The sequence below is a fragment of the Nocardioides rubriscoriae genome, assembly GCF_008087085.1.
Lineage (GTDB): Bacteria > Actinomycetota > Actinomycetes > Propionibacteriales > Nocardioidaceae > Nocardioides > Nocardioides rubriscoriae.
In genome coordinates, this window is the sequence record NZ_VIYJ01000002.1 from 229561 (window position 1) to 287231 (window position 57671).

At 71.9% G+C, this 57671-nt stretch carries 49 protein-coding genes and 2 pseudogenes (2 of these 51 only partly in view); 37 read left to right on the forward strand and 14 right to left on the reverse strand.

The genetic code is table 11. The features are described 5' to 3' along the window. The 4 genes from FZC61_RS04430 to FZC61_RS04445 form a co-directional block, all read left to right on the forward strand. Positions 1 to 855, forward strand: partial view of an ABC transporter permease subunit gene (locus tag FZC61_RS04430; protein WP_148612932.1) — the 3' portion only. 21 nt of this gene lie to the left of the window's left edge; 855 of the gene's 876 nt are visible here — the last part of the coding sequence; its start codon lies beyond the left edge, outside the window; the stop codon is at positions 853 to 855. A 191-nt stretch (positions 856 to 1046) separates the two neighbouring features. Further along, on the forward strand, positions 1047 to 1679 hold the full coding sequence (locus tag FZC61_RS04435; RefSeq protein ID WP_211357086.1) for an ABC transporter permease: 633 nt from the start codon (positions 1047 to 1049) through the stop codon (positions 1677 to 1679). Then, positions 1676 to 2785, forward strand: a complete 1110-nt coding sequence (locus FZC61_RS04440; RefSeq protein ID WP_148612936.1) for an ABC transporter ATP-binding protein — start codon at positions 1676 to 1678, stop codon at positions 2783 to 2785. The genes FZC61_RS04435 and FZC61_RS04440 overlap by 4 nt, the downstream gene beginning before the upstream one ends. 130 nt (positions 2786 to 2915) lie before the next feature. After that, positions 2916 to 3647: a haloacid dehalogenase type II gene (locus FZC61_RS04445; protein WP_148612937.1), complete on the forward strand. Its 732-nt coding sequence runs from the start codon at positions 2916 to 2918 to the stop codon at positions 3645 to 3647. A 148-nt stretch (positions 3648 to 3795) separates the two neighbouring features. Here FZC61_RS04445 and FZC61_RS04450 read toward each other — a convergent pair whose 3' ends face one another. After that, positions 3796 to 4338: a carboxymuconolactone decarboxylase family protein gene (locus tag FZC61_RS04450; protein WP_148612939.1), complete on the reverse strand. Its 543-nt coding sequence runs from the start codon at positions 4336 to 4338 to the stop codon at positions 3796 to 3798. A 132-nt stretch (positions 4339 to 4470) separates the two neighbouring features. On the opposite strand from FZC61_RS04450, the gene FZC61_RS04455 reads away from it, so the two are divergent. Both FZC61_RS04455 and FZC61_RS04460 read left to right on the forward strand, forming a co-directional pair. After that, positions 4471 to 5163, forward strand: a complete 693-nt coding sequence (locus FZC61_RS04455) for a Crp/Fnr family transcriptional regulator (RefSeq protein WP_148612941.1) — start codon at positions 4471 to 4473, stop codon at positions 5161 to 5163. Positions 5164 to 5403: 240 nt separating this feature from the next. Further along, positions 5404 to 6747: an amino acid permease gene (locus FZC61_RS04460; protein ID WP_170286001.1), complete on the forward strand. Its 1344-nt coding sequence runs from the start codon at positions 5404 to 5406 to the stop codon at positions 6745 to 6747. 493 nt (positions 6748 to 7240) lie between these two features. Here FZC61_RS04460 and FZC61_RS04465 read toward each other — a convergent pair whose 3' ends face one another. Next, the gene (locus FZC61_RS04465) at positions 7241 to 7729 is read right to left on the reverse strand and encodes an SRPBCC family protein (RefSeq protein WP_148612945.1); all 489 of its coding nucleotides are present in this window, start codon (positions 7727 to 7729) and stop codon (positions 7241 to 7243) included. Positions 7730 to 7751: 22 nt separating this feature from the next. Beyond that, positions 7752 to 8489 carry a mycothiol-dependent nitroreductase Rv2466c family protein gene (locus FZC61_RS04470; protein ID WP_148612946.1) on the reverse strand — a complete coding sequence of 246 codons (738 nt, stop codon included), beginning with the start codon at positions 8487 to 8489 and terminating at the stop codon, positions 7752 to 7754. Positions 8490 to 8548: 59 nt separating this feature from the next. Between FZC61_RS04470 and FZC61_RS04475 the strand changes: the two are divergent. From FZC61_RS04475 to FZC61_RS23360, 3 genes and pseudogenes are all read left to right on the forward strand, one after another. Continuing rightward, positions 8549 to 9037 (forward strand): annotated as a pseudogene (locus tag FZC61_RS04475) (chloride channel protein); the annotation flags it as partial. A 137-nt stretch (positions 9038 to 9174) separates the two neighbouring features. Beyond that, a pseudogene (locus FZC61_RS24065) lies at positions 9175 to 9228 on the forward strand (hypothetical protein); the annotation flags it as partial. Between the two features lie 48 nt (positions 9229 to 9276). Next, entirely contained in the window at positions 9277 to 9552 is a 276-nt protein-coding gene (locus FZC61_RS23360; RefSeq protein WP_211357088.1) for a CBS domain-containing protein, read from the forward strand. Between the two features lie 624 nt (positions 9553 to 10176). Here FZC61_RS23360 and FZC61_RS04485 read toward each other — a convergent pair. Next, the gene (locus tag FZC61_RS04485; RefSeq protein ID WP_148612947.1) at positions 10177 to 10830 is read right to left on the reverse strand and encodes a class I SAM-dependent methyltransferase; all 654 of its coding nucleotides are present in this window, start codon (positions 10828 to 10830) and stop codon (positions 10177 to 10179) included. Positions 10831 to 11051: 221 nt separating this feature from the next. Between FZC61_RS04485 and FZC61_RS04490 the strand changes: the two genes are divergently transcribed. From FZC61_RS04490 to FZC61_RS04510, 5 genes are read left to right on the forward strand one after another with little or no spacing between them, the layout of a single operon-like run. Continuing rightward, positions 11052 to 12050: a radical SAM protein gene (locus FZC61_RS04490; protein ID WP_170285979.1), complete on the forward strand. Its 999-nt coding sequence runs from the start codon at positions 11052 to 11054 to the stop codon at positions 12048 to 12050. After that, complete coding sequence (locus FZC61_RS04495; protein WP_148612949.1) at positions 12043 to 12993, forward strand: Rv1678 family membrane protein; 951 nt, start codon at positions 12043 to 12045, stop codon at positions 12991 to 12993. Before FZC61_RS04490 ends, FZC61_RS04495 begins: the two co-directional genes overlap by 8 nt. After that, on the forward strand, positions 12990 to 13949 hold the full coding sequence (locus FZC61_RS04500; RefSeq protein WP_148612950.1) for a putative selenate ABC transporter substrate-binding protein: 960 nt from the start codon (positions 12990 to 12992) through the stop codon (positions 13947 to 13949). Before FZC61_RS04495 ends, FZC61_RS04500 begins: the two co-directional genes overlap by 4 nt. Continuing rightward, entirely contained in the window at positions 13946 to 14689 is a 744-nt protein-coding gene (locus FZC61_RS04505) for a phosphonate ABC transporter ATP-binding protein (protein ID WP_148612951.1), read from the forward strand. The genes FZC61_RS04500 and FZC61_RS04505 overlap by 4 nt, the downstream gene beginning before the upstream one ends. 18 nt (positions 14690 to 14707) lie before the next feature. After that, positions 14708 to 16465: a PhnE/PtxC family ABC transporter permease gene (locus FZC61_RS04510; protein WP_148612952.1), complete on the forward strand. Its 1758-nt coding sequence runs from the start codon at positions 14708 to 14710 to the stop codon at positions 16463 to 16465. Between the two features lie 141 nt (positions 16466 to 16606). Here FZC61_RS04510 and FZC61_RS04515 read toward each other — a convergent pair whose 3' ends face one another. Both FZC61_RS04515 and FZC61_RS04520 read right to left on the reverse strand, forming a co-directional pair. After that, complete coding sequence (locus FZC61_RS04515) at positions 16607 to 17959, reverse strand: dihydrolipoyl dehydrogenase family protein (protein WP_148612953.1); 1353 nt, start codon at positions 17957 to 17959, stop codon at positions 16607 to 16609. A gap of 300 nt (positions 17960 to 18259) precedes the next feature. After that, positions 18260 to 18559, reverse strand: coding sequence for a thioredoxin family protein (locus tag FZC61_RS04520; RefSeq protein ID WP_148612954.1), 300 nt, complete (start codon positions 18557 to 18559; stop codon positions 18260 to 18262). Positions 18560 to 18614: 55 nt separating this feature from the next. Between FZC61_RS04520 and FZC61_RS04525 the strand changes: the two genes are divergently transcribed. Continuing rightward, positions 18615 to 19007: a heavy metal-responsive transcriptional regulator gene (locus tag FZC61_RS04525; protein ID WP_148612955.1), complete on the forward strand. Its 393-nt coding sequence runs from the start codon at positions 18615 to 18617 to the stop codon at positions 19005 to 19007. 356 nt (positions 19008 to 19363) lie between these two features. On the opposite strand, the gene FZC61_RS04530 is transcribed toward FZC61_RS04525, so the two are convergent. Beyond that, entirely contained in the window at positions 19364 to 20713 is a 1350-nt protein-coding gene (locus FZC61_RS04530) for a hypothetical protein (protein ID WP_148612956.1), read from the reverse strand. A gap of 153 nt (positions 20714 to 20866) precedes the next feature. Between FZC61_RS04530 and FZC61_RS04535 the strand changes: the two genes are divergently transcribed. The 15 genes from FZC61_RS04535 to FZC61_RS04605 all read left to right on the forward strand — a co-directional run bounded on the left by FZC61_RS04535 (position 20867) and on the right by FZC61_RS04605 (position 37664). Then, positions 20867 to 21691, forward strand: coding sequence for an SDR family oxidoreductase (locus FZC61_RS04535; RefSeq protein WP_148612957.1), 825 nt, complete (start codon positions 20867 to 20869; stop codon positions 21689 to 21691). 81 nt (positions 21692 to 21772) lie between these two features. Then, positions 21773 to 22570: a VWA domain-containing protein gene (locus tag FZC61_RS04540; RefSeq protein ID WP_148612958.1), complete on the forward strand. Its 798-nt coding sequence runs from the start codon at positions 21773 to 21775 to the stop codon at positions 22568 to 22570. Positions 22571 to 22850: 280 nt separating this feature from the next. After that, a complete protein-coding gene (locus tag FZC61_RS04545; RefSeq protein ID WP_148612959.1) occupies positions 22851 to 25673 on the forward strand; it encodes an aconitate hydratase in 2823 nt (940 codons plus the stop codon). A 120-nt stretch (positions 25674 to 25793) separates the two neighbouring features. Beyond that, entirely contained in the window at positions 25794 to 26459 is a 666-nt protein-coding gene (locus tag FZC61_RS04550) for a hypothetical protein (RefSeq protein WP_148612960.1), read from the forward strand. A gap of 22 nt (positions 26460 to 26481) precedes the next feature. After that, positions 26482 to 26808: a thiamine-binding protein gene (locus tag FZC61_RS04555; RefSeq protein ID WP_148612961.1), complete on the forward strand. Its 327-nt coding sequence runs from the start codon at positions 26482 to 26484 to the stop codon at positions 26806 to 26808. Beyond that, on the forward strand, positions 26805 to 27377 hold the full coding sequence (locus tag FZC61_RS04560; RefSeq protein WP_148612962.1) for a thioredoxin-like domain-containing protein: 573 nt from the start codon (positions 26805 to 26807) through the stop codon (positions 27375 to 27377). The genes FZC61_RS04555 and FZC61_RS04560 overlap by 4 nt, the downstream gene beginning before the upstream one ends. A 5-nt stretch (positions 27378 to 27382) precedes the next feature. After that, positions 27383 to 27790: a YjbQ family protein gene (locus FZC61_RS04565; protein WP_211357089.1), complete on the forward strand. Its 408-nt coding sequence runs from the start codon at positions 27383 to 27385 to the stop codon at positions 27788 to 27790. A gap of 40 nt (positions 27791 to 27830) precedes the next feature. Beyond that, complete coding sequence (locus FZC61_RS04570; protein WP_148612963.1) at positions 27831 to 28202, forward strand: hypothetical protein; 372 nt, start codon at positions 27831 to 27833, stop codon at positions 28200 to 28202. A 100-nt stretch (positions 28203 to 28302) separates the two neighbouring features. Next, positions 28303 to 30594 carry a DUF3376 domain-containing protein gene (locus FZC61_RS04575; RefSeq protein ID WP_148612964.1) on the forward strand — a complete coding sequence of 764 codons (2292 nt, stop codon included), beginning with the start codon at positions 28303 to 28305 and terminating at the stop codon, positions 30592 to 30594. A gap of 28 nt (positions 30595 to 30622) precedes the next feature. Next, a complete protein-coding gene (locus FZC61_RS23610; RefSeq protein ID WP_246142524.1) occupies positions 30623 to 31489 on the forward strand; it encodes an NUDIX domain-containing protein in 867 nt (288 codons plus the stop codon). Next, positions 31486 to 32427: an SMP-30/gluconolactonase/LRE family protein gene (locus tag FZC61_RS04585; protein WP_148612965.1), complete on the forward strand. Its 942-nt coding sequence runs from the start codon at positions 31486 to 31488 to the stop codon at positions 32425 to 32427. Before FZC61_RS23610 ends, FZC61_RS04585 begins: the two co-directional genes overlap by 4 nt. Before the next feature lie 70 nt (positions 32428 to 32497). Continuing rightward, a complete protein-coding gene (gene dxs / locus FZC61_RS04590; RefSeq protein ID WP_148612966.1) occupies positions 32498 to 34402 on the forward strand; it encodes a 1-deoxy-D-xylulose-5-phosphate synthase in 1905 nt (634 codons plus the stop codon). Then, positions 34386 to 35783 (forward strand): basic secretory protein-like protein, encoded by a 1398-nt coding sequence (locus FZC61_RS04595; RefSeq protein ID WP_170285981.1) that lies wholly within the window; start codon positions 34386 to 34388, stop codon positions 35781 to 35783. Before dxs ends, FZC61_RS04595 begins: the two co-directional genes overlap by 17 nt. Positions 35784 to 35859: 76 nt before the next feature. Continuing rightward, on the forward strand, positions 35860 to 36810 hold the full coding sequence (locus tag FZC61_RS04600) for a proteasome assembly chaperone family protein (protein ID WP_211357090.1): 951 nt from the start codon (positions 35860 to 35862) through the stop codon (positions 36808 to 36810). After that, positions 36807 to 37664 (forward strand): acyl-CoA thioesterase, encoded by an 858-nt coding sequence (locus FZC61_RS04605; protein ID WP_148612968.1) that lies wholly within the window; start codon positions 36807 to 36809, stop codon positions 37662 to 37664. The genes FZC61_RS04600 and FZC61_RS04605 overlap by 4 nt, the downstream gene beginning before the upstream one ends. Positions 37665 to 37790: 126 nt before the next feature. On the opposite strand, the gene FZC61_RS04610 is transcribed toward FZC61_RS04605, so the two are convergent. Beyond that, entirely contained in the window at positions 37791 to 38636 is an 846-nt protein-coding gene (locus FZC61_RS04610) for a MaoC/PaaZ C-terminal domain-containing protein (RefSeq protein ID WP_148612969.1), read from the reverse strand. Between the two features lie 3 nt (positions 38637 to 38639). Further along, the gene (locus FZC61_RS04615; protein ID WP_148612970.1) at positions 38640 to 39998 is read right to left on the reverse strand and encodes a 3-oxoacyl-ACP reductase; all 1359 of its coding nucleotides are present in this window, start codon (positions 39996 to 39998) and stop codon (positions 38640 to 38642) included. Between the two features lie 151 nt (positions 39999 to 40149). Here FZC61_RS04615 and FZC61_RS04620 point away from each other — a divergent pair, with 151 nt between their 5' ends. After that, complete coding sequence (locus FZC61_RS04620) at positions 40150 to 41439, forward strand: acetyl-CoA C-acetyltransferase (protein ID WP_148612971.1); 1290 nt, start codon at positions 40150 to 40152, stop codon at positions 41437 to 41439. Positions 41440 to 41523: 84 nt separating this feature from the next. Here the strand turns inward: FZC61_RS04620 and FZC61_RS04625 are convergent, their stop codons facing one another. Together FZC61_RS04625 and FZC61_RS04630 are read right to left on the reverse strand one after the other, a co-directional pair. Further along, on the reverse strand, positions 41524 to 42216 hold the full coding sequence (locus tag FZC61_RS04625; protein ID WP_148612972.1) for a TetR/AcrR family transcriptional regulator: 693 nt from the start codon (positions 42214 to 42216) through the stop codon (positions 41524 to 41526). 92 nt (positions 42217 to 42308) lie between these two features. Then, on the reverse strand, positions 42309 to 43859 hold the full coding sequence (locus FZC61_RS04630) for an ATP-dependent DNA ligase (protein ID WP_148612973.1): 1551 nt from the start codon (positions 43857 to 43859) through the stop codon (positions 42309 to 42311). 102 nt (positions 43860 to 43961) lie between these two features. Between FZC61_RS04630 and FZC61_RS04635 the strand changes: the two genes are divergently transcribed. Then, complete coding sequence (locus tag FZC61_RS04635) at positions 43962 to 47231, forward strand: M36 family metallopeptidase (protein ID WP_170285982.1); 3270 nt, start codon at positions 43962 to 43964, stop codon at positions 47229 to 47231. Positions 47232 to 47463: 232 nt separating this feature from the next. On the opposite strand, the gene FZC61_RS04640 is transcribed toward FZC61_RS04635, so the two are convergent. Both FZC61_RS04640 and FZC61_RS04645 read right to left on the reverse strand, forming a co-directional pair. Next, a complete protein-coding gene (locus tag FZC61_RS04640; protein WP_148612975.1) occupies positions 47464 to 48057 on the reverse strand; it encodes a TetR/AcrR family transcriptional regulator in 594 nt (197 codons plus the stop codon). Positions 48058 to 48112: 55 nt separating this feature from the next. Then, complete coding sequence (locus tag FZC61_RS04645) at positions 48113 to 48886, reverse strand: enoyl-CoA hydratase/isomerase family protein (protein ID WP_148612976.1); 774 nt, start codon at positions 48884 to 48886, stop codon at positions 48113 to 48115. A gap of 46 nt (positions 48887 to 48932) precedes the next feature. Here FZC61_RS04645 and FZC61_RS04650 point away from each other — a divergent pair, with 46 nt between their 5' ends. After that, positions 48933 to 49880 carry a DNA-3-methyladenine glycosylase family protein gene (locus FZC61_RS04650; protein ID WP_148612977.1) on the forward strand — a complete coding sequence of 316 codons (948 nt, stop codon included), beginning with the start codon at positions 48933 to 48935 and terminating at the stop codon, positions 49878 to 49880. Between the two features lie 5 nt (positions 49881 to 49885). Here FZC61_RS04650 and FZC61_RS04655 read toward each other — a convergent pair whose 3' ends face one another. After that, positions 49886 to 51079, reverse strand: coding sequence for an MFS transporter (locus tag FZC61_RS04655; protein WP_246142525.1), 1194 nt, complete (start codon positions 51077 to 51079; stop codon positions 49886 to 49888). A 95-nt stretch (positions 51080 to 51174) separates the two neighbouring features. Between FZC61_RS04655 and FZC61_RS04660 the strand changes: the two genes are divergently transcribed. The 4 genes from FZC61_RS04660 to FZC61_RS04675 all read left to right on the forward strand — a co-directional run. Beyond that, positions 51175 to 52431, forward strand: coding sequence for a phospholipase D-like domain-containing protein (locus FZC61_RS04660; RefSeq protein WP_246142526.1), 1257 nt, complete (start codon positions 51175 to 51177; stop codon positions 52429 to 52431). An 85-nt stretch (positions 52432 to 52516) separates the two neighbouring features. Then, entirely contained in the window at positions 52517 to 53860 is a 1344-nt protein-coding gene (locus FZC61_RS04665) for an aldehyde dehydrogenase family protein (protein WP_170285983.1), read from the forward strand. A gap of 395 nt (positions 53861 to 54255) precedes the next feature. Then, on the forward strand, positions 54256 to 56382 hold the full coding sequence (gene uvrB / locus FZC61_RS04670; RefSeq protein WP_148612979.1) for an excinuclease ABC subunit UvrB: 2127 nt from the start codon (positions 54256 to 54258) through the stop codon (positions 56380 to 56382). Positions 56383 to 56600: 218 nt separating this feature from the next. Continuing rightward, positions 56601 to 57671, forward strand: partial view of an MFS transporter gene (locus FZC61_RS04675; RefSeq protein WP_246142527.1) — the 5' portion only. The gene runs 225 nt beyond the window's last position; 1071 of the gene's 1296 nt are visible here — the first part of the coding sequence; it begins with the start codon at positions 56601 to 56603; its stop codon lies beyond the right edge, outside the window.

Consider the following 57671-nt stretch of genomic DNA (forward strand, 5'->3'; position numbering starts at 1 on the left):
ACCGCTCACCTCCGAGCCGGCCGGCAGTCCGAGGGGGCACGCCTCGTCGCGCCTGCGGTGATCCTCATCGTGGCTGTTACCGGGACGGCGATCGGCGCCGTGGTCGCCACCAGTCTCGGGCTGCTGCCCCTGGTGGGACAGCCCCGCCTGAGCGCCGACGGATTCACCGCACTGGCCGGTGACTTGCGCGCTGCCACCCAGGAGTCACTCCTCATCGCCATCGCAGCGACCTTGCTGGCTGCGGCCATCGGTCTCACCATCGCCACCACCATCGTTCGTGCGGGCCACGGTGTGCGACTCGTCGTCGCGCTGGCTGTCACGGTGCTGACGGTGCCGCACCTGGTCGGTGCAGCGGCGACGGGGCTGCTGCTCTCCGATGTCGGGTTGGCCCAGCGCTGGTCGGGGATCAGTCCGGCCTCGTGGCCCGAGCTGGTGGGCGGGCGCTGGCCCTGGGCAACGGTGCTGGAGCTGGCCTGGAAGGAGTCCGCCTTCGTGGCGCTCGTCGTCACGGCCTCGCTGGGACGACGCTACGCCGACCTGCGCGAGGTCTCCGTCGTGCTCGGAGCAGCACCGCGAGCACAGTGGTGGCGGGTCCTGCTGCCCCTGGCCGCGCCTGCTCTTGCCTCGTCCTCGCTCATCGTGTTCGTCTACTCGCTCGGCACCTACGAGGTCGCCCGCCTGCTCGGCCGCGCCTACCCGGAGCCGCTGCCGGTCATGGCCTACCGGCTCTTCACCGGCATCGACGTCACTGCTCGACCACAGGCCGCCGCGACCGCCGTGGTCGCCACCGGGCTCGCCCTGTCGGCGGCCGCCATCACGCTTCCGCTCGTACGACGACTCGGAGCCGACCGATGAGCCAATCGGTGAGCCGGCCGACCACCTCGGGCTCAGTCGCGACCGCGACTCGTCGCGGTGTCCTCCCGGCGCTTCTGGTTCTCTGGTTGGTGATCCCGTTGACTCCACTGGTGCTGTGGGCAGGCGCCACACGCTGGTCCGGGACGGCGCGGCTGCCCCAGGACTTGGGTGTTCGTGGGTGGCGAGAGGCTGTGGACACCGGCGTCATCTCGGCATTGGTCCACTCCGGTCTGCTCGGAACCGCGGTCGCGCTGATCGCGACGCCGCTGGGGGTGATGGCCGGTCGGGCGCTGGGGTGGCGGCTCTTACGCAGACCTGCGCTGCCGTCGATCGTCCTGCTCGGGCCGGTCGTACTGGCCCCGTTTGCGGTCGCGATGGGTCTTGACGTCGTCATCCTGCGCGTGGGGATCCCCGAAGAAGTCGCGGTGGTTCTGGTCCTCAGCGTGTTCGCGCTGCCCTACACCACCTACACCATGCGAGCCACCTATCTCGCCCTGGACCCCGACCTGGAAGAGCAGGCACGGGTCCTCGGCGCCAGCCCGCGCCAAGCCCGACATCGAGTCACGCTCCCGGCCGCCACCGCCGGATTCGTCACCGCCACCGGACTCGCTTTCCTGGTCGGTTGGAGCGACTACGCGGTCACCCTGCTCATCGGGGGCGGACAGATCATCACAACTCCCATACTGATTGGCTCCTCGGCAGCCGGATCCGGTAACGACGCCCTGACCTCGACCCTTGCCGTCTCCACCAGCCTGCCGCCGCTCGTGGCCCTGGCGGTCTTCACCTACGCGGCCTCACGCCGCAGAACGGCTCCCCGATCATGACCGCCGCCCTGACCCTCTCCGGCATCAGCCACCGCCACCCCGGTGCCGCGCAGCCGACGCTCGCCGGGATCGACCTCGAGGTCCAGGACGGGCAGATGCTCGCGGTCCTCGGGCCCTCCGGATCCGGCAAGACCACCCTGCTCAGGGTCGCGGCCGGCCTGGAGCAGCCCGAGGCCGGGGACGTGCTGCTCGACGGCACCAGCGTCCTGGACGTCGCGCCGGAGCGGCGCGACCTCACCGTCATGTTCCAGAAGCCGCACCTCTTCCCCCACTTGAGCGTGCTGGACAACGTCGCCTTCGCGGATCGACTACGCGGCCAGAGTCGCTCGCAGAGCAGGGCCACCGCCCAGCGATACCTCGACCTCGTCCACCTCGGTGACCTCGGCCCCCGCCGACCCCGGGCGCTCTCCGGCGGACAGGAGCAACGCGTCGCCCTGGCACGGGCGCTGGCCGCCACCCGACGGGTCATGCTCCTCGACGAGCCGTTCAGCGCCCTCGACAACCACCTCCGCACGTCGATGCACCAACTGCTGGTCGAGGTGCGCGCCGCCCTGGACCCCACCGTCGTCCTCGTGACGCACGACCTCGACGAGGCTGCCCTGGCCGACCGGGTCGCCGTACTCGTCGAGGGACGCATCGAACACTGCGACACCATCCAGACGCTCTACACGGCTCCGAAGACCTTGGCGGTCGCGCGGCTCGTGGGCGGCTTCAACGAGCTGCCCGGGGTGGTGAGGTCCGGCGTCCATCACTCCATCCTCGGGGCGGCTGCGCTTCCCACCTCTCTCGCTGCGGACGGCCCTGCCGTGCTGCTGGCCCGCAAGGAGGGACTTGCTCTCACCGAACCGCACACGACGGGCACGGCGACCGGTCTGGTGGTGGAGGTTCGCCAGTCGGGCCCCCACCAGGACGTGATCGTGGAGATGGCGTCATCGCGCCCCGTGGCGGCGACCAGGCTCACGGTCGAGGTGCGACTCGGGACGACCCTGCGCCCGGGCGATCGCACGGGCGTGGTCCTGCCGGGACCCGAAGGGCTGTGGGTCGTCAGCGGCGCGTCGCCCCAGGTCGCAGAGCGGTCCAGCACGAGCATGCTCACCACCAGGTGAGCACCGTGCTCGAGACCCTGACCTCGTCGGGCTGTGGAATGAGTCCTGCCCCTCCCAAGAACAGGTGCCTTCATCGCGCCGGCCCCTCGTCGCCCCCTGTCGTCAAGCCGCGAGGGCTACGGTGAACGACATGTCGCGCGCCTTCCTGGACCAGTCACTGCCCAGTGTCGACCACGCCGCCAGCCCCGACGGTCCGCGGCTCCCACGGCTACTGATCTTCGACGTCAACGAGACCCTGTCGGACATGTCGCCCATGGCGGGTCATTTCGCGAACGTCGGAGCTCCTGCTCACTTCGCGACCAGCTGGTTCGCGGGTGTGCTGCGCGACGGCTTCGCGCTGACATCCGTCGACGCCAGTGACTCGTTCGCCCGCATCGCAGCCGAGTCGTTGCGGGGCGGCCTCCACGGGGTGCCCTTGAACCGCGGACTGGAGGAGGCGGTCTCTCACATCATGCACGGGTTCAGCGGACTCCCCGTCCACGCCGATGTGCCCGACGGCATCCGTGCGCTCAGTGATCTCGGGATTCGCCTGGTGACCCTCAGCAACGGGTCTGCTTCGGTCGCCGAGGCGCTGTTCGACCGTGCCGGCATTCGGCACTACTTCGAGTGCCTGCTGACGGTGGAGGATGCCGGCCGCTGGAAACCCGCGCCAGAGGCTTACGCGTACGCCTTGCAGCAGTGCGGCGTCGACCCGGAGGACGCGATGCTCGTCGCCGTTCACCCGTGGGACACCGACGGGGCGTCTCGGGCAGGTCTGGCCACCGCGTGGCTGAACCGGACGGGTGGTCCCTATCCTGCGTATTTCACAGCCCCCGACCTCCGGACGTCATCCTTGTCCGACCTCGCCGACCAGCTCCGCTGAGCCGATGCAGCCGTCCGGGCCCGGCTGCGCAACACCGCGGAACAGCCCGAACGTCGCAGCGAGGTCCCGGGTGCACCAGCGGTGCCGCCCCGACGACATGGACGTCCGGGCGGCACCGCAGCGTGATGCGACCGCGGAGGTCGAGCTCTCAGAGCGCCGGGGCCGCCGGCAGGTCGAGATCGGTCTTCACGAAGTGGTTGAAGAAGTTCGTGAGCAGGTTCAGGGTGACGTGCGCGGACAGCTCCGTGAGCTGGTCGTCGGTCCATCCCGCGTCGAGCGCCGCCTGCCAGGCGGCGTCGTCGACCGTGCCGATGTTGGTCGTGTACTGGCGAGCGAGAACGAGCAGCGCGTCCAGCTTGGCGTCGAAGCCCGCGTCGCCTCGCCGGATGCCGATCATCTCGTCGTTGCTCAGGCCAGCAGCCTTGCCTCCACCGGTGTGGGCGGCCTGGCAGTAGCTGCACCCGTCCGCGTTGCCCACGGCCAGGGCGATGGCCTCTCGGGTCCGTGCATCGAACGTCCCGTAGTCGGCGATGACCTGCTGGACGGCGACGTAGCTCTGCAGCACCACTGGCGAGTGGGCCATCTCGCCGTGAATGTTGAGGACCTTGCCGAACTTCGCCTCCAGAGCCTTCAGCTCGTCACGGCTCTGCTCCGGGGCACTCTCGATCGTGTGGACGGGGATCCGGGCCATGGTGATTCTCCTCTGCGGGGTGGATGCGTTCCTGACGTCGGTGTCAGCAACGCCGTACCCCCCTTTCGTCCCGGAGTGTCACCTGGACGACAATGTTGGCTCTTCCCTTCGCAACCGGCACGCAGGAGAACCATGCGCAGGCACGACGAACAGTCGGCCTCCTTCCGCGACGCCCTCTGGGTCTCACGGTGCGTGGGGCACGCGGAGACGACGCCCCTGCGGCTCGAGGACGTGGAGGGCCTGGCCCGGTTCATCGAGGTACGGACCTTGGCGGCAGGAGAGCCGCTGCAGCGCGCGGGGGAGGTGCCGCAGGCAGTGAGTATCGTCCGCCAGGGTTGCCTGGAGCTGGCGGTGCAAGGCCCGTCGGGACGGATGGTCATCCAGACCCTGCGACCAGGTGACATCGACGGTGACATCCAGATCCTGCTCGGGTTGCCGATGCCGTACGAAACCCGGGCCAACACCGAGACCACCTGTCTGATGGTGAGTCGTAGCCACTTCGAGGAGCTGCTCGCCAGTCATCCCCCGGTGTCGCGGAGGTGGCTGACGAGCGTGTCTCAGCGCCTGGCTCGATCTCACTCCCGGTTGACGAGCCTGCTCGGACAGCCACTCGAGATCCAGGTGGCACAACTGCTGTTGGAGGAACGGGTGGACGACGTGGTGTCCCTTCGCCAGACGACCGTGGCCGCGCTCCTCGGCGTCCGCCGCGCGTCCGTCAATCGGATTCTCCGGAAGTTCGCTCGCGCAGGCATGGTCGAGATCGGCTACGGCAAGGTACAGATTCTCGATGCCGGGGCCCTCGCGCACCGCACTACCGAGCTCTAGCCCAGGGGATGTCCATCTCAGGTGGCGCTCGGCCTGCGTCTGCCACAGCTCACGGTCGTTCACCGGCAGTCAGACGCGGCCGAGCTGCGGCTAAGATCTGCAACGGTGTGCCGGGAAGTCTGGTCGGCTCCCGCTCACCAACCCCGAAAGAGAGCATCCGTGCGCACTTCGTCCCCGACCACTGCGTCCTTGGTCTTGCCGTCTGGGCCTTCCGGCTTCTTGCACCGACGGTCCGTGTTGATGCTCGCGTTCGCGTTCGCCGTGATGGCGGACCCGGTGTCGTCGGTGGCCTACGCCGTGGAGGCGGCGCTGCGGGCCCTGGACGGTGACCTGGCCCTGCTCGTCCCCACGATGGGACTGGTGGTCGCGATCATCGCGCTGATCATCGTGAACTACCAACAGCTGATCACCCGCTACCCCCACGGTGGGGGTGCCTCGGCGGCGGCCGGAGAGGCGTTCGGCGAGGCGTGGGCGTTCATTCCGATTGGCGCCCTGATCGTGGACTTCGTCCTGACGATCGCGATCAGCGTCTCGGCGGGCGCCTCTGCAACGATCGCCTACTTCCCGGGGCTGGCGCCCTGGCGGGTGCCGCTGGCGCTTCTGCTGGTGGTCGTCGTAGGCGGTATCACCTGGTTCGGGCACCTCGGCCGGTTGTTCTTCGCATTGATGACCCTCGCGTTCATCGTCGTGGCCGGCGTCGTGCTGGTCTTCGGGCTCGGTGCAACACCCCACCAGGTGGGCACCATCACCCAGACGTCCGGACGGGAGTCGCTGCTGGCCGTCGCGCTGGCGTTCCCGGTGGCCATGGCCTTGGCCACCGGGGTCGAGGCCCCGTCCTCGGCCATTGCGCAGCTGGGGCAGCTTGACGACGTGGGGCGCCGACAGTTCGGGCGCGTCACCCTGTGGCTCACGCTCGGCATCGTCGGGAGCATCACGGTGGGGCTGGCGGTCGAGGCCCACCGCCTGCGGATCGGTATCCCGCACGCTGAGACCACGCAGATCGCGGAACTGGCCCGCGTCGCCGCGCCGGGTCCCGTCTTCGCCGCGTTCCAGCTGGTCACCGCTCTGCTGCTGTTGTCCGCAGCCAGTTCCTCGTTCCAGGCCGGTCCCGGTCTGTTGAAGGCTCTGGCGCGTCACGAGAACCAAGAAGGCCGGACGATCGGCATCCTTGCGCGCGGGCTGGGCCGCACGAATGCCCACCACACGCCGTACTGGGGCGTCGTCCTGTTCACCACCATCTCCGCCGCGGTGGTGGCGGCCGCGGGAGCACGGGACCAGGAGCTGGTGCTGTTCTACGCGGTCTCGGTGTTCTTGAGCTTTCTGGCCGGGCTGCTCGCGATGGCGCTGTTCTCCCACCGGGACGCCCACACCGGCTCCCTGGTTCTGAACCTCGGGGGCGCAGTCGTGGTTGCGTTCACCTTGGCGATCAACCTGGCCCGGGGCGTGCCGTTGGTCAGCCTCGGCGCGGCCCTGCTGGTGGCGGCCGTGCTCTTCGGGACCTGGGTGCGGGCCGGCAGACCCGGGGGCATTGGAAATCTGGCCGCCCAGGCGGAAGGAGCGCCCCCCGACGACGGCCAAGGCTGACGCACGGCACCCCGGATGGAGGGCGCAGCGTTCGCCTGCGTACGGGGGACGCCGCGTTGGACGTCCTCCGTACGGCGTGAGCGGTGTGCTGGAGGAGGTCGCCCGACCGACGACGCTTGGGTACGGGGGGTCTCGTTGCCCAGGAGGCCATCGCCGAGGCCCGGCAGCAGAGCGACGCGGGTGACGCGGCGCGAGATCGACTCCGTTCGCTGCTCGGTCGGGCCACCTCCGTCAAGCGGGCACTGGTGCTCAATACCGGACGACGCGTCGTGCCGAGGGCCGACGAGGCGCGAGACCGCATCGGGGCCGGCGCCTCAGGACGTCTCAGGGCTGCTGGCTGTCAGCCGCTCAGACGCGAGGTCGCCGGATGGAGAAGCTGATGGCGGTCAATGACCGCACGATCTCGTCTGCCTGGGTAAGGGCCTCGACGACCTAGTGCGCCGGTCCACGGTCGCCCACCTCTGAGGCAGGTCAGCCTTTCGGAGCGCTCCGGTCATCCCCGAAGCGGATCGGGGGCTTCGGCGATCCGTTTGATCGCCGCAAGAGTCGTCGGGATGCCGTCGAGGGCCTGCTGGGTGCGGTCCGCGATCTCGGCGACCGCGTCGTCGCCGAACTTCTCCTCGAACATGGCGATCCCTGCCGGGAGAAACTCCCAGGACTCGATCAGCTTCGTCCCCGTCTGCGCCGGCACGAGGGCGAACCCCCAGCGCACGAACCCGCCGCCGACGATCCAGGCAAACTCGCGACCGTGCTCGGCCGCCACCACGGACCGGGTCTCCCAAGTCCGGTGCGGCAGCTCGTTGCGGCCGGTGAACCACGCACCGACCCGGCCAGCGGTGGCTTCGTCGTCCCACCAGCACGACGTGCAGACCGGACTCCACTCACCGGTGCGGGTGATGTCCGAGACCAGGTCGTAGAGCGCCTCGGCCGACGCATCGACCTTGATGGACTCCTGGTGGCTGCGGACGCTCGCCTTGCTCATGACCCCAACCTCTCAGACATGCTCACTTCTTGAGCCGGCGGCTGCCGCCGTGCCAGTCCTCCTGCTTGCCGGCGGTCTCGGCGTCGCCGCCGAGCGCGGCCAGCTGGGGCTGCTCGCGCAGGCTGCGCTTGAGCTCGGCGAATCCCGGGAAGCGGGCCAGGCCGACCACGTGGTCCCACAGCTCGACCGCTGTCTCCTCGCGCGGCAGACGGCTGATCACCGGCCCGAAGAAAGCCACACCGGCAGGCGGCTCGAAGTGGATGATGGGCGTGCCCACGTCCTTGCCCGTCAGTGAGAGGGCCTCGTCGGTTTCCTGCCTGATCTCGGCGTCCCACGACTCGTCGTCGAGAGCATCCGCCAGCTCGAGCGGGAGCCCCGCTTCAGCCAGGATGGGCTCCACGAACTCACGAGTGCCGCGGACCTCCCGCACCTGCGTCTCGGTGCGGCGCTCCTCCGCCGCGGGCGCGACGTCGAAGATGTGTGCCCCGAACGCTGCGTACAGCGGCGCCATCGCCTCGCGGCCGTGCTCCGACCTCGCCCGGGCGGCCACCCGCAGGAGACGCAGCCCGGCGGTGTGCCCGGCTTCGTACTCGGGCGGGAACTGGGCGTCGTAGTCGACGTCGGCGTTGATCAGCCGCAGCGAGATGAACCGCCAGTCCACCGTGTAGTCACGCTGCGACTGCACCTGGCGCACCCACTTGCTGGTCATCCAGGCGAAGGGGCAGACCGGGTCGAAGTAGAAGTTGATGTCGGCGTCCATCTCTTCACCCTAGACCGGGGTCGAGGCGGGCCGGCCCCGCCGCGGACGGCCTCTTCGGCGTCGGCTTCTCGAGGGTGCTGTACGCGATCGAGGACGCCTGTGACTGGGTCTGGCGCGGGCCGGAGTGGCTGCGACCGGCGGTGGGCGGGCTGCTGCTCGGGGTGGTGCTGCTCGTGCTGCCGCAGATGTACGGCGTGGGGTACCTGGTCCTGGGGCGGGCCGTGGACGGCGACTACGCCGTCGGCTTCCTGATCCTGCTGCTGGTCGGCAAGGTGGTCGCCTGCAGCCTGACCATCGGGATCGGCGGGTCGGGCGGCGTGTTCGCACCCAGCCTGTTCTGCGGCGCCATGCTCGCGGCGGCGTACGGCGCGGTGGTCCACGGGCTGCTGCCGGGCGCCGGCGGCTCGCCCGGCGCCTACGCCCTGGTGGGGATGGGGGCGTTGTTCGCTGGCGCGGCGCGCGCTCCCGTCACCGCGGTGGTGATCCTCTTCGAGCTGACGGGGGAGTACACCATCATCCTGCCGCTGATGCTCGCGATCGTGCTCGCGACCGGCGTGAGTCACCTCGTCTCCCACGACACCGTCTACACCCGCAAGCTGCTGCGTCGCGGCATCGACCTCGAGGCGCCCGCCGACCCAGGACTCGGCCGGCGGCCTGTGTCTTCCGCCATGCGCCGCTGCCCGTGGTGGCGGCCCGGCTGGCCGAGGCGGACGAGGCGGACGAGGCCGCGTTGCCGGTGCTTCACGAGGACGGGACCCTCGCGGGCGTCGTGGGCGCCCGCGCGCTCGTGGACGCACTGACCGCCGGGGAGGAGCTCAGCGTCGGTGACCTCGCCGACCCGGTCGGCCTCCCGGCGGGCGCCCCGCTGTCCGATGCCCTGCACCTGCTCGACCTGGGAACGGCCGCGGTCGCCGTCACCGGCCAGGACGGCCGGCTCGTCGGATGGCTGGGCCACCGTGAGGCACTCCAGGCGGTGGGCACGACAGCCGGACGGCCTTGGGAAAGGGCCGCACCACCTACACGCGAGGACGTCGCGAACGCCCTGACCGACTCCGCCGCGTAGTTCATCCGCGAACAGGCTTGGACGGGGTCGCGACCGTCGGCCAGTCGATGGGCGGCCGTATGGTGCTCGAGCTCGCACGGCGAGGCGTCGGCGGCGACACCGTGGCGTTGGACCCGGGCGGCTTCTGGAGCGACCGCGAGCTCGTCGTCTTGGCGCCACGCTGCGGCCGTCGATCGCTCTGGTCCGAGCGCTGCGCGGCATGCTGCCGTCGTTGCTCGGCAGCGCTGTGGGACGGACGCTGCTGCTCGCTCAGCTGTCGGCGCGGCCCTGGGCGCCCTGACCAAGGGGCCTCAGCACCAGGGAGCCCCGGCCGGCACGGTGCCCGGCCGGGTCACGATCGGTTGGGGTCGTCGTGACCTGGTGACCGTGCCGAGCCAGGCCGCACGTGTCACGGAGCTGTTCCCCGACGCGGTGCTGCACTGGTTCGAACGATGCGGTCATTTTCCACAGTGGGACGCACCGAGCCAAGCCGTCCGGCTGATCCTGGACAGCACCGACTGACGTTCGCGGCCCGGCCACACGACGGCTGCACTGCGTCGCATGGCACGGCGGGATCGGCACGCGACGCGTGACCTGCGGGATGCGATCGGGACAGGCGACAGCTCGCGGTTTGGTTGAGGACACTCAGGCTTCGCGCTTGAGCAGGATCGCGGTGAACTGCTGGCGCGTGCCCCAGGGCGTGACGTGGTCCTCGCCGCTGGTCGACAGCAACTCGTAACCGGGAAACTCCGCAGCGAGCTCTGCGTGGGTGTAGCGCACGATCGGCAGGCCGCTGCAGGTCAGCGGACCGTCGGGACCGAAGGTCGCGACCACGACGAACCCTCCGGGCTCCAGACAGTGCTCCAGAGAAAGCCGGTAGTCGTCGCGCTCGTCCTCCTCGGTCAGGAAGTGGAAGACGGCGCGGTCGTGCCACAGCGCGAACTGACGCGGCGGACGGAAGTCGAGGACGTCGGCGACGTCGAGGTCGAGGCGTCCCGGGACCTCACCGACTCTTTCGCGCACCGTGGTGAGTGCCGTCTGCGACAGGTCGATCGCCGTCAGGTCGGTGTAGCCGCGCTGGACGAGATGGTCGACCAACGTCGACCAGCCGGCGCCCACGTCGATCACCGGGCGGCCGACCCCCAGGCCGGTCTCGTCGACCAGTCCCAGGGACAGCTCCGGCACGGACTGCCACCACGAGACGCCGTCCTCGTCCTTGCCGTCGTGGACCTTCTCCCAGTAGTCGGAGCGGGCGGTCGCGTCCGTCGGTCGCAGCGGCGTGGCGGGTGCAGGTTCCATGGGGCGACGCTACCTCCGGTGGTCTCCTCCGGGAGTCCGTGAACTGTCATTGGTTCGTTGCCTGTCGATCTGGGGTCGCGGGCGAGCTCGTAGCGTAGATTGCGCCCATGGTCTCCACCGGTACGGCCCCGACCAGTACCCCGCTGGGTGACGTAGCCCGACTCATCGACGGGGGCGACATGGATTGCGGCAGCGGACTGCTGCTCCTCATCACTCGCGCGATGCGACGACTCGACGGCGGTGACCTGCTCGCCATCCGAAGCGCCGAGTCCAGCGTCGTGACCGATCTGCCGGTCTGGGCCGAGCTCGTCGGCCACGAGATCGTCGACGAGCTGGCCGAGACCGGCACGGGGCCCTGGTGGTTCACCGTGCGCAAGGACGGCGCCAGCGCGGACGGGGCGGTTCGACCGGACGCGGGGACCGTCTTCAGCACCGGGAGCCGGACGCCGGTGGGCCACCGGCTGTGGACCTACACCAACTTCGACTGCAACCTTGCCTGCCTCTACTGCTGCGCGGAGTCGTCCCCGAAGGCCTCGCCGCGGCGCCTGGATCCCGACGTCGTCGGGCCGCTCTTCGCGCGGTTCCGCGAGCAGGGGGGCAGGGAGCTGCTGTTCACCGGTGGCGAGCCGTTCATGCACCCGCAGCTCGGTGAGCTCGTCGATGCCGCCGCCGGCCTCGAACGCACCATCCTCACCAACGCGATGATCTTCGGCCGTGGCCGCCGTCGCGAGCTGCTCGAGTCGATCGACCGGGACGTGGTGATGCAGGTCAGCCTCGACTCCGCGAGCCCCGAGATCCACGACGAGATGCGCGGAGCCGGGTCGTGGGCCCGCGCGCTCGACGGGATTGGTCTGGCCCACTCACTGGGTTTCCGGGTCAAGATCGCAGCCACGCGGTTCGACGAGGACCCGGAAGGGGTGAGGGAGTTGCACGAGCGTCTCGACCAGGAAGGCATTGCCCAGGAGGACAGGGTCATCCGCCCGGTCGCAGCCGAGGGCTTTGCCGAGGGCGGCATCCACGTGTCCATCGACTCGCTCGAGCCCGAACCCGTCATCACCGCCGACGGCGCGTGGTGGCACCCGGTCGCGATCACGAACCCGAACATGAGGATCGCCGACGCACCCCTGGACCTCGACGAGATCTTCGGGGTCGTTCGTGACACGTTGCAGGTGCATGATGCTGCGTCCGCCGCCGGTCGGGAGGTGTTCCGCTGTGCGTGAGTCACCGCTGACCAACGCCAGGGCCCGACTGGGGTGGGCGCTCGACCCCAACCCGGCCGACAATCCCCGTGCTCAGTCGATCGCTTTCACCGTGCTGCGGGTCCTCCTGGGTCTGATGTGGCTCTACAACGTGTCCTGGAAGCGGGCACCGGACTTCGGCAAGGACGCCGGCAGCGGGCTCTACAAGTTCACCACCTACGCGGTCGACTATCCCGTGCTGGCGCCGTACGCCTGGGTGACCGACCACCTGATCCTCCCGGTGTTCCCGGTCTTCGGCTGGGTCGTGCTGATCGCCGAGACGGCCCTTGCGGTGATGCTGTTGACCGGGACGCTCGTCCGCCTCGCCGCTCTCATCGGTCTCGCGCAGTCGCTGGCGATCGGGCTGTCGGTCGCCTACGCGCCCCACGAGTGGCCCTGGTCCTACTTCCTCATGGTCGGTGCCCACCTGGTGCTGATCTTCGCCGTGGCCGGTCGCGTCCTGGGCACCGACGGCGTGCGTACGGGTGACACGTCGGCCCGCACCCTGGGCCACGTCTGGGCCGGGGTGGCGCTCGTCGCCGGCTTGGTCTCCTTGGTGCGGTCCTTGAGCGAGCCGTTCGCGGCCCGCGGCCCGGACCTCGGCAACAGCGACCCGTCGCTGTCGCTGGGTTCCTACAACCTCGTCGGCTCCCTGGTGCTCGTCACCGTCGGGGTGCTGCTGCTGGTCGGTGCACGTCTCACGCTGCCCTGGGCCCTCCAGGCTGCGGCTGCCCTCGGGCTCCTCGCCGGCCTCTCGCTCCATGCCCAGCTGGGCTTCAGTGACCCGGTCATCGGCGGCAACCCCACGTCGGCCGCGGTCTTCTTCTCCCTCGCCCTGATCGCCTTCCTCGTGGGGCGGGCACCATCGCCCGGTTCTATCGCCCAGACCCCCTCGCCCGCCCGAACAGAGAGCACCCAGCCATGAGCTTCACCCGTCCACCGTCCACGATCTTCGCGACCAGTCGCCGTGGCCTGTTCATCGGTGCCTCGGGCCTGGTGCTCCTCGCTGCCTGCGGCAACGACGAGCAGTCGGCGGGCGGAGCCGCGGGCGGGACTGCATCGACTGGACGACCGCTGCCGATCTCGGCGATCCCCGACCAGGACCCGGAGGTGCTCAACCGGCTGTACGACGACGTGGCCGCCCGCTTCGCCGAGGTCACCGGGCTCGACGTCAGCTACACCCCGGTGACGGAGTACCCCGCAGTCGTGCGCGGCTTCGAGGTCGGCGACATCGCCATCGCGTGGATGGGCGGCCTCACCGGCGTCCAGGCCGCGCAGCGCGTCGAGGGCGCCACCGCGTTCGCCCAGCGCGACATCGACGCCGAGTTCACCAGCCTCTTCATTGCCACCAAGCAGTCCGGTCTGACAGCGTTCGACGACGTCGACGGGCTGAGCGGGCTCGCCGGCCACTCGTTCACCTTCGGCTCCGAGACGTCGACGTCCGGGCGCCTGATGCCGCAATACTTCATGGACCGAGCGGGGCTCTCGCTTGACGACCTCGAGGGCGAGCCGGGCTACTCCGGGTCCCACGACGCGACCATCGAAGCGGTCGCCTCCGGCAGCTTCGAGGTGGGAGCCGTCAACGAGCAGGTGTGGAAAGCCACCGTCGAGGCCGGAGAGGTCGACCTCTCCGGCGTCGTCGTGCTTTTCCGCACCCCTGCCTACTACGACTACCACTGGCTGGCGCGACCCGATGTCGACGAGGTCTACGGTGCGGGCACGCTCGACTCGGTCAAGGAACTGCTGTTCGGCCTCGACCCGTCGGTGCCCGAGGACGCCACGCTCCTCAACCTGTTCGGCGCCGCCTCGTTCGTCCCCACGGAGAACGGAAACTACGACCAGATCCGTGAGGTCGCCGAGGAGCTGGGCCTGCTCGCGTGAACGAAGTCGTCGTACGTCTCGCCGGGGTCGGGCGCAGCTTCGGCGGCATCGCGGCGCTGACCGGTGTCGACCTGACGATAGGGGCGGGCGAGCGCGTTGCGGTCCTGGGTGCGAGCGGGTCTGGCAAGAGCACGCTGCTGTCGCTGCTCAACGGCTCGCTGGAGCCGTCCCAGGGCAGCATCGAACTCTTCGGCGCGCCCGTAGCGGGACTTTCCTCGGGCCCTCGCCGCGAGCTGCAACGGCGCGTGGGAACCATCTCGCAGGGGCTCGACCTCATCGAGCAGGTGCGGGTGCTGCACAACGTGAACGCCGGTCGCCTCGCCGAGTGGGGTGCGTCGAGGTCGCTGGCGTCGCTCGTGTGGCCCCGTCCGGATGAGCGGGCGACCAGCGCGCTCGAAGCAGTGGGGCTCGGCTGGGCGGTGCACGAGCGCACCGAGCGCCTTTCCGGAGGCGAGCGCCAGCGGGTCGCGATCGCGCGCCTGCTGATCCAAAGACCCGAGCTGGTGCTCGCCGACGAGCCGGTCGCGAGCCTCGACCCGACCACCGCCGCCGAGGTCCTGAATCTCCTGGGTCGCGTGACCGAGGTGTCGGGCACCATGCTGGTGGCCCTCCATCAACCTCAGCTCGCACGAGAGCACTGCACCCGTGCGATCGGACTGCGCGAGGGACGACTCGTCTTCGATGCCGCGATCGGTGATCTCGCGCCCACGCTGCTCGACGAGCTCTACGCACGGGCCTGAACACGGTGATGGGCTGCCTTGACTGACCTGCTCGACGTCGACCGCCCCGCGTCGGACCCGTCCTCGGGGCCGCGCCCGGTGGGCGACCACTCCCCACCAGCGCGCCGCGTGTCCGGACGGCAGGTGGCCCTGCGCCGGGGTGTGGGGGCGTTGGCCGTGCTCCTGCCCCTCGCGTGGTCGATGCGGCGTGCGCTGCCCGATGGCACGGTCGTCAACAGCGGTGGGGCCCCGCTCATCGGCGACCTTCTGGGCAAGGCCCTGAGCCCCCGCTCGGACGGCGAGTTCCTGCACGTCGTTCTGCAGGCCGCGGGCACCACCCTCGCCTTCGCGGTACTGGGCACGGCCGGGGCACTGGTGATCGGCTTGCTGGGCGGGTTGGTGCTCAGCGACGTGGCCTGGTCGCGACGTCCCCCGTGGCCCCTACGCCTGCTGCGTGCCGGCCTGCGTGGACTCCTGGTCGCGGTCCGCTCGATCCACGAGCTGGTCTGGGCGCTGCTGCTCGTCAGCGTGCTCGGCCTCGACCCCCTGGTGGCGGTGCTCGCGATCGCGCTGCCGTTCGGTGCCCAGACGGCGCAGGTCTTCGGGGACACCTTCGATGCCCTGCCGACCCGCGCCCTGCGGGCCTTGCGAGGGGCGGGCGCCCCGGCGCTGCCGGCGGTCGTGTTCGCGCTGCTACCCCCGGCCGGGCCCTTGATGCTCTCGTACTCCTTCTACCGCTTCGAGTGCGCGGTGCGCTCCACCGTGCTGCTCGGTGCGGTCGGCGTCGGTGGACTCGGTCAGGAGCTGGTGGTCAGCCTCAGCTCGCGCAACTGGGACGAGGTCTGGACCCTCATCGCGGCAGTCATCGTCCTCTCGGCACTCGTCGACGCCTGGAGCGGACGACTGCGCACTGACATGGCCGTCGCGAGCTGCTCGGAGTGGTCGGCCGGCGACAGCACCGGCGGCGTCGGCGCTGCGGGAAGACGCCGCTCGCGCTCGACATGGGCGCGATGGACGACGATCGCCGTCGTTCCCGGGCTCATCATCGCGTGGGTCGCATCAGGGGTCTCGCTCTCGGGATTGACCAGTAACCGAACCCGGATGCTGACCGGTCGGCTCCTCGACGACCTCATCCCGCCGGCGCTGCCCCGCGGCGGTGCCGGCGAGGTGATCTCTGCCGTGCTGGACACGCTGGCCATGGCGGTGCTGGCCATGGCCATCGCCGTGCTCATCACCGTGGTCGTGTCCCCATGGGCGGTGACAGCCCGACGGGGCGGAGGCCCACCCGCCCCGCTCCCGGTGCGATCCGCACGGTGGCTCGCTTGGGCGGTCGCACGGATCGTGCTGCTCGTGCTGCGATCGGTGCCCCCGACGGTCTGGGCAGTGATCGCCCTGCTCGCCCTGTTCCCGGGCGTGCTGCCGGGGGCCCTGGCCCTCGGGGTCTACACGGGCGGAGTGCTCGGGCGGCTCGTCGCGGAGTCGTGGGAGAGCGTGAGTCCCGCCCCTCGCGAGGCGCTCAGGCGCAGCGGCGTGCCCGGCGCCATCGCGACGCTCGCCGCTGTGGTGCCGGCCTCGGCGCAACAGCTGGTGACCTACACGCTCTACCGCTTCGAGATCTGCGTCCGTGAAACGGCCGTTGTCGGCATCGTCGGAGCTGCCGGCCTTGGCCGCCTGCTCGCGGAGAACCTCAACTTCTTCCGCTTCCCTGTCGTGACGACACTGCTGATCGCATCGTTCGCGGTCAGTCTCGCCAGCGAGGTGATCAGCCGCCGACTCCGGCGCGCGATCCGGGCCTGACGAGGCGGGTCGGGTCCTCGACGAGCGCCTCGTTGCGCTGCTTGGTTGTGCCGTGACCGTGCAGGGATCGGTGATCGGGCCCGTGGGTGGTGACACGTACCGAACGATCTGGAAGCGGGGAGGGGGAGGGGGGGGGATCTGTCAGAGCATGGAGCCGAGGTCGGACCCGGCGGTGGGGTAAGCCGCGGTGGCGGACTTGAGCTGGCGGGTGGTGAGGCCGAGCTTGATGGCCAGACCGAGGGTGTTGATCATCTCGGCGTACTCGGTGCCGAGGAGGTGGGCGCCAACGATCTGGTCGTTCGACTGGTCGATCAGGATCTTGGAGGCCGCGGTCGTCTCCCCGATCCGGTAACTGGAGTACCAGCCGCTGGTGTCGGAGTAGCGGACCGCGAGGTCGATCCCGGCGGCGCGTGCTTCGGACTCAAGCACGCCGACGCGGGCGAGCTCGGGAATGGTGAAGACCGCGGTGGGGATCCCTGCGTAGTCCGGGGTCGTGGCGGTGCCCTTGAGCATGTTCGACGCGGCGACCTTGGCCTCCGAGACCGCGACCGGAGTGAGAGGCATGCCTTCGGTGTCGGCGGAGTCTCCGGCGGCCCAGACGGCCGGGTTCGTCGTGCTCTGGAGGAAGCCGGCGACCTGGATGCCGCGCTCGCCGCATTCGACGCCGGCGGCGTCGAGGGCCAGGTCGGCCAGGGCCGCGACGCGTCCCGCGCCGTGGACCACGAGGTCAGTCTCGATCGTGTCCTGGGACCCGGCGTTCTCCAGGGTGACCCGGTAGCCGCCGTCGGAGGGCTGCACGTCGACGATGTTGGTGGTGCGTCGCAGCTCGACGCCGGCCTGTTGGCTGCGATCGACGAGGAGCTCGACGAGGTCGGGGTCGAAGCCCTTCAGCGGGCGCTCGCCGCGGTCGACGATGACCGGCGAGCTGCCGGCCCGGGCGGCGACGTGAGCGAACTCGAAGGAGATGAGCCCGCCTCCGACGAACAGGATCCGGGCACGGAGTTCTTCGAGGTCCAGGAAGTCGGTGCTGTCGATCAGGTGCTCGTGTCCCGGGAACTCCAGGGGCCGGGGTCGCGCACCGGTGGCGACCAGGAAACGGTCTGCGTCATAGGGGAGCCCATTGATCTCCAGCTGGCGTAGACCGGTGAACCTCGCGTGGCCGTGCAGCGTGGTCACGCCATCACCGGTCAGCCCGTCTTCCATGTTCTGGGGGACCGGGTCGGTGAAGCCGTGCTTGTGCTTCATCAGATCCGCCCAGTTGATCGAGAGGTCCGCATCGTCGATGCCCTTGCCGCGCATCAGTCGCGCACTGTCGATGACCTCGGCGGCGCGACGCAGGATCTTCTTCGCGTCACACCCCCGCAACGCACAGGTTCCGCCGTAGGGGAGCGCATCGACGATGGCCACCCGCCAGCCCTGGGCGGCGCACTTGTGCGCGGCCGCGACACCGGCCATGCCGGCGCCGATCACGATCAGGTCGAAGTGCTGGCTCACAGGGGGCTCTCCCTCTTCGTGGCGGAGGCCTCAGTGGTGCTGTCTGTGGTCTGGGCGGTCGCTGCCGCCCCGGGCTCAGTCGCTTCTGAACGGTGGCAGGACTTGTCCTGACACCGGCCTCGCGAGATCCGTGCCCACCCGAGGACGGCCAGCACGAGCCCGAGCCCGATCAGGGCCCAGCTCTGCAGCGACCATCCGGCGATTGCGCCGGCGACTCCCAGTGAGAGCAGGACCGGCAGGCCACAACAGAGTCCGAGGGCGCCGGCGGCTGCTGCTATCGGACCTACGATCGCGATCCGGTCACGCATCGGCCAGCACCGCCCGAAGCTGGTTGAGCGTGGGCGCACCCTCGTACCCGTCCGGTGTCAGGTACCTGCGACAGGAGAGCCCGACCTCGGAGCCGGGCTCGGCGAAGACGTCCACCCCCTCGACCAGGACGCTGGGTGAGCCGTGGAACCGGGTCCGCTCGGCCTCCTCCGGAGTCTCGACCAGGTGGCGGGTCACCCGCATGTCCGTGCGCTCAGCGGCAAGCGCAGCAAGCCGCTGGTCGGCGACTTTCCAGTTCGGGCAGTCCTCGAAGTACAGCAGCGTGATGTCCATGCCGACGACGCTAAACCTTGATCCATGGTGCAAGGTCAAGGCGTAGAGTGCAGTCATGCGCATCGGAGAGGTAGCCGCCGCGGCTGACGTGCCGACCCAGACCATCCGCTTCTACGAGCGCCGGGGTCTGCTTCCGCAGCCGTTGCGGGGCCCCAACGGATACCGTGAGTACGACGACTCGATCCTCACCCGGCTCGCATTCATCCGCAGCGGACAGGCTGCGGGGCTCACCCTGGTCGAGGTCGCCAGCATCCTCGACCTTCGCCGCGACGGAGCCGTGCCGTGCGCGCATGTCGAGTCGCTGCTCGTGACCAAGCTGGACGACATCCAGGAGCGGCAACGTGAGCTCGCCGTGCTCCAGGCGGAGCTCGAAGGCCTCATCAGCCGCAGTGCCCGACTCGATCCCGCCGACTGCACCGACACCCAGATCTGTCACATCATCGCTTAGGATGCACGCCCCGGAGACGACTGAGGCCGCGTGGATGCCCTCACGCCGTGTGCGGCGAGCCAAGCCTTTGCGGACCGCCAACCTCATCGCGCGGTTGCTCGAAGTGCAATGGGCTCGGTCCAGGTTCGCTCACGTCCGCAATCGCGTACTGACGCCCCCAGTACGTTGTGAGAGCGTCGGCGCAGGTGAGAGGGCAGTCTCGCCCGTCGACTGGGAGCGGGCACGAGAATCGCGTCCACGCTCAGGCCCCACGGGCCCTTCCCGACGACGCACCACGTCGAGTGCGTCGCGCTGCTCGCGAGGAGACGAGGGCGGCGGGGAGGCAGCGATCGAGCCGCCGGGTGGGCCGCGCGTGCTCAGTCCGAGCAGGGAGCGATGGCAACGAGGTCGAGCTGCGCCTCGGCTGATCCGCTTCGTGGACCGATGTTGGGGATCTGGATGGTGCTGTTGAACGTGAAGTCCAGGGTCGCGGTCGACGCATCGCCGGAGAGCGTGATGGTGTAGGCCCCCGACCCGGTCGCGGAGATCGGAGCGTTGCCGACCGTGCCCTTGAAGGCGTAGGTGCCGCCGGTCTCGCGGTTCGGGCGGAACGAGAACGACCCGACCAGGTCACCGGTGGTCTGCACGTTGAAGCGCTTCTCGAGCGAGCAGGCGGTGCCCCTGACGCTGATGCCGCTGGGCACCGAGGGGATCGACCCGCTGATGGCATAGCTCTGCTTGTTGCACTTCGGCACCAGCGCCTCAGCCTCGCGGACCCGCTCGGTGATCGAGCTGCTCAGGGTCTCCTTCACGTAGGCCGTGGCGGGCGACACGATGAACCCGAGCCACTTCGCCGACCCGGCCAGCGAGGACCCGGTGTCGACCAGCAGCTGCAGGAACAGCGCGGCGGCGTTCTCCTTGATCTCCTGCTTGAGGTCGGTCAACTGGTCGGTGACCTTCTTCTTGGCCGACGGGTCGTTGGCGTACTGGCTCCTGGTCAGAGGGTTGGTCGGGTTCTCGGCGCACGTGGAGAGCGCGTCGAGCTTGGCCAGGGCCTGGGCGATCATGTCGTTGGCGTTGACGGCGTCCCAGACCTTGTTGCCGGCCTTCCAGGCCTCCCACGAGCCGGTGGCGACCTTGCTGTCGGCCCGGTCGGCCCACGTGTCGATGTAGCTCTCCTGAGCCTGCGACACGACGCCCGAGACCACCACGTCGACGGTGGACGGCGACCCGCCCGCCGCGTAGGCCACGGGCTGCACGACCACCTCGCTGTCGCCCTCGCCCTCGAGCGGGGCGGCGGTCGCGCCGTCGGTGTCGGTGACCCGGGCGCGGATGTCCTCCGGGAGCGTGGCCGCGTCGATCGCGTAGGCCATCGACAGCAGGTAGCGGTCGCCGTCCTGCTGCGCGGTCAGCGTCACCCCGTCGTCGGGCTGCACCTTGCCGCTACCGGCGCTCAGTCGGTAGGTCAGGTCCGCGGTCGCCCCGTTGGGGAAGGCGTGGGTCACGACGAAGGTGTGGGCGTCGGCGACCTCCAGGCTCGACAAGGTCGTCGCCGCGACGTACGCCGTGGCTGCGTCGAACCCGGCGGACCGCACCGACGCGTCGAGCCCGGGGGAGGCCTGGGCGACGGCGACGCCCTGAGCGAACGGCGGACCCGCACCGACCTCGCCGGGCGAGGGATCGGCCGAACAGGCCGTCAGCGCGACGACACCGACCAGGACGGCCACGCGGTCCCGCAGGGCCGCTGTGGTGTGAGGGCGCACGAGGGGCAAGGCGATCTCCACGGGGACGTGCCAGCGCTGGCGGTGGAAGGGGGCTCGGACTCTACCGAATCGTCCCCGCTTGACCTGGAGCGCGCTCCAGTCCCTAGCGTCGAGACCATGACTGAGAAGACCTGGTTCATCACCGGTGCCTCCCGCGGCTTCGGCCGTGAGTGGACCGTCGCGGCCCTCGAGCGCGGCGACCGCGTCGCGGCCACCGCCCGCGACACCTCGACCCTCGACGACCTCGTGGCGACGTACGGCGAGGCGCTGCTGCCCCTGCAGCTCGACGTCACCGACCGCGAGGCCGACTTCGCGGCCGTCGCCCGCGCGCACGAGCACTTCGGGCGTCTCGACGTCGTCGTCAACAACGCGGGCTACGGCCACTTCGGCTTCGTCGAGGAGGTCACCGAGGCCGAGTTCCGCGCCCAGATGGAGACCAACGTCTTCGGGGCGATGTGGGTGACGCAGGCGGCGCTGCCGTTCCTGCGCGAGCAGGGCTCGGGCCACATCCTGCAGGTGTCGTCGATCGGCGGCATCTCGGCGTTCCCGCTGGTCGGCGCCTACCACGCGTCGAAGTGGGCGCTCGAGGGCTTCTCGCAGGCGCTGGCCCAGGAGGTCGCCGGCTTCGGTGTCAAGGTGACGCTCATCGAGCCGGGCGGCTTCGCCACCGACTGGGGCGGCTCGTCGGCGAGCCGGTCGGTCGAGCACCCGGCGTACGCCGCGTTGCACGAGCAGGTCGTCGAGCAGCGCAAGCAGCGCATCGGCACCCCGGGCGACCCGACCGCCTCCGCGGCCGCGGTGCTCAACCTCGTCGACGCCGACGAGCCGCCGCTGCGCGCCTTCCTCGGCGAGGCCCCGCTCGGCATCGCCAAGGCCGACTACGCCTCGCGCCTGGAGACCTGGGAGAAGTGGCAGGACAACGCGGTGCTCGCCCAGGGCTAGCCACCACCACGTCGGGTCGAGGTTTCCCTCAGGTGGTCCCGGACAGGATGGGCGCGTCCCCACCCCGACGGAAGGTCACCGATGCCCATCTCCCTCGACAAGGTCGAGTCCACCGCCCCCGGCCTGGTCTCCCTGGCCAAGACCGCCAAGGTCAGCCTCGAGAAGCGCAACCTGTTCGGCAGCCGCGCGAAGGTCGCGGTCGTCATGGACTTCAGCGGCTCGATGTCGCGCGAGTACAGCTCCGGGCGCGTGCAGAACCTCACCGAGCGCATCCTCGCGCTCGCCACCCAGCTCGACGACGACGGCGCGATCGACTTCTTCGTCTTCGACTCCAGCGCCGCCTACCTCGGTGAGGTGCCGCTCGACAACTACGCCGGTGCCGTCACCCGCCTCACCCAGGGACGCCGGATGGGCACCACCGACTACGCCGGCGCCTTCCGCGCCGTGCGCGACCACTTCGGCTTCGCGCCGCCCAAGCTCGTCCAGCAGACGGGCGGCGAGAAGAAGGGCCTGTTCGGCCGCAAGAAGAAGGTCGAGGGCGCCGTCGACGTCGCGCTGCCCGACGGCCTGCGTCCGGCCAACGAGCCGGTCTTCGCCATCTTCCTCACCGACGGCGCCCCCAACTCCAAGCCGCAGGCCGTCCAGGCGCTGATCGAGGTCTCGACCGCGCCGATCTTCTGGAAGTTCCTGTCCATCGGCGCCGAGTCGTTCGACTTCCTGCAGAAGCTCGACGACCTCGAGGAGCGCGTGATCGACAACGCCGACTACAAGCCGATCGGCTCGATCGACGCCCTGTCCGACGAGGCGCTCATCGAGGCCCTGCTCGACGAGTACGGCGAGTACGTCGCCGAGGCGCGCCGCCTCGGCATGGTCGTCTGACCCGGGCTCGGTCCGACCAGCGGCCGGACCGGGGGAGGCCGGGCCGGAGCCGGATTTCCCCGGTCGGCCGGGGAAACCCGAACTTGTGGGGCAATGCATTGCCCCACAAGTTCAGACTTCCCCGGCCAGCCGGGGAAACCCCACCCGAACCTCTCGACCTCGTGTATCTTGATGTCAAGAGACAATTCCACCAGCACTTAGGCCCGCCTTACTTCCCGAGCCGCGCAGTACGGCGGCAAGATGGGCGGCGGCCACACGAGCACCCACGAGGAGACGGCTGATGCCCAGCAACAACAGCTTCGGCGCCAAGAGCACCTTGGACGTCGATGGCACGTCCTACGAGATCTTCCGCCTGGACGCGGTGAAGGGCGAGGGTCTCGACGTCGACAGCCTGCCGTTCAGCCTCAAGGTCCTGCTGGAGAACCTCCTGCGCACCGAGGACGGCGCCGACATCACCGCCGACGACATCAAGGCGATCGCCGGGTGGGACGCCGACGCCGACCCGAGCAAGGAGATCCAGTTCACGCCGGCGCGCGTGATCATGCAGGACTTCACCGGCGTGCCCTGCGTCGTCGACCTCGCCACGATGCGCGAGGCGATGGCCGACCTGGGTGGCGACCCGTCCAAGATCAACCCGCTCGCGCCGGCCGAGATGGTCATCGACCACTCCGTCATCGCCGACGTGTTCGGCACCCCCGAGGCGTTCGAGCGCAACGTCGAGATCGAGTACGAGCGCAACCGCGAGCGCTACCAGTTCCTGCGCTGGGGCCAGGGTGCCTTCGACGACTTCAAGGTCGTCCCCCCCGGCACCGGCATCGTCCACCAGGTCAACATCGAGCACCTCGCGCGCACGATCTTCACCCGCGAGGTCGACGGCGAGCTGCAGGCCTACCCCGACACCTGCGTCGGCACCGACTCCCACACCACGATGGTCAACGGCATCGGCGTGGTCGGCTGGGGCGTCGGCGGCATCGAGGCCGAGGCCGCGATGCTCGGCCAGCCGGTCTCGATGCTCATCCCGCGCGTGGTCGGCTTCAAGCTCAACGGCGACCTGCCCGAGGGCGCGACCGCGACCGACCTGGTGCTCACGATCACCGAGATGCTGCGCAAGCACGGCGTCGTCGGCAAGTTCGTGGAGTTCTACGGCCCGGGCGTCTCCGCGCTGCCGCTGGCCAACCGCGCCACCATCGGCAACATGAGCCCCGAGTTCGGCTCGACCATCGCGGTCTTCCCGATCGACGAGCAGACCATCGACTACCTCCGGCTCACCGGCCGCTCCGCCGAGCAGCTCGCGCTCGTCGAGGCCTACGCCAAGGAGCAGGGCCTGTGGCACGACCCCGAGGCCGAGCCGCGCTACTCCGAGAAGCTCGAGCTCGACGTCTCCACGGTCGTGCCGTCCCTGGCCGGCCCCAAGCGCCCGCAGGACCGCGTCTCGCTGTCCGACGCCAAGCAGGCCTTCCGCGGCGCGCTGGCCGACTACGTCGACGAGTCCGGTGAGGAGGACGGCTACGACGAGTCGGTCGCCGAGACCTTCCCGGCCTCCGACCCCGTCACCAGCAACGGCCACGGCACCTCCGCCCCGCCGACCGACCACCTGTCGGCCGCACCCCAGGACGGCGGGCGCCCGAGCAACCCGATCGAGGTCACCCTCGAGGACGGCACGAGGTTCACCCTCGACCACGGTGCGGTCACGATCGCAGCGATCACGTCGTGCACCAACACCTCCAACCCGTCGGTGATGATCGGCGCGGCCCTGCTGGCCAAGAAGGCCGTCGAGAAGGGCCTGACCCGCAAGCCGTGGGTCAAGACCACCCTCGCGCCCGGCTCCAAGGTCGTCAGCGACTACTACGACAAGTCGGGGCTCACGCCCTACCTCGACAAGCTCGGCTTCAACCTCGTCGGCTACGGCTGCACGACCTGCATCGGCAACTCCGGCCCGCTCATCCCCGAGGTCTCGGCTGCGGTCAACGAGGCCGACCTCGCGGTCGTGTCGGTGCTGTCGGGCAACCGCAACTTCGAGGGCCGGATCAACCCCGACATCAAGATGAACTACTTGGCGTCCCCGCCGCTGGTGGTCGCCTACGCCCTGGCCGGCTCGATGGACCTCGACCTCTTCAACGACCCGCTGGGCCAGGACACCGAGGGCAACGACGTCTTCCTCAAGGACGTCTGGCCGACCCCGGCCGAGGTCGAGGAGACGATCGCGATGGCGATCAGCTCGAAGATGTTCGACGACTCCTACCAGGACGTCTTCGCCGGTGACGAGGCGTGGCAGTCGCTGCCCACCCCCGAGGGCAAGACCTTCGCCTGGGACGCCGAGTCGACCTACGTCCGCAAGCCCCCGTACTTCGACGGCATGCCGGCCGAGCCGACGCCCGTCACCGACATCGAGGGCGCGCGGGTGCTGCTCAAGCTGGGCGACTCGGTCACCACCGACCACATCAGCCCGGCCGGTGCGATCAAGAAGGACAGCCCCGCCGGCACCTACCTCGCCGAGCACGGCGTCGCGCAGCGCGACTTCAACTCCTACGGCTCGCGCCGTGGCAACCACGAGGTCATGATCCGCGGCACCTTCGCCAACATCCGCCTGCGCAACCAGATCGCGCCCGGCACCGAGGGCGGCTTCACCCGCGACTTCACCCAGGCCGACGCCCCGGTCACCACGATCTACGAGGCGTCCGAGGCCTACGCCGCCGCGGGCACCCCGCTCGTCGTCCTGTGCGGCAAGGAGTACGGCTCCGGCTCCTCGCGTGACTGGGCCGCCAAGGGCACCGCGCTGCTCGGCGTCAAGGCCGTCATCGCCGAGTCCTACGAGCGCATCCACCGCTCCAACCTGATCGGCATGGGCGTCATCCCGCTGCAGTTCCCCGAGGGTCACAACGCCGAGTCCCTCGGCCTGACCGGCGAGGAGACCTTCTCGATCTCGGGCATCACCGAGCTCAACGAGGGCCGCACGCCCAAGACCGTCAAGGTCACGGCCACCGGTAACGGGCAGGACGTCGAGTTCGACGCGGTCGTCCGCATCGACACCCCCGGCGAGGCCAACTACTACCGCAACGGCGGCATCATGCAGTACGTCCTGCGCAACCTGCTCAAGGGCTGACCCGCACGATCCCGCACGCCGGGCCGGTCACCTCACGGTGACCGGCCCGGCGTCGTCGTGCGGCGCGCCGGGGCGGCCCGGTTGCCGCACCGGCACGGTCGCGACCGCGACGATGACGGGGTGAAGAGACTTCCCCACCTCGCCCTCCTCGCCGCGCTGGCGCTCGGGGTGTCGGCCTGCAGCGACGACACCGAGCCGACCGCCTCGCCCACGTCCACCGAGACCCCGACCTCCGAGCCGACGACCACGACCCCCACGCCGACCCCCACCCCGACCGCCACGCCGACCCCCACCCCGACCCCCACGCCGACGCCGACCGCCACGGCCACCCCGATCCCGGCGCCGCCGGTCGACCCCGACGCCCCACCCACGACGTACGACGCCGCGCAGGCGCGCTTCGACGCCCAGGGTCAGGAGCCGCAGGAGCTGGTGCGCTTCGAGAGCTCGACGGGCATCTACTGCCTGCTCGACTCCGACTTCGCGATCGGCTGCGAGCTGCCCCGGGGCGGCATCCCCGACCCCGACTACTGCGGCGACGGCCCCAGCCAGAACGTCGGTCGGGTCACCTTCGCCCTCGACGGTTCCGGCGACCCGACCCCGGAGTGCAACAGCGACACGATTCGCGAGCCGGGTGCGCCCCGGCTCGCGGTCGACTCGGTCGGGGCCTCCTCGGCGTCGGGGATCCAGTGCCTCGTCGAGGCCATCGGGGTGACCTGCCTGGACCCGCAGCACACGAGCGGCTTCTTCCTCGGGCCCGACGACTACACGGTGTTCACCGCCGGCTGAAGGGCCTCGGTAGCGTGGTCCCATGATCGTCGCCTTCAGCATCAGCCCCACGTCCGGGGACGCCGACGGGGGAGTGGCCGACGCCGTGGCCGCCGCCGTGCGCGTCGTCCGCGAGTCCGGCCTGCCCCACGAGACCAACGCGATGTTCACCAACATCGAGGGCGAGTGGGACGAGGTCATGGCCGTGGTCAAGCGCGCCGTCGACGTCGTCGCGGCGGTGTCGCCGCGCGTCGGGCTCGTGCTCAAGGCCGACATCCGCCCCGGGCGCACCGGTGAGATGACCGCCAAGCTCGACCGGCTCGAGCAGGCGATCACCGCGAGCCCCGAGGCCACGGAGGGCGGCGCGTGAACCGACGGGCAGTGCTGAGCATCGTCGGCGTGGTCGCGGTCCTGATCGTGGTCGTGGCGCTCACGACGTTCCTGCGCGACGACAAGGCGGGGCCGGAGGCCCAGATCGAGGGGCTGCAGACCTTCTCCGGCCTCACCAACACCCACGTCGAGGGCAACGTCGCCTACGACCACACCCCGCCCGCCGGGGGCGACCACTTCGCCGCCTGGATGGACTGCGGCGTCTACGACACCCAGGTCGCCGACGAGCTGGCCGTCCACAACATCGAGCACGGCGGCATCTGGATCGCCTACGACCCCGACGCCCTCGACGACGCCCAGGTCGCCGCGCTGGCCGACCAGGTCCCCGACAACGGCATCATGACGCCGTACGCCGGGCTCGACGCGCCGGTGGTCGTGACCTCGTGGGAGCGGCAGGTCGCGCTCGACGGCGTCGACGACCCGCGCCTGAGGACGTTCGTCGACACCTACGAGAACAACCCCATCGCCCCCGAGTCGGGCCTGGTGACCTGCACAGGCGGCGTCGACGCGGCCGAGGCCGCCCAGATCGCCCAGCAGTACGGGCTCTGAGCCCGGTGCGCTCCGAGACCCGCACCTACCGGACCGGCGACCGTGAGCGCGTGGTCGACCTGACCGCCGACGCGGCGTCGTTCGTCAGCGCGGGCGACGAGGTCGACGGACTGCTCCAGGTGTTCGTCCCGCACGCGACCTGCGGCATCGCGGTCATCGAGACCGGGGCCGGCTCCGACGACGACCTGCTCGCCGCGCTCGGCGACCTGCTGCCCGCCGACGACCGTTGGCGCCACCGCCACGGCAGCCCCGGCCACGGCCGCTCCCACGTGATGCCGGCGATCGTGCCGCCGCACGCGACCGTGCCGGTGCTCGGCCGGCGCCTGGCGCTCGGCACCTGGCAGAGCATCTGCCTGGTCGACCTCAACGTCGACAACGACGTGCGCGAGGTGCGGTTCAGCCTGCTCGCATGAGGGCTGGCCTGATCGAACATCTGTTCGATAGCATCAGGGGATGCCGAGCCTCGTGGTCCCGCCCGGATGGCCTGCCGCGGTCCGTCCTCCCGACGCACCCCGGTGGGAGCTCACCGCCGAGGCGTGGCTGCTCGACCTGAGCCCGCCGGAGTTCCGGACCTACCCCACGCTGCGTCGCCACGTCGTGGTCCTCGCGCGCTTCGCGCTGCTCCACGTCGAGGCGATGCAGGCCGCCTGCCACCGCGGGCTCAGCGAGGCCCGCGCCGAGCTGCGCGACCTCGCCCCGCCCGACGTCGTCGACGAGGCCGTCGAGACCTGGCTGCGCGAGGACGCCCGCCTGTCCGCCGTGCGCCGCGAGGTCGGCCTGGTCGAGGACGCCCTCCGGGGCACCCGCTACCGCGCACGGCTGTGACCCGGTGGTGGCATGTCCTGTCACGGCAGGGCCCCAAGGCGGTCACACGGGGGCCCGATGGGGCTATGCCGATGCCGCGCGAGCGGCGCACGATGGAGGGATGAACGTCGACCCCGTCGCCCCCGGCGTCACCGGGCCCTCTGAGCCCCACGAGACCCGGTTCGCCCTGGTCCTCAACGGCGGTGTCAGCCTCGCGATCTGGATGAGCGGGGTCGTCCACGAGCTCAACCGCGTGCGGCTGGCCCGCGGCCCCGGGCCCGACGACCCGGCCGAGACCGCCGTCCACGAGGCGTGGCGCGCGATCCTGCACGCCACGGGGCGCTCGGTGGTCATCGACGCGGTCGCCGGCACCAGCGCCGGCGGGCTCAACGGCACCCTGCTGGCCACCGCCATCGCGCGCGGGGCCGACCTGCAGACCCTCAAGGGCACCTGGTCGCAGATCGCCTCGCTCAAGCGCGGCAAGCTGCTGCGCGCGGACCCGCGCGGTGCCCCGTCGGTGCTCGACGGCGAGTTCTTCGCCCGGCAGGTCGACCGGGTCGTCGACGCCATCACCCCGCGCCACGACCTGGACCCGGCCGAGTGCACCCTGCTGGTCACCGCGACCGCGCTCAAGCCGCAGGCGCGCCGCTACGTGCTCGAGGGCGAGCTCGACGCCCACGCCGTCGACAGCCGCCGCGTCTACCAGTTCAGCCGGCTCCACGACGCCCAGGGACAGCCCGAGCGCGACGACTTCGCCGTCACCGACCCCGCCGGCACCTCCGCGATCGCGGCCGCCGCGCGAGCCTCGGCGAGCTTCCCGGTGGCCTTCACCCCGGTCTGGGAGACCGACGAGCTGAGCAAGCGCCGCCGCGACCGACGCGACGACGACCCCCAGACCTGGCTCATCGACGGTGGCGTGCTCGACAACGCGCCCTTCGAGCCCCTGCTCGAGTCGCTGCGCGACCGCAGCGTGAGCCGCCCCTTCGACCGCGTCGTCCTCTACCTGACCCCCGGGGTCGAGGCGGCCGCCGACCCGCTGACCGACGGGGGCGCCCCCGACGTCGCCACCGTGATGGGGGCGGTGGTCGGGGCGGTCCGCGAGCCCGACCAGCGCGAAGACCTGGCCACCCTGGAGGAGTCGTTCACCCGTGCCGGGTTCGTGCGCTCCAGCCCGCACCGCCTGATGTCCGACCTGCTCGTCGACCTGGCGGGCGGCGTCCCGACGCCGTTCGGGACCGTGCCGGCCCGGGCTGCGGCCGACGCGCTGTTCGGCGTCTACCGGACCCGGCGGCTCGAGGAGGTCGAGCGCTGGCTCACCGCGATCGGCCGGGTGCCGCACCTGGTGCCGCCCCCGCCGCTCGAGCTCGCCGGCGCCGACCCGCCCGGCGTACCCCTCGACGGGCTGCACGACCCCGCCGACTGGGCGTGGGGACTGCCGGCGGCCGGCCGGGTCCTGCGCTGGTGGGGCCGGGCCCTGGTCTCGTGCAGCGCGAGCCCGGCCCTCAAGACCGACCTCCGCCCGGCCTTCGCCGCCGTCGACCACGCGCAGCGCCGGGTGCGCACCCTGCGCCGGGTCGAGGACCACCGGATCGAGGTCGTGGTCACTCCCGACCTGACCCCGCGCGCCCGCCTCGAGGTCGTCGCCGCGGCCCTGGCCGCCCTCGACAGCGGGCCCGAGGTCGCGGCCCTCGTGGTCGCGGTCACCGACGCCGTCGCGGCCTGCTTCCCGGGCCTCACCACCGGCGCCGAGCTGGCCCAGTTCGCCCTCGACGTCGAGGTCGCGGGCACCGCCCTGGCGCCCGACACCGGCGACCGGCCGGCGTTCCGCTACCGCCAGGTCACGCCCGCGGCGCACGCCCTGGTGCCCACCGACGTGACCGGTCGCGGCGAGTGGCCGGCCCGCAAGCTCTACGGCCAGCGCTGGAACCACTTCGGGGCGTTCGGCTCCTCGGAGGGACGCGCCCACGACTGGCTGTGGGGCCGCCTCGACGGCGCGAGCGCGCTGTGCGAGTACCTCGTCGGGCCCGGCTTCCGCGACGACCCCCTGTGCCAGGCCCTGGCGGCCGCCATCCTCGCGGCCGACGGCACCAGCCCCGCCGAGCTCGCGGCCGGGGCGCAGAAGGCCTACGACAAGACGCCCGCCGAGCTCTTCGACGACCTCGCCCACCACGATCCCCACGGCGAGGCCGACGCGATCTGGCTGCTCGCCGACACCGTGCCCGAGGTGCTCGGCGAGATCCCGTCGGTCGGCGTCGTGCTCGAGGCCGCCACGTCGCACGACCCGACGCTGCCCGACACCGCCGGGCTGGTCACCCGGGCCAAGGCGTTCGGCGTCCGGGTCGCGACCCTGGCGATCCGGGTGTGGGTGCGTTCCAGGATCCGCAGCGCCGTCGACGGCGGTGAGCACCGGTAGGCAGCACCCCCACCACTACGCTGGCCCGATGCCGTCGTTCGCCTGCGTGGTCCTCGTCGACCGCCGCGGGTGGGTGCTGCTGCAGGAGCGCGACGAGCACGCCCCGATCGACCCCGAGTGCTGGGGCATGAGCGGTGGCCACGTCGAGGACGGCGAGTCGCCCGAGGCCGCGGCCTACCGCGAGCTGCGCGAGGAGACCGGCCTCGACCTGCCGCCCGGCACCCTGCGCCACCACACCACGCTGCACGTCTTCCACGAGCACCACGGCACCACCGATCCCGTCGACGTCTACGTCGCCGGCGTCGACCTGACCGACGCCGACGTCGTGTGCCACGAGGGTCGACGCATCGTCTTCGTCGACCCCGCGACGATCGGCGACCTGCCGCTGACGCACTCGGCCGCCCAGGCGCTGCCGGGGCTGCTCGACACCGACGCGCACCGCGAGCTGCGCTGGGCCGCCCACGGTCGCACCCGCTACTCCTGCGTCGCCCTGGTCGACCGGCGCGGCTGGATCCTGCTGCAGGAACGCGACGAGCACGCACCGGTCGCCCCCGAGGCGTGGTCGCTCCCCGGCGGCGGTCTCGAGCCGGGGGAGTCGTACGCCGACGCCGCCCGTCGCGAGCTGGCCGAGGAGACCGGCGTCGCCGTCGACGCGGACGACCTGCACCTCGTCGGGGCGTTCGCGATCGACCGTTCCGCCCAGGGGCCCGCCGCCGACTTCGAGGTCTGGGCCGCCGCCACGCACCTCGTCGACGCCCAGGTGGAGTGCCACGAGGGGCGCCAGATGGTGTTCGTCGACCCCGTCACCGCCGCCTCCCTCCCGATGGCGCGCGCGACCGCCCTCGTGCTGCCCGCCTTGCTCGAGTCCGACCTCTACCAGGAGCTGATCCGATGACCCGCACCCTCGACGTCCACGCCGTCCCCGCCCACGGAGCCGAGGACGTCGTCGTCGGGCTGTCGGGGCCCGACGAGGGCGCGGTCTTCACCGGCACCGAGGACGGCTCGGTCTTCCGGGTCAGCCACGACGGGAGCAGGGTCGACCTCGTCGCGCGCACCCAGGGCCGACCGCTCGGGCTCGAGATCGACCTCGACGGACGGCTGCTGGTCTGCGACGCCCGCCGCGGGCTGCTGCGCGTCGACACCCGCAGCGGTGCGGTCGAGGCGGTCACCGGGGAGATCGACGGCACCGCCATGAAGTTCTGCAACAACGCCGCCATCGCCTCCGACGGCACCGTGTGGTTCTCGGACTCCTCGACCAAGTTCGGCCTCGACCGGTGGAAGGACGACTTCGTCCAGCACACCCGCACCGGTCGGCTCTGCCGGCTCGACCCCGACGGGACCGTGAGCGTGGTGATCGACGGGCTCGCCTTCGCCAACGGGGTCGCCCTGTCGCGAGCCGAGGACTTCGTATGCGTCGCCGAGACAGGCGGCCGCACCGTCGTGCGCCGCTGGCTCACCGGCAACCGTGCCGGCATGCGCGACCTGCTGTGCTCCGACCTGCCCGGCTACCCCGACAACATCGCCCGCGGCAGCGACGGCCTGATCTGGGTCACCCTCGCCAGCCCCCGCGACCCGCTGGTCGAGCGGCTCCAGACCGGTCCGATGGCGCTGCGCAAGATCGCGACCCGGCTGCCCGAGCGGCTCCAGCCGCAGCCCGCGCGGACCGTGCGCGTGCAGGCCTACGACGACGAGGGCCGCCTGGTCCACGACATCGACATCGACCCGACGCAGCAGCAGACCGCCTACCACATGGTCACCGGCGTCCGGGAGCACGAGGGCCGGGTCTGGATGGGCAGCCTGCACGAGGCGGCGGTCGCGGTCGTCGACCTGTGACGCGTCAGACGTCCCCGACGGCCACCGCGGGTGAGGGGTCCGGGGGCCGCGACACCGTAAACTCCCCGACATGAGCCTGCTGGAGTCGATCACCGGACCGCGCGACCTGCGTCGTCTCGACGACGACCAGCTCACGAGCCTCGCCAGCGAGATCCGCGACCTGCTCGTCGTGAGCTGCTCGCGCGTCGGTGGTCACCTCGGTCCCAACCTCGGCGTCGTCGAGCTGACGATGGCGATCCACCGGGTCTTCGACTCCCCGCGCGACCGTGTCGTCTTCGACACCGGCCACCAGGCCTACGTCCACAAGATGCTCACGGGCCGGTCCGGCGACTTCGCCACCCTGCGCACCGAGGGCGGGCTCTCGGGCTATCCCAGCCAGGCCGAGTCGCCCCACGACATCGTCGAGAACTCCCACGCCTCCACGGCACTGAGCTATGCCGACGGCCTGGCCAAGGCCTACCGCATCCGGGGCGAGGACCGCCACGTCGTGGCCGTGATCGGCGACGGCGCGCTCACCGGGGGCATGGCCTGGGAGGCGCTCAACAACATCGCGGTCGCCCACGACAGCCGCTTGGTCATCGTCGTCAACGACAACGGCCGCTCCTACACCCCCACCATCGGCGGCCTGGCCACGGCGCTCACCACGCTGCGCACCAACCCGCGCTACGAGCAGGTCCTCGACCTGGTCAAGAAGCGGCTCACCTCGGTCAAGGGCGTCGGACCCGCGGCCTACGACGCGCTGCACGCGATGAAGAAGGGGCTCAAGGACGCCCTGGCCCCGCAGGGCCTCTTCGAGGACCTCGGCCTGAAATACGTCGGGCCCGTCGACGGCCACGACCGCGTCGCCATGGAGCAGGCGCTGACCAAGGCCAAGCGGTTCGGCGGCCCCGTGATCGTGCACGCCATCACCCACAAGGGCTTCGGCTACGACGCCGCCGAGCGTCACGAGGCCGACCAGTTCCACTCCCCGGGTCCCTTCGACGTCGACAGCGGCGACGAGATCCCCAAGGGCACGATCTGGACCGACCACTTCGCCGACCACATGGTGGAGCTGGGCGCGCGCCGCAAGGACGTCGTGGCCATCACGGCCGCGATGATGCACCCCGTCGGGCTCCACAAGTTCGCCGCCGCCTACCCCGAGCGCACCTTCGACGTCGGCATCGCCGAGCAGCACGCCGCGACCTCGGCCGCCGGTCTCGCGCTCGGCGGGCTGCACCCCGTCGTCGCCGTCTACGCGACGTTCCTCAACCGCGCCTTCGACCAGGTGCTGATGGACGTCGCCCTGCACCGCTGCGGGGTCACCTTCGTGCTCGACCGCTCGGGCGTCACCGGCGACGACGGCGCCAGCCACAACGGCATGTGGGACATGTCGGTGCTGCAGGTCGTGCCCGGGCTCCGGATCGCCGCGCCGCGTGACGCCACCCGGCTGCGCGAGCTGATGGACGAGGCCGTCGAGGTCGCCGACGCCCCGACCGTCGTCCGGTTCCCCAAGGGCCCGCCGCCGGCCGACGTCCCGGCGATCGACAAGGCCGGGGGGGCCGACGTCCTGGTCCGCCAGGGCGCCCTCGACGTGCTGGTGGTCGCGGTCGGGTCGATGGCCACGGTCGCCGTCGACGTCGCCGCGCGGCTGGTCGACCAGGGCATCGGGGTGACCGTCGTCGACCCGCGCTGGGTCAAGCCCGTCGACCCCGCGATCGTCGAGCTCGCCCGCCAGCACCAGCTCGTCGTCAGCATCGAGGACAACGGCCGCGTCGGCGGCTGCGGCGCGGTGCTGCTGCAGACCCTCAACGAGGCCGGCGTCACCACGCCCTTCCGGCTGCACGGCATCCCGCAGGAGTTCCTCGACCACGCCAAGCGGGCCGCCATCCTCGAGCGGATCGGCCTGACGCCCCAGGCCCTGGCCCGCGGCATCGTCGAGGACATCACCGCCCTCGCCGACGGTGGCGTCCCGGTCGACCGTGTCGACGCGCCCTAGCGGCGTCCTCGCCCTCGGCCTCACCCTCAGCCTGGTGCTCGGCGGCTGCGGGGGCCCCGGGTCGTCACCGGCCCCCGCCGACGCTCCGGGCCGTTCCCCGGCCGCAGCGCCGGGCTCGTCCCCGGGCGCGCCCCCCGGCACCGCCACCGCCCCGACGGACGCGCCCGCGCTGCCGCGGGTCAGCCTCGACCTCAGCGGCGACCTGCAACGGGTCCTCGACACGCGTGCCGCCGCCGTCCTCGCCGGTGACCGCGCCGCCTTCCTGCGCGGCCTGACCCGCTCGCCCGGCCTGCGCGTCACCGAGGGCGGCTACTTCGACAACCTCGCGCAGCTGCCGGTGTCGGTGTTCTCCTACCGCCTGGTCCCGTCCAGCCTGGTGCGCACCGGTGACGCCTATTCCGCCGTCGTCGAGGTGACCCTGCAGCTCACGCCGTACGACGTAACGCCGGTCCGCACGATCGACCGCTTCCGCTTCGTGCCCGCCGGCGCCACGTCGTACCGGATCAGCTCGACGACCGACACGCGCTGGGAGGCCGCCCACCTCGGCGTGCAGCAGCCGTGGGACACCGAGCCCGTCCGGGTGCGCGAGGGCCTCGGCGTGCTGGGGGTCTTCGACACCGCCGACCGCCGCGAGGCCGCCGGCATCGTGGCGTCGGTCGAGCGCGGGGTCACCGACGTCGCGGCGCGGGTGCCCTACTCCGAGTGGGGCTCGCGGGCCGTCGTCTACGTCCTGTCCGACCCGCGGTTCCTCGCCGGCTTCGACGACCTGCCCGGCGGCGACCCCGAGGCGCTCGACGGCGTCGCCTTCACCGTGCCGGGCCGAGACGACGGCACGATCGCCTCCACCCGCTTCGCCCTCAGCCCCGACCTGCTCCCAGCGGTCTCCGCGCGCCGCGTCGACCCCGAGGTCGACCGCCTGGTGCGCCACGAGCTCGTCCACGTCGCGCTCGCCGAGCACGACGACGCCGCCCCGGTCTGGCTGCGCGAGGGCCTCGCCGAGTGGGTCTCGGTGCAGGCCCTGCCGCCCGACCGCCGCGACGTCCCCGACCGCGCCCTGGCCGCGGCGGCCGACATCGACGAGATGCCGTCCGACGCGTCCTTCAACGACGACGACGCAGCCGTCCACTACGCCCTGGCCTGGTGGGTCTGCGAGTGGCTCGCGCAGACCTACGGCCCCGACGCCCCCTGGACCGTGCTCGACACCTTCGCCACGCGCGCGGGCGACGACCCGCGCGACGTCGTGCGTGACCTGCTGGGCCTGTCGGTCGACCAGCTGGCCCGTCGTGGCGCCGCGCTGATGGCGTCGACGTACGCCGCCCCGACGCCCGCCCCGAACCAGGTCCCGAGCACGCCGAGCAGCGACGCCACCGACGAGGGGTGACCGCGCGGAGTCGCCTGCGTCACGTCGGTCTCGTGCCACCCGCCCCCGCGGGCCGGCGCATCACTAAGGTGGTCGGGTGAGCGCAGAGCGGTTGGTCCACATCCTCGACGAGGTGCCGGCGCTCGAGGGGCTCGACTCGCTCACCATGGTCGTGGCCCTCGACGGCTTCCTCGACGCCGGCAGCTCGGCGGCGATCGCCGCCCAGCACCTCGCGGGGCTCGACGACGGTGGGTCGGTGGTGGCGACCTTCGACGTCGACCAGTTCCACGACTACCGCGCCCGCCGTCCTGCAGTGACGTTCCTGCGCGACCACTACGAGGCCTACGACGCCCCGCGGCTGGTGGTGCGCCTGCTGCGCGACACCGGCGGCACGCCGTACCTCCTGCTGCAGGGCCCCGAGCCCGACAACCGCTGGGAGGCCTTCTGCCGCGCGGTGCGCGAGGTCGTCGAGCGCCTGGGCGTCACGCTGGTCGTGAGCATGGGCTCGGTGCCGATGGCGGTGCCCCACACTCGCCCGATCGCGATCACCCACCACGCCAACGACCCGTCGCTGATCACCGCCACCAACCCCTGGCAGGGCGAGCTGCGGGTGCCGAGCAGCGCCCAGGCGCTGCTCGAGATGCGCCTGGGCGAGTGGGGCCGCGACGCCCTGGGGTTCGTCGCCCACATCCCGCACTACCTCGCCCAGCTCGACTACCCGCGCGCCTCGGTGATGCTGCTCGAGCACGTCGAGCGCTCGGGCCGGCTGACCGTCGACCTCACGGACCTGCGCGCCGCCGCCGACGACCGCGAGGGCGAGATCGCCCGCTACCTCGCCGCCAACCAGGAGGTCGGCGAGGTCGTGGCGTCCCTCGAGCGGCAGTACGACTCCTTCGCCGAGGCCGAGGCGGCCGGCGCCAACCTGCTCGCCGACGACCAGCCGATCCCGACCGGCGAGGAGATCGGACGTCAGTTCGAGCAGTTCCTCGCAGGCCTCGAGGGCCCCGACCCCACCGACCCGACCGACCACCCGGAGGACGAGTCATGACCACCGACCCGGCCCAGGAGCTGATCTCGCTCCTCGACCTCGAGTACCTCGACGTCGACCTGTTCCGCGGCAAGCAGCCCGAGTCGACGCGCCAGCGCGTCTACGGCGGGCAGGTCGCCGCGCAGGCGCTGGTCGCCGGCGCCCGCACCGTGCCCGAGGGCTTCCACGTGCACTCGCTGCACTCCTACTTCCTGCTGCCCGGCGACTACCAGGTCCCCGTGATCTACGACGTCGAGCGGATCCGCGACGGCCGGTCCTTCGTCACCCGACGCGTGATGGCCCGCCAGCACGGGCGACCGATCTACTACCAGACGCTGTCGTTCCAGAAGGACGAGGACGGCTTCGAGCACCAGGACGCGATGCCCGAGGTCAAGGCGCCCGAGGAGGGCATGGACCTGGTCTCGCTCATGCGCGGCGGCGGCAACCCCGACGCCGACGCGCTCGGCAAGGAGTGGGCCGCGCTCGACGTGCGCTGGCTGGGCAACTCGCGCCACGGCCTCGAGCCCGACCCGGCCCACCCGTCGCAGGCCCGGATGTGGATCAGGGTCCTCGGCGAGATGGGCGACGACCCCCTCGACCACCTCGCGGTGTTCGTCTACGCCAGCGACGTCTCGCTCCTGGGCGCCTCCCTGGCCGCCCACGACACCAACCCCAGCTCGGTGCAGATGGCCTCGCTCGACCACACGCTGTGGTTCCACCGGCCGTTCCGCGTCGACGAGTGGTGGCTCTACGACCAGTGGTCGCCCTCGGCCCGCGGCGCCCGCGGCCTGTCCTTCGGGCGCGTCTTCACCCAGGACGGCAGCCTCGTCGCCACCGCCGCCCAGGAAGGCCTCATCCGCCCTCGCACGCGCTGACCCGTCGCGTCTACGCGACGGGTCGATCGAGATCCACGCCGACCCGTCGCGTAGACGCGACGGGTCGACCCACCACCGACGTCGACCCGTCGCGTAGACGCGACGGGTCGACCTAGGGCGGGGTGGTCAGAGGGCGGTGGTGCGGCCCGCGAGGTGGGGCTTGCCGCTGGGGCTGGTGAGGCCGAAGGCGAAGCCGTCGTCGAGCGGGGTGGACCCGAAGACGACGGTGCCGGGCAGCAGCACGGGCTTCTTGAAGGCGACGTCGACCCGGACGGCGTCGGGCAGCCGGTTCTCGAGCGCGGCGACGCAGCGGGCCATGGTCCACATGCCGTGGGCGATCTGGCGCGGGAAGCCCAGCGCCTTGGCGGTCACGGGGTAGAGGTGGATCGGGTTGGCGTCACCGGACACGGCGGCGTAGCGGCGACCGAGGTCGGCCGGCAGCGGCCACCGCAGCGGTGAGGGGGCCGCGTCGGGCAGCGCCATGCCGTACGACGCCCCCTCCGCACCGCGACCGCGGCGCAGGTAGGCCGAGGTCTCCTCCCAGACGACCTCGCCGCCGGAGCGGACCTCGGTGACGAACTCGTAGACCCGCCCCTTGGCGTGGGGGACCGGGGCGCCGACCCGGGCGACGACGTCGAGCGTCTCGCCGACGGCGATCGGGCGGTGCTGGGTGATCGAGTTCTCGAGGTGGACCGTGCCGATGGCGGGCTCGGGGAAGGCCTGGTCGCTCATGATGGCCATCTGCAGGTCGAAGACCAGCAGGTGCGGGTACGGCAGCGGGACGACGTCCTTGCGCGGGAAGCCGCAGACCGCGGCGTACGCGTCGACCGCGGCCCGCTCGACGGTGACCGGCGGGCGGGTGCGGGTCAGCCCCGAGAACCCCTCGACGGGGGCCTTCTTGACGCCGGGCAGCTGGTTGACGACCGGGATCGACGGCAGCGCGGCCCGCAGCAGGGTGGGGATCGCGGACATGACTCAGGCGCCCAGCATCATCTGGCCGCAGACGCGCACGACGTTGCCGTTGACCAGGCTGGAGCCCGGGTGGGCGTACCAGGCGATGGTCTCGGCGACGTCGACCGGCAGGCCGCCCTGGGCCATCGCGTTGAGGCGCTGGCCGACCTCGCGGGTCGCGAACGGCACCGCGGCGGTCATCTGGGTGATGATGAAGCCGGGTGCGACGGCGTTGATGGTGATGCCGTTGCCGGCCTCGCCGAGCTCGTCGGCGAGCGAGTCGACGAACCCGATGACGCCGGCCTTGGACGCGGCGTAGTTGGTCTGGCCGACGTTGCCGGCGATGCCGGCGATCGAGGCGACGCCGATGATCGAGCCGTGGTCGTGGACCAGGCCCTGGTCGAGCAGCTCGCGGGTGATCAGCTCGGGGGCGGTCAGGTTGACCGCGATCACCGACTCCCAGCGGGCCTCGTCCATGTTGGCGAGCTTCTTGTCGCGGGTGATGCCGGCGTTGTGGACGACGACGTCGACGCCGCCGTGCTGGGTCTTGAGGTGGTGGGCGATGCGCTGCGGGGCGTCCTTGCCGGTGATGTCGAGGGTGAGCCAGTCACCGTCGAGCTCCTTCATCAGCGCCTGCAGCTCGCTCGCGGCCTGGGGTACGTCGACACCCAGCACGGTCGCGCCGTCGCGGTGGAGCACCCGGGCGATCTGCTCGCCGATGCCGCGGCTCGCGCCGGTGACCAGGGCGACCTTGCCCGCCAGGGGCTGGGCCGGGTCGGCGACCTGGCCGACCTCGGCACCCGTGGCGCCCTTGGCGGCGTGGGCGCCGATGCGCACGACCTGGCCCGAGACGTAGGCCGACTTGGGGGAGAGCAGGAAGGCCAGGGTGCTGGTGGCGGCGGCCTCGGCCCCGTCGGCGACGTAGACGAGCTGGACGGTGCTGCCCTTGCCGATCTCCTTGCCGAGGCTGCGGGTGAAGCCCTCGAGGGCGCGCTGCGCGACGCGCTCGCTGCCCTTGACCTGCTCGGGCGGCGTCCCGATGACGACGACGCGGGCGCACGCCTCGAGGCTGCGCAGCACGGGGGTGAAGAAGTCGCGCAGGGCGACGAGCTCGGCGGCCGTGGTGAGGCCTGTGGCGTCGAAGACGAGGCCCTTGAGGCGGCCCTCGTCGGGCTTGATCGCGGTGGAGGCGATGCCGAGGGTGTCGAGCAGGCCCGGGAGCGACTCCACGAAGCGGCCGCGGCCGCCGACCAGCACGGTGCCGTCGACGAGCGGGGCGCCCTCGGTCCACCGCTCCAGCGGGGTCGGGTTGGGCAGGCCCAGGTTCTTGACGAGGATCTTGCCGACGGGGGTGCTGGTGAAGCCCTGGTACTTGTCGCTCATGCGCGGGGTGCTCTCGCTCTCTTCGGCGTGCGGCGGGGTGCAGCAGGTGCAGGTCGGGATCATGTAACCCGGTGTGTAACTCACTGTCCACATTTGGTGACGTGGCCCTCAGTGGCTTGGACCACTCGTGGTTACCGGTCAGTATGGTCGCATGATCGAGAAGACTCGCCGCGTCGCCGTCATCGGTGGCAACCGCATCCCGTTCGCCCGCTCCAACGGCCCCTACTCCGAGGCGTCCAACCAGGAGATGCTCACCGCCGCGATCGACGGGCTCGTGGCCCGCTTCGGTCTCGAGGGCGAGCGCCTGGGCGAGGTCGTCGCCGGCGCGGTGCTCAAGCACGCGCGCGACTTCAACCTGACCCGCGAGGCGGTGCTCGGCTCCAAGCTGTCGCCCGAGACCCCGGCCACCGACATCCAGCAGGCCTGTGGCACCGGCCTGCAGGCCGCCATCCAGGTCGCCAACAAGATCGCCCTGGGCCAGATCGAGGTCGGCATCGCCGGCGGCACCGACACCACCTCGGACGCGCCGGTCGCGATCAGCGACAAGCTGCGCAAGAAGCTGATGAAGGTCAACGCGGCCCGCGACACCAAGTCGCGCCTGACCGCCCTGGGCCAGATCCGCCCCGGCGACATCGGCTTGGAGATCCCCCAGAACGGCGAGCCCCGCACCCGCCTGTCGATGGGCGAGCACGCCGCACTGACGGCGCTGGAGTGGCAGGTCGGCCGCGAGGAGCAGGACGAGCTCGCCGCCGCCTCCCACCAGCACCTCGCCGCGGCGTACGACGAGGGCTTCCTCGACGACCAGGTCACCCCGTTCCGCGGCGTCGAGCGCGACACCAACCTGCGCGGCGACTCCACCGTCGAGAAGCTCGCCAAGCTCAAGCCGGTCTTCGGCAAGGGCGAGGCCGCCACGATGACCGCCGCCAACTCCACGCCGCTGACCGACGGTGCGTCCGTCGTGCTGCTGGCCTCCGAGGAGTGGGCCGAGGAACACGACCTGCCCGTGCTGGCCTACCTCACGGCCTACGAGACCGCGGCCGTCGACTACGTCCACGGCGGCGAGGGCCTGCTGATGGCCCCGGCGTACGCGATGGCGCGGATGCTCGAGCGCGAGGACCTCTCGCTGCAGGACTTCGACTTCTACGAGATCCACGAGGCGTTCGCCTCGCAGGTGCTCTCGACGCTCAAGGCGTGGGAGGACCCGGTGTTCTGCAAGGAGCGCCTGGGCCTCGACGCCCCCCTCGGCCCGATCGACCGCTCCAAGCTCAACGTCAAGGGCTCCTCACTGGCTGCGGGCCACCCCTTCGCCGCCACCGGCGGTCGGATCATCCCCGTGCTCGCCAAGCTGCTCGCCCAGTCCGAGGGCGGCACCGGCCGTGGCGTGATCTCGGTCTGCGCGGCCGGCGGCCAGGGTGTCGTCGCGATCCTCGAGCGCGCCTGAGCCTCACCGTCGTCGTACGACGGCCCGTCACCCCTCGCGGGTGGCGGGCCGGTGTCGTCGTGGTGGGGCGAGCTGGGACCGGCCTCAGCGCCCGGCGAGCGCGAGCGCCGAGGCGACGAGGTGCTCGCGCACCTGCGCGGCGGTGATCGAGCCGACCACGGGCACGCCGGGCGTCGACTCGGTCACGGTGATGCCGACGCGGGCCAGCTGCAGCGCGCCCAGGCCGCTGGCGTAGAGCGTGTTGGCCAGCAGCGTCGGGTCGCCGGTGACGGTGAAGTCGCCCGAGGCGACGCCGTCCTCGAGGGCGGTGGTGAGGATGGCCAGGCACGACGAGATCGCGCGGCCCAGGCGGAACAGCGCGCTCTCGGTGATCTCCTCGAGCAGGTCGGAGCCGCGGCGGCGCATCAGCGCCTGCGCGCAGTCGACGAAGGCCGGGTGGGCCACGCCGTAGTCGACGAAGGCGCCCACGATCGCGGTCAGCCGGTCGGCCGGGACCGTGGTCGAGGCGGCCGCCTCGACCAGCGCGTCGTGCATCTCGTCGAGGTAGCTGACCAGCGTGAGGGCGAAGAGCTCCTCCTTGCCGGTGAAGACCCGGTAGACGATCGCGCGGTTGATGCCGACGGCGCGGGCGATGTCCTCGATCCGCATCTCGCCGACGCCCTCGCGGTCGAACTCGGCGCGGGTGGCGGCGATGATCTCGGCCTCGCGCAGCCGCCGTCGGGACGCGGCCGCGCGGCGGCGCCCGTCGGTCTCCGGTGCGCGTGCAGCAGTGGTCACGTCGGCATCCTACGAGAAGTTGCAACTGCGAGTTGCACGACTGTGACGAGAACTCGCGGCCAGCTCGACCGGAGCGGCGGGTCGCGCTTGCGCTAACGCAGGAGCTGACGCACCGCGGTGAGGTCGTCGGCCTGCTCGGCCGACTTGTCGTCGCGGTAGCGCACGACGCGGGCGAAGCGCAGGGCCACACCGCCCGGGTAGCGCGTCGAGCGCTGCAGCCCGTCGACCGCGATCTCGACGACCTGCTCGGGACGCACCCTCACGACGTAGCCGTCGGTCGGCCCGTCGGCGAGCGCGAGGAACCGCTCGGTCTGCCAGGCGAGCACCTCGTCGGTCATGCCCTTGAAGGTCTTGCCGAGCATCACGAACTCACCGGGCCGCTCGGGGTCGCGCGCACCGAGGTGGATGTTGGACAGCAGCCCCTGACGCCGGCCCGACCCCCACTCGACGGCGAGCACGACCAGGTCGAGGGTGTGGACGGGCTTGACCTTGACCCAGGCCGCGCCGCGGCGGCCCGCGGCGTAGGGCGCGGCGAGGTCCTTCACCACGACGCCCTCGTGGCCCGCGGCGAGCACGTCGGCGACGAACGCCTCGGCCTTGGCGGCGTCGGAGGTGACCAGCCGGGGCACCCGGAACTCGGCGGGCACGAGCGCGTCGAGCGCGGCGGCGCGGGTGGCGCCGGGGGCGTCGAGCAGGTCGCGGCCGTCGACGTGGAGCAGGTCGAAGAAGAACGGCGTCACCCGGACCCCGCCGGGCAGCGACTCGGCCATCGCGGTGCGTGACGCCGTCTCCTGGAAGGGTCGTGGCCGCCCGGTCTCGTCGAGCGCGAGCACCTCGCCGTCGAGCACGAACGACGACGCGGGCAGCGACCGGGCCACCTCGACGACCTCGGGCAGGCGGGTGGTGATGTCGTCGAGGCTGCGGGTCACCACGAGCACCTGGTCGCCCTCGGGGTCGGCCCAGCGGTGCACCTGCACCCGGATGCCGTCGAGCTTGGTGTCGACCGCGCCCTCGCCGCCGACCTTGACCAGGGCCTCGGCCACGGTCGGGGCGGAGGACGCCAGCATCGGCAGCACCGGTCGCCCCACCTCGAGCCCGAACGCGGCCAGCGCCTCCTCGCCGCCCACGAACGCCGCCCGCACCACCGCCAGGGTCGAGCCGGCGAGCATCGCCGCGCGGCGCACGGACGCCAGGGGGAGGCCTGCCGCGAGGGCGACGCCCTCCTGCACGAGCGCGTCGAGGGCGCCCTGGCGCACCTCGCCGGTGACCAGGCCGCGCAGCCAGCGCTGCTCGTCGGCGGTGGCCGCGGCGAACAGCGCCGTCACCGCGTCGGCGCGCGCGGCCTGCGACCCCGCGCCGGCGATGGCGGCGATGTGGTCGAACGCCGCGTCGACCCCGGTCACCGTCAGGGTCGGTTCGGGGGCGGGGTCGGGCAGGGACGACAGGCCCCGCCACCCGACGCCGGTACGGCGCTGACGCAGCGCACCGCCGACGTAGGAGGCCACCACCTCGACGAGCCCGGTCTGCGTCGGCTCGGACGCGGCGGCCCGCCCCAGGAGGTCGGCGATCGCGGCGACCTTCTCCTTGCGGGAGCGGGTCGCGGCCAGGGTCGCGGAGGTGGCCACGACATCGGAAAGCAACATGGTCGTATCAAACACGGGCGTACCCCCGACGACGGTCCCTCGTTGAGTCGGCACGCCACCGATCGTGGCCCCTGGCCCCCGGACGACCCGAACAGGAACCCTGTGACCCGCTCGAGAACCACCCGCACCGCCGCCGTCGCGGCCGTGTCCGCCGTCGCGCTCAGCATGCCGTCGCTGGCCCAGGCCGCCAGCGGCCCGGCCGACGTGACCGCGGCCGGCCTGACCCCGGCCGCGCGCCCCGCGCTGCTCGGCGGCGACAGCAGCATCGTGCCGCCGGCCGGCGACAACCTCGCCGACCTGTCCTTCGACTCACGGGCCCTGGCGCGGGCGCTCGCGCCGACGACCGCGCAGCGCGCCGCCGTCGCCCGCATCCCGGGTGCGGTCGCGACCTGGAACACGTCCGGGACGCCCCGCTCGCTCGGCGTCACCGACGGCTTCCTCAGCGCCCCGCGCGGCGGTGACCCGCTCGCGATCGCCCGCGGCTGGCTCGCCACGCACCGCGCCGCCTTCGGCCTGTCGGGCGACGACGTCGCCGCGCTCGAGGTCGTGCGCAACCACGAGCTGCCCGGCATCGACGCGCGCGTGCTGAGCTTCGCCCAGACCTTCGGCCCGGCCCGCGTCCCGGCCGGCATCGGCGGCATCCTCACCGTCGTCGTCGACCGCCAGGGCCGCGTCGTGTCCTACACCGGCGACCCCGTGCGCAGCTCCGCCCTGACCGGGTCGTTCCGGCTCACCGCGGCCCAGGCGCTGACCCGGGTCGTGCAGGGCCTGGTGCCCGGCAGCGCGTTCGTCGCGCGCAGCACCGGCGAGCGCAAGGGTGGCTACGAGGTGTTCGGGGGCAGCGTCCTGGGCCCCGACCAGCTCGTGCGCAAGATCGCGTTCCCGACCGCCCAGGGCGGGCGCGCGGCGTACGCCGTGCTGTCGGTCCTCAGCCTCGACCAGGCCTGGGCGACCATCGTCGACGCGGCCACGGGCCGGCCGCTGCTGCGCAAGTCGCTCGTGCAGAGCGAGGGCGACGGCACCGTCTACGAGAACTACCCGGGCGCCGCCGAGGGCGGCACGCCGGTCACCAAGAGCTTCGGTCCGACCGCGACCTCGCCGGGCGGCTACCTCGACCCGACCGGCCTGGTCGGCCTGCCCGGGGTCACCACGGTGGGCAACAACGCCAACACCGCGATCGCCTGGACGGTGCCGCTGGTGGCCGTCGACCAGTACAACCGCCCGGTCAGCCCGACCGGCACGTTCCGCTACCCGTTCACCAACAGCTGGGCGAAGTCGGGAGCCTCGACGACCGGCTACCAGGCCGACGCCAACGCGGCGGCGACCAACCTCTTCTACCACCACAACCGGATCCACGACGAGTACTACCAGTTCGGCTTCACCGAGTCGGGCGGCAACTTCCAGCTCGTCAACGAGCCCGGCGCCTCCGGCGTGGCCGGCGACCCGGTCTTCGGCGGCGCGCAGTCCGGGGCCCTCAACCTCACCGAGGCCGCGCTCGCGCTGGGCCGCAACAACGCCAACATGCTGACGCTGCCCGACGGCATCCCCGGCTTCACCAACATGTACCTGTGGGAGTTCGTCGACGACGTCTTCGAGGGCCCCATCCGCGACGGCGACTTCGACGCCACGATCATCCAGCACGAGTACAGCCACGGCCTGTCCAACCGCTACGTCGGCGGTGGCGGGCTCGGCTCCCTCGGCACCACTCAGTCCGGCGCCATGGGCGAGGGCTGGGGCGACTGGTTCGCGATGAACGACCTGTTCCGCCGTGGCCTGTCGCGCACCGCGGTCACCGCGCCCTACGTCGGCGACAAGAACCGCGGCATCCGCAACTGGAACTACGCCGTGAGCCCCGCGACGTACGGCGACTACGGCTACGACATGAGCGGACCGGAGGTCCACTCCGACGGCGAGATCTGGACCGCCACGCTCTGGACCCTGCGGACCAAGATCCTCAAGGCCGTCGGCGGCGACCAGAAGAAGGCCTCCGACATCGCCGAGCACCTCGTCATGGACGCGATGCCGCTCTCGCCCCCGAGCCCCTCGATGCTCGACATGCGCGACGCCATCGTCAAGGCCGGCGAGCTGCGCTACGGCAAGCGCTACGCCGACCTCGTCTGGGACGCCTTCGCCGAGCGCGGCTTCGGGGTCTCGGCGAGGACCAAGGGCGAGACCGACACCGACCCGGTGCCGGGCTTCGACGTCCGCAGGAAGTCGCTCAACGGCACGCTCGAGCTCACCGTCGTCAACGCCTCGACCGGTGGTCGGGTCAAGGGCGTGCGGGTCCTGGGCGGTCTGTTCGAGGGCCGCGGCACCCCCGTGTTCACGACGAACGCGAAGGGCACCGGTCGGGCGCGCTTCGCTGCGGGCCCCTACACGCTCACGTTGCAGGCGCCGGGCTTCGGCATCCAGCGGGTGAAGGTCGCCGTCACCAAGGGCCGCACGACCGCGACGACGATCCGCCTGCGTCCCAACCTGCTCTCGCTGGCCTCCGGCGCGCGCGTCGTGAAGGCGACCAGCCAGGCCGGCGCCTTCCCCGCGGCCAACCTGGTCGACGACACCGAGACCACCGCCTGGCGTACCGACACCTCCGCGAAGGCCTACAACGCCGGGCCCGACCGCTCGGTCGCCGTACGGCTGCAGAAGACCTCGCGCATCAACACGGTCGCGGTCAGCGTCGTCAAGCCGATCGGCGTGCCCCGCTTCGCCGCCGCCAAGAAGGTGCTCGTCCAGACCTCGATGGACGGCCGGACGTGGCGGACCGTCAAGGTCGCCCGGTTCAGCTTCGCCGCGCCGCGCCCCGCGGTCTCCGACCTCGAGCTGAAGACCTACCAGCTGCCCGGTCGGGGGGTCCGCGCCCGGTTCGTGCGCGCCGTCGCCGCCGAGGTCTTCGGCAGCGCCGCGACCAACGCCTCGACCGCCGTGGTCGCGGAGGTGCAGGCGTTCGGTCGGGCCCCGGGCATCACGCCCCGCCTGCCCAAGCCCGACAAGCCCGTCACCTACTCCGGCTCGGTCGCCGTGGGCAACCCCGCCCAGGGCTCGCTGCTCGGCCTCGACCCCTACAAGCCCGGCGTGACCGAGCTGACCTGGTCCTGCCCGGACCTGCCCACCGCCAACGGTGGCGACGCCCACTTCGCCGAGCTCCCGGCCGGGGCCGGCGACGGTCAGCACGTCGCCGAGGTCAGCGCCGACGTGCCGCTGGGTGAGTTCATGCTCTACTTCTACGACGAGAACTGCGCCCCCCTCGCCGGCGGCGGCTTCGTCCTCGACGGGGAGAGCGTGGTGATCCCGCCGGGGGCCGTCTACAGCGGGTTCCTGCTGATCTACGGCGGGGGCGCGTCCTACACGATCCGGGTGACCGAGCCGCGGTAGGCCGCGGTCCTTCGTCCTGGGGCCGTCACGGCACGGTGGTCGAGGAGCTGCGCCGGCGACCGTCACGACACGGTGGTCGAGGAGGTTGCTCCATCGGTCACATGTGGGGTCACCGGGACGCTGGAACCTCGACCGGGACGCTGGAACTTCATCGTCCCGGTCACGGTCTCATCGGCCGAGTGAGTCCGGTTCGTCGGTGCGGGTTGCGCGACCTCCTCGACCACCGTGGCCGCTACGCGCGGGGGTTCGTGACCTCGAGCACCGCGGCCGTCACGGCCCCGCGCACGACCTGGGCGAAGACCTCCTCGAGCTGGGGGACGCCGTCGAAGTAGCCGCTGGACTCGAGGGCGACGAAGCCGTGCAGGGCCGAGAAAATCGCCATGCCGGTGGGCAGGATCCGCTCCTCGGGCAGGCCGGTCGAGCGGACCATCACGCCCATGGCCTCGATGACGTCGCCGGCGGCGGCGAAGAAGCCCTCGCGGTCGAGGGGGGTGCGGGTGAGGGCGGCGTAGCGCTGGGGGTAGGCGCGGGCGAAGGCGCGCAGCTCGTGGCACAGCACGCGCAGGCCGTCGGCGCCGGCGTGACCCATCGCGGCGCGTTGGACCTGGCGGCCGAGCAGGCGCATCGCGCGCAGCTGGATCTCGGCGCGCAGGTCCTCGAGGTTGGTGACGTGGTTGTAGAGCGACGACACGCGGGTGTCGAGCTCGGCGGCGAGCAGGGTCATCGAGAGGGCGTCGTAGCCCTCACGGTCGACGATGGTCTCGGCGGTGACCACCACGGTCTCGCGGTCCAACCGGCTGCGGCGCTCGGTGGCAGGGCTGCTCATGACGTCCTTGACTCCCCATGTCGAGCGCGAAACTATTTCGTGCGGACACGAAGGACTATAAGCCAGTGAAGTCGGGTTCACGCCCCTCGGCGAACGCCGAGAGCGCCTCGAGGTTGGCCGGGCCGCCCATCAGGTCGGCGAACGCCGCGTTCTCGAGCTCGCGCGCGGCCACGATGCCCTCGCGCAGCGGGGCCGTCATCGTGCGCTTGACCGCGACCAGCGACGAGATCGGCCGTGCGGCCAGCACGGCGGCGTGCTTGTGGGCCTCGGCGAGCAGGTCCTCGGGCTCGCAGAGCCGCCAGACCAGACCCATCTCGAGCGCCTCGGTGGCCGAGACCCACTCGGCCGACAGCAGCATCCAGGCCGCGGCCTGACGCCCGACGAGCCGGGGGAGCAGGTAGGACGAGGCCGCCTCGGGGGCCACGCCGAGCGAGGTGAAGGGGCACTTGAGCCGGGCCGTGGTCGACATGAACGCGAGGTCGGCGAAGCCCAGCACCGTGGCGCCGATGCCCAGGCCCAGCCCGTTGACCGCGCACACCAGCGGCTTGTCGAAGGCCACCAGGGCGTCGACGAGCCCGGGGAACCCGTGGCGGCCGCGCTCGAAGGTGGGGTCGGTCGCGATCCGGTGCATCTCGAGCAGGTCGGTGCCGGCCGAGAACGCCCGCCCCGACCCGGTCAGCAGCACGACCGCGACCGACGGGTCGGCGGCCGCGGCCAGCAGGGCGTCGGCGAGGGCGTCGTACAGCGCCTCGTTGAAGGCGTTGAGCGCCTCGGGCCGGTCCAGGGTCAGGGTGCGCACCCGGGCCTCGTCGGAGATGAGCAGCGTCATGCGCGGAGCCTAGGGACCTGTCGGCGGCGCCGCCTACGCTGTCCGCATGGGCGAGGCACAGGTGCGGGTCTGGCGACCCGACTGGCCTTGCAGCCTGGGCGTGCTGCGCCTGCACCGCCGCGGTGGCGGCGACCCGACGTTCCGCACCGATGACCCGCGTGACGGCGGTCGCACCTGGCGCGGCGTCCGTACGCCGCAGGGCCCGGCCACGCTGGCCCTGCACGTGCGTCCCGCCGACGGCGAGGTGCACGCCGAGGCCTGGGGCCCGGGTGCGGCCTGGGTGCTCGAGTCGGTGCCGGCGATGCTCGGGGCCCACGACAGCTGGGAGGGCTTCGAACCGCGCCACCCGGTGCTGGTCGAGGCCCGGCGCCACCACCCCCACGCCCGCCTCGGGCGTACCGGGCTGCTGATGGAGGCCCTGGTGCCGGCGATCATCGAGCAGAAGGTGACCGGTCAGGAGGCGTTCGCGGGGTTCCGGATGCTGGTGCACCGCTTCGGCGAGCGCGCCCCGGGGCCGGGAGCCGAGCGACGGCTGTGGGTGCAGCCCGACGCCGCGACCCTGCGCACCGTGCCGTCGTGGGAGTGGCTCAAGATGCACGTCGACCCGGCGCGTTCGCGTGCCCTCGTGACAGCGGCGCGCGTCGCCGACTCCCTCGAGCGCTCGGTCGCGCTCGGCCCCGAGGAGGCCGACCGACGGTTGCGCAGCCTGCCCGGCATCGGTCACTGGACCAGTGCCGAGGTGCGGCAGCGCACGTTCGGCGACCCTGACGCGGTGTCGTTCGGCGACTACCACGTCGCGAAGGATGTCGGCTGGGCCCTGACCGGCACCCCCTTCGACGACGACCAGCTCGCGGAGTTCCTCGAGCCCTGGCGCCCGCAGCGCGGCCGGGTGCCGGCGCTGGTCGCGATGATGGGCCTGCACCGGCCCCGGCACGGCGCGCGGATGTCCCCGCGCACCCACCTGCCCGCGAGTGTGACCAGGCCCCGCGGCTAGGGCCGCTAGCTCAGCTCCTGCTCCGCAGCCACCGGCACCAGCGCGACCGCGACGGCGGGCAGCACCGCGGCGAGGGCGAACGTCGCGGCGTACCCGGCGTGGGTGACCAGCAACCCGCCCAGCGGGGGCACGAACGCACTGGTGAGGAACTGCGCGGTGTTCTGCAGGCCCAGCGCCCGACCCGACCAGAACGGGCCTGCGCGCTCGGCGACGGCGGTGAAGGCCAGGCCGTTGTCGGCGACGGTGAGCACGGTGGCGACCAGCAGCAGGGGCACGGCGACCGCGAGGTCGAGGCCGGCCGCGAGACCGAGCAGCGCCATCGTCGCCGCGGCGGCGACGGCGACCCAGCGCAGCGGTCGCATCCGGGAGCCGACCAGGTCGGAGAGCTGGCCGGCGGCGATCCGGCCGAACGCGGCGACGACCTGGGCGACGGCCACCAGGGTGCCGGCGGCGGCGGGGGACCAGCCGCGCTCCTCGACGAGCCAGACCAGGCTGAAGGTCCACACCACGAACTGCGGCACGACGAGCAGGACCGACACGCCGTGGATGCGCGCGAGGAACGAGTCGGCGCGGTAGGGGTTGGTGGCGCCGCCCTCGACCGCGGGCGGGCGCGGCGGGTCGACCACGACGAGGGCGACCACCACCGCGGCGAGGGCGGCGGCGGCGGTCGGCACGAGCAGGGCGGCCTCGACGCCGTGCCGGTCGGCCACCACGGCGATGGAGATCGCGGCGACGGCCACCCCGATGGGCTGCGCCATCTGCCGGATGCCCATGGCCAGCCCGCGCCGTCGTGGCGGGAACCACCCGACCACGACCCGGCCCGAGGCGGCGTTGGCGCTGGCCGCGGCCGCACCGGCCAGGAACAGGGCGACCGCCAGCGCGACGGGTCCGCGGGAGAGCACGGCGACCAGGCTGAGCGCTGCGGTGAGCGAGAGGCCCACGACCAGCACCACACGCTCCCCGCGACGGTCGGTCACGACGCCCCACAGCACCAGGGTCAGCATCACCCCGAACGTCGGGGCGGCGGCCACGAGACCGGCCTGCGCCAGGGTCAGCCCCTCCTGCTCGCGCAGGGCCGGGATGAGGAACGCCGGACCGTGCGCCGCGACCGCCGACGCCGCCTGGGCCAGGGTGCTCGCGCCGAGCATCGACCAGCGGCGCGCGGCACCGATCGTGGTCGGCTCGACGATGAGGCTCACCTCCTGAGTTAAACCCGGCGGGGCGTCGTACGACGAGCCGGTCTCACGGCGGCGCGTGTGAGATGTCCCGCACGCGCTCCCGATAGGTTGGGCGCGTGCGCAGCTGGCCGGACGTCGACAGGGTGCTCGCCCTGGTGCGTCGCACGTTGCTCTGGGTCTTCGGGCTGCAGGTCGTGATCGCCGTGACGATGTCGCTCGTCGACTCCTACCGTCGTCGGGGCAAGAAGTCCAAGCCGTTCCCGCTGACCTCGCCGCACGCCGTCCAGATCGGCGAGAGCTCGGTGACGACCTACACCTTCGGCAAGGACCTCTACGCCGACATGCTCGCCGCGATCGAGGGGGCCCAGCGCCAGATCCTCTTCGAGACCTACATCTGGAAGGGCGACGCGACGGGCGAGCGCTTCAAGACCGCGCTCGCCGCAGCGGCCGCGCGCGGCGTCGAGGTCTACTGCATCTACGACGGCTTCGCCAACCTCGTGGTGTCGCCGGTGTTCAAGCGGTTCCCGTCGTCGATGAAGGTCCTGAGGTTCCCGGTCTACGCCGCGGGGTGGCGCTTCTTCGACCTGCGGCGCTACGGCCGCGACCACCGCAAGATCCTCGTCGTCGACGACACCGTCGGGTTCGTCGGCGGCTACAACATCGGCGACGCCTACGAGACCGAGTGGCGCGACACCCACGTCCGCATCACCGGCCCCGGGGTCTGGGACCTCAAGCGTGCGTTCGCGGACTTCTGGAACCTGCACCGCCGCCGGCGCATCCGCCACAGCGAGCGCCCGCTGCTGCTCGAGACGGCGTCGCAGTGGGAGCCGCGGATCCGGGTGCAGCGCAACGTGCCGCGGCTGTGGATGTTCCCGATCCGCTCGATGTACCTCGAGGCGATCAACCGCTCCAGCAAGAACGTCTGGCTCACCACCGCCTACTTCATCCCCGACCAGGACTTCGTCGACGCGATGAAGGCCGCGGCGCGTCGCGGGGTCGACGTACGGCTGCTGGTGCCGCTGAAGTCCAACCACATCGTGGCCGACTGGATCTCGCGCGGCTACTTCTCGCAGCTGCTCGACGCCGGGGTCAAGGTGCTGCGCTTCAAGGGCGCGATGGTGCACGCCAAGACCGCCACCGTCGACGGCACCTGGTCGACGGTCGGCACCGCCAACATCGACCGGCTCAGCCTGCAGGGCAACTACGAGATCAACGTCGAGGTCATCGACGCCGGCCTCGCCGCCCAGCTCGAGACCATCTTCCGCGCCGACGAGTCCAACTGCGTGCCGCTGACCAAGGGCGAGTGGGAGACCCGCGACCTGCACCGCAAGTTCACCGAGTACGTCCTGGCGCCGCTGCGACCGCTGCTCTGACCCACCGCCGGCGCCACCCGGCAGGCCCCGGCCGACGGGGCGAGTCGTGCCCCGACGCCGGTCCCGGTTGTGGCACGGTAGGGCCGTGCGCACGACCTTCGACGCCGTCGACCGCAGCGACGGGACCGTGCTCGGCTCCTTCCCGGTGCAGGGCGAGGCCGAGGTGCACGCCGCACTGGCGTGGGCCCACGAGGCCGCCGGCGCCTGGGCGGGCGCCTCGGTCGGGGCGCGCTGCCGCGTGCTGCGCTCGTGGCGCGGCGAGCTGTGGCGCTCGTCGTCGCGGCTGGCCGAGCTGCTGCACCGCGAGAGCGGGCTGGGCTTCGACGACGCGATGCTCGAGGTGCTGCGCACCGTCGAGCACCTGCGCTGGGTCGAGGGCCACGCGGGCCGCGCGCTCGCCACGACCTCGGTCGCCCGGGGCCTGTTGAGCCCCGAGCTCGGTTCGACCTCGGCGTGGGTGCCCGAGGGCGTCGTCGGCGTGGTCTCGTCGGGCCGCCCCTCGCTGTACGCCGCCGCCTCGGCCGTCGCCTGCGCGCTGGCCGCGGGCAACACCGTCGTCCTCCAGCCGGGCGTCCGTGTGACCGCGACCCTCGTGGCCTACGTCGAGGCGTTCGCCTCCGCCCACCCCGACGCCCCCGCGGGCGTCCTGCAGGTGCTCACCGGCGACGACGCGACCGCCGTCGCCCTCGCCGGCGCCCCGGTCGACCGGGTCTGCTTCCTCGGCGCCCCCGTCGCCGGGGTGCGCGTGAGCACCGCGGCGGCCCGGGCCCTGGTGCCGGTCACCGTCGTGCCGGTCCTCGCCCCGGTCACCCTCGTCGCCCCCGACGCCGACCTCGACGTCGCCGCGGCGGCGGTCGCCCGGCTCGCGCGCCCGGGCCGCGCCGGCGACCAGGACGCCCCGCCCGAGGTCTTCGTCGCGCCCTCGGTGCTCGACGACTTCCGGGCCGCGCTGCTGCGGGTCGGCGGCGAGGCCTCGGGACGGCGCGGTGCTGTCGCCCGGGCGCTGGGCCGCCGGTCCGGGCCGGCCGAGCTGGCGTCGCCGACCGGGCCGGTGCGGGTCGAGACGGCCCCCGCCTTCGAGGTGCTGCTGGAGCGGCTCCAGGCCCACCCCTCGGCCCAGGTGGCCGTGCACTCGGCCCGCCACGGCGCCCACCTGGCGTCGCTGCTGTCGGCCGCCGAGGTCACCGTCAACCTGCCCGGGGCGTCGTACGCCGGGGAGGGGGGTGGCCTGCCGCGCGAGGCGCTCGGGGCCCGCGGCTACGGCCCCTTCGCCGGCGAGACCGGCCTGCGCACCTTCGCCCGCACCCGCACCACCACCCGCAAGCGCCGGCTCCCCGTCCCGGTCGCCCCCGTCGAGGCGCTCCTCGCCACCCCGCCGGGCCGGGTCGCGACCCGGTTCGCCCTGCACGTGCGCCACTCGCTCGACTGAGGACGTCGGCGCGGTCGACCGACCGCACGGTGGAGGAGGTCGCCCGCGACCGTCACGAGACCTCTCGACCGCAGCCGGTGGGGTCGGGTCGACGTGCTGGTGCGGCGGGGTGGTCTCGTGACAGTCGCTGGCGCGACTTCCTCGACCGACGTGTGGCCCGGCTGAGGGGCTTCGGAAATGCCCGACCGACCGGGGTGGAGGTCCGGTGCCGCGACGGCGCCCTGACCCGAAGCCGGGCCGACCACAGCGCGCACGTCGCTGGAGGACGGCCCCAGCGGATCGGCGGCCGACTGCCAGACGGGCGGCAGCGATGCCAGGCAGGGTCGGCCAGCGAGACGCGGGCCGTCCGGAGGCGGCCATCCAACACTGTCGGTGGCCGCGTCTAGGCTCGAGGCATGCGTCCTGTCACCGACCTCGAGCGCCGTGTCGCCCCCTTCAAGGTCATCTCCGACTACTCGCCGTCGGGCGACCAGCCGGCGGCCATCAAGGAGATCACCGAACGGGTCCGCGGCGGCGTGCAGGACGTCGTCCTGCTCGGTGCCACCGGCACCGGCAAGACCGCGACGGTGGCGTGGGTGGCCGAGCAGGTGCAGCGGCCGATGCTGGTGCTGCAGCCCAACAAGACGCTGGCGGCCCAGTTCGCCAACGAGCTGCGCCAGCTGTTCCCCGACAACGCGGTCGAGTACTTCGTCTCCTACTACGACTACTTCCAGCCCGAGGCCTACATCCCGCAGACCGACACCTACATCGAGAAGGACTCCTCGATCAACGAGGAGGTCGAGCGGCTGCGCCACTCGGCGACCAACTCGCTGCTCACGCGGCGCGACGTGATCGTGGTCTCGACGGTGTCGTGCATCTACGGCCTCGGCACCCCCCAGGAGTACGTCGACCGCATGCTGCGGCTGCGCGTCGGCGAGGAGCGCGACCGCGACTCGATCCTGCGCCAGCTCGTCGAGATCCAGTACACGCGCAACGACATGGCCTTCACCCGCGGCACCTTCCGGGTCCGCGGCGACACCCTCGAGATCTTCCCGGTCTACGAGGAGCACGCCGTGCGCATCGAGTTCTTCGGCGACGAGATCGAGCGACTGATGACGCTGCACGCCGTGACCGGCGAGGTCCTCACCGACGACAAGGAGCTCTACGTCTTCCCGGCCACCCACTACGTCGCGGGCCCCGAGCGGATGGAGCGGGCGATCCGTGGCATCGAGACCGAGCTCGAGCAGCGCCTCACCGAGCTCGAGCGCCAGGGCAAGATGCTCGAGGCCCAGCGGCTGCGCATGCGCACCACCTACGACATCGAGATGATGCGCCAGGTCGGCTCCTGCGCCGGCATCGAGAACTACTCGATGCACATGGACGGCCGCACCCCCGGGTCCGCACCCAACTGCCTGCTCGACTACTTCCCCGAGGACTACCTCGTCGTCATCGACGAGTCCCACGTGGCGGTGCCCCAGATCGGCGGCATGTACGAGGGCGACGCCTCGCGCAAGCGCAGCCTCGTCGACCACGGCTTCCGCCTGCCCAGCGCCATGGACAACCGGCCGCTGCGCTGGGAGGAGTTCCTCGAGCGGATCGGGCAGACCATCTACCTGTCCGCCACCCCGGGCGACTACGAGCTCGACAAGGTCGAGGGCGACGTCGTCGAGCAGATCATCCGCCCGACCGGCCTGATCGACCCCGAGGTCGTCATCAAGCCGACCAAGGGCCAGATCGACGACCTGATCCACGAGATCCGCACCCGCGCCGACAAGAACGAGCGGGTCCTGGTCACCACGCTGACCAAGAAGATGTCCGAGGACCTCACCGACTACCTCCTCGACGCCGGCATCCGCACCCGCTACCTCCACTCCGAGGTCGACACGCTGCGCCGCATCGAGCTGCTCCGCGAGCTGCGCATGGGCGAGTACGACGTCCTGGTCGGCATCAACCTGCTCCGCGAGGGCCTCGACCTGCCCGAGGTCTCCCTGGTCTCGATCCTCGACGCCGACAAGGAGGGCTTCCTGCGCTCCGACAAGTCGCTGATCCAGACCATCGGCCGCGCCGCCCGCAACGTGTCGGGCCAGGTCCACATGTACGCCGACAAGATCACGCCCTCGATGGAGAAGGCGATCGACGAGACCAACCGGCGCCGCGCCAAGCAGGTCGCCTACAACACCGCCCACGGCGTCGACCCCCAGCCGCTGCGCAAGAAGATCGCCGACATCACCGAGATGCTGCAGCGAGACAACGAGGACACCGAGGCGCTGCTGCAGACCTGGGCCGGCACGGCCGCCAAGGGCCGCGCCGGGGGAGCCAAGGCGCGCCAGACCGTCCCGGTCCTCGGCGACAAGGCCGCCGGCCACCACGCCAAGGACCTCGCCGGCCTGCCCAGCTCCGAGCTCGCCCAGCTCATCCAGGACCTCACCGACCAGATGCGCACCGCCGCCGCCGAGCTGCAGTTCGAGCTCGCCGCCCGGCTGCGCGACGAGGTCAACGACCTCAAGAAGGAGCTGCGCCAGATGCTCGAAGCCCAGCGTTGATCTGGTCGCTCCGGGGCGGCTCGTGCCGCGGCCCCGCGCCGCTCTTGTAGGGCTGCCGCGGCCTGGCTGTGCGGGGCCGACCGGCACGGCGGCCGCCCCTGCGCTTCGTGCGCCGTGTGGCCGGCCTGGGTGGGGGGTAGGGGCGCCTGGCGGTGGTGGGGCGCCTGCCGGTCGAGGCCGTGGTCGCCGGGGCCGCCCACAGTCCTAAGGTGGGTGGGGTGACGGGACGCGAGCCACAGCCCGGCGGGCGTCTGGCCTACGCGGTGTGGGCGGTCGGGCTGGCGACGTACCTCGTCGCGGTCTTCCACCGCAGCTCGCTGGCCGTGGCCGGCCTCGTGGCGACCGAGCGCTTCGACATCGGGGCCGCCCAGCTGGCGACGTTCACGATGATGCAGCTGCTGGTCTACGCGCTGATGCAGGTGCCGGTCGGGCTGCTGGTCGACCGGTTCGGGCCGCGCGCGGTGATGCTGGCCGGCACCCTGGTGCTGATGGGGGCGCAGACCGGGTTCGCGTTCGCCGAGACCTACCCGGCGGCGTTGGTCGCGCGGCTGTTCGTCGGCATGGGCGACGCGATGACGTTCATCTGCGTGCTGCGCCTGGTGAGCCGGTGGTTCCCGGCCCGGCGGATCCCGTTCATCACCCAGCTGACCGGCACCCTCGGCCAGCTCGGGGCCGTGCTGGCCGCGGTGCCGATGACGATCGCGCTGCGCGAGCTCGGCTGGACCGGCGCCTACCTCACCACCGCCTCGATCGGGGTGCTCCTCGCGATCGGGCTGGTCGTCGTCGTGCGCGACTCGCCCGAGACCCGACGGCTGGTCGGGCCGCAGCTGTCGTTGGGTGTCGTACGCCGCAGCCTGGCGGCCTCGTGGGCCCACCCCGGCACCCGGCTCGGGTTCTGGATGCACTTCTCCACCCAGTTCAGCGGCACCACGCTCGGGCTGCTGTGGGGCTATCCGTTCCTGGTGCAGGGCGAAGGGCTCTCGGACGCGACGGCCGGCGTGCTGCTCAGCCTCATCGTCGTGGCCGCGATGTACTCCGGCCCGGTGCTCGGCTACCTCGTCGGGCGCCACCCGTGGCACCGGTCGTCGATGGTGATCGGCATCGTCGCGGCCATCGTCGTGGTGTGGACCGCGGTGCTGCTGTGGCCCGGAGCGGCGCCGCTGTGGCTGCTGGTGGTGCTCACGCAGGTGGTCGGCATCGGCGGCCCGGCCTCGATGATCGGCTTCGACCTGGCCCGCACCTCCAACCCGGCCGAGCGGCTGGCCAGCGCCACCGGCATCATCAACCAG

What these genes read in the sequence shown, in the direction of transcription:
- FZC61_RS04440 (WP_148612936.1), top strand. Translation starts at nt 1,676, where the DNA reads ATGACCGCCGCCCTGACCCTCTCCGGCATCAGCCACCGCCACCCCGGT.
- FZC61_RS04445 (WP_148612937.1), top strand. Translation starts at nt 2,916, where the DNA reads ATGTCGCGCGCCTTCCTGGACCAGTCACTGCCCAGTGTCGACCACGCC.
- FZC61_RS04450 (WP_148612939.1), bottom strand. Translation starts at nt 4,338, where the DNA reads ATGGCCCGGATCCCCGTCCACACGATCGAGAGTGCCCCGGAGCAGAGC.
- FZC61_RS04455 (WP_148612941.1), top strand. Translation starts at nt 4,471, where the DNA reads ATGCGCAGGCACGACGAACAGTCGGCCTCCTTCCGCGACGCCCTCTGG.
- FZC61_RS04460 (WP_170286001.1), top strand. Translation starts at nt 5,404, where the DNA reads ATGCTCGCGTTCGCGTTCGCCGTGATGGCGGACCCGGTGTCGTCGGTG.
- FZC61_RS04465 (WP_148612945.1), bottom strand. Translation starts at nt 7,729, where the DNA reads ATGAGCAAGGCGAGCGTCCGCAGCCACCAGGAGTCCATCAAGGTCGAT.
- FZC61_RS04470 (WP_148612946.1), bottom strand. Translation starts at nt 8,489, where the DNA reads ATGGACGCCGACATCAACTTCTACTTCGACCCGGTCTGCCCCTTCGCC.
- FZC61_RS04485 (WP_148612947.1), bottom strand. Translation starts at nt 10,830, where the DNA reads ATGGAACCTGCACCCGCCACGCCGCTGCGACCGACGGACGCGACCGCC.
- FZC61_RS04490 (WP_170285979.1), top strand. Translation starts at nt 11,052, where the DNA reads ATGCGACGACTCGACGGCGGTGACCTGCTCGCCATCCGAAGCGCCGAG.
- FZC61_RS04500 (WP_148612950.1), top strand. Translation starts at nt 12,990, where the DNA reads ATGAGCTTCACCCGTCCACCGTCCACGATCTTCGCGACCAGTCGCCGT.
- FZC61_RS04520 (WP_148612954.1), bottom strand. Translation starts at nt 18,559, where the DNA reads ATGGACATCACGCTGCTGTACTTCGAGGACTGCCCGAACTGGAAAGTC.
- FZC61_RS04525 (WP_148612955.1), top strand. Translation starts at nt 18,615, where the DNA reads ATGCGCATCGGAGAGGTAGCCGCCGCGGCTGACGTGCCGACCCAGACC.
- FZC61_RS04535 (WP_148612957.1), top strand. Translation starts at nt 20,867, where the DNA reads ATGACTGAGAAGACCTGGTTCATCACCGGTGCCTCCCGCGGCTTCGGC.
- FZC61_RS04540 (WP_148612958.1), top strand. Translation starts at nt 21,773, where the DNA reads ATGCCCATCTCCCTCGACAAGGTCGAGTCCACCGCCCCCGGCCTGGTC.
- FZC61_RS04545 (WP_148612959.1), top strand. Translation starts at nt 22,851, where the DNA reads ATGCCCAGCAACAACAGCTTCGGCGCCAAGAGCACCTTGGACGTCGAT.
- FZC61_RS04555 (WP_148612961.1), top strand. Translation starts at nt 26,482, where the DNA reads ATGATCGTCGCCTTCAGCATCAGCCCCACGTCCGGGGACGCCGACGGG.
- FZC61_RS04570 (WP_148612963.1), top strand. Translation starts at nt 27,831, where the DNA reads ATGCCGAGCCTCGTGGTCCCGCCCGGATGGCCTGCCGCGGTCCGTCCT.
- FZC61_RS04575 (WP_148612964.1), top strand. Translation starts at nt 28,303, where the DNA reads ATGAACGTCGACCCCGTCGCCCCCGGCGTCACCGGGCCCTCTGAGCCC.
- FZC61_RS23610 (WP_246142524.1), top strand. Translation starts at nt 30,623, where the DNA reads ATGCCGTCGTTCGCCTGCGTGGTCCTCGTCGACCGCCGCGGGTGGGTG.
- FZC61_RS04585 (WP_148612965.1), top strand. Translation starts at nt 31,486, where the DNA reads ATGACCCGCACCCTCGACGTCCACGCCGTCCCCGCCCACGGAGCCGAG.
- dxs (WP_148612966.1), top strand. Translation starts at nt 32,498, where the DNA reads ATGAGCCTGCTGGAGTCGATCACCGGACCGCGCGACCTGCGTCGTCTC.
- FZC61_RS04605 (WP_148612968.1), top strand. Translation starts at nt 36,807, where the DNA reads ATGACCACCGACCCGGCCCAGGAGCTGATCTCGCTCCTCGACCTCGAG.
- FZC61_RS04610 (WP_148612969.1), bottom strand. Translation starts at nt 38,636, where the DNA reads ATGTCCGCGATCCCCACCCTGCTGCGGGCCGCGCTGCCGTCGATCCCG.
- FZC61_RS04615 (WP_148612970.1), bottom strand. Translation starts at nt 39,998, where the DNA reads ATGAGCGACAAGTACCAGGGCTTCACCAGCACCCCCGTCGGCAAGATC.
- FZC61_RS04620 (WP_148612971.1), top strand. Translation starts at nt 40,150, where the DNA reads ATGATCGAGAAGACTCGCCGCGTCGCCGTCATCGGTGGCAACCGCATC.
- FZC61_RS04630 (WP_148612973.1), bottom strand. Translation starts at nt 43,859, where the DNA reads ATGTTGCTTTCCGATGTCGTGGCCACCTCCGCGACCCTGGCCGCGACC.
- FZC61_RS04640 (WP_148612975.1), bottom strand. Translation starts at nt 48,057, where the DNA reads ATGAGCAGCCCTGCCACCGAGCGCCGCAGCCGGTTGGACCGCGAGACC.
- FZC61_RS04645 (WP_148612976.1), bottom strand. Translation starts at nt 48,886, where the DNA reads ATGACGCTGCTCATCTCCGACGAGGCCCGGGTGCGCACCCTGACCCTG.
- FZC61_RS04650 (WP_148612977.1), top strand. Translation starts at nt 48,933, where the DNA reads ATGGGCGAGGCACAGGTGCGGGTCTGGCGACCCGACTGGCCTTGCAGC.
- uvrB (WP_148612979.1), top strand. Translation starts at nt 54,256, where the DNA reads ATGCGTCCTGTCACCGACCTCGAGCGCCGTGTCGCCCCCTTCAAGGTC.